The sequence below is a fragment of the Citrobacter sp. L55 genome (genome assembly GCF_002850715.1).
GTDB classification, from domain to species: Bacteria; Pseudomonadota; Gammaproteobacteria; order Enterobacterales; family Enterobacteriaceae; genus Citrobacter; species Citrobacter braakii.
Window position 1 is genome coordinate 57,672 of the sequence record NZ_KZ559411.1, and the last position, 57,347, is coordinate 115,018.

Annotated in this window: 51 protein-coding genes and 3 pseudogenes (2 of these 54 cut by a window edge); 20 read left to right on the forward strand and 34 right to left on the reverse strand. The window is 55.1% G+C overall.

The annotated features are described in order from the left end of the window. Positions 1-209, forward strand: the end of a protein-coding gene (locus B9P82_RS20925; protein WP_101700869.1) for an EAL domain-containing protein. It extends 1,378 nt beyond the left edge of the window; the window shows 209 of its 1,587 coding nt (coding positions 1,379-1,587); its start codon lies beyond the left edge, outside the window; the stop codon is at positions 207-209. A gap of 2 nt (positions 210-211) precedes the next feature. Here the strand turns inward: B9P82_RS20925 and soxS are convergent, their stop codons facing one another. Beyond that, positions 212-535 carry a superoxide response transcriptional regulator SoxS gene (gene soxS / locus B9P82_RS20930; protein ID WP_016155362.1) on the reverse strand — a complete coding sequence of 108 codons (324 nt, stop codon included), beginning with the start codon at positions 533-535 and terminating at the stop codon, positions 212-214. 86 nt (positions 536-621) lie between these two features. On the opposite strand from soxS, the gene soxR reads away from it, so the two are divergent. The 3 genes from soxR to B9P82_RS20950 all read left to right on the forward strand — a co-directional run bounded on the left by soxR (position 622) and on the right by B9P82_RS20950 (position 4,838). Further along, positions 622-1,080, forward strand: a complete 459-nt coding sequence (gene soxR / locus B9P82_RS20935; RefSeq protein ID WP_016155363.1) for a redox-sensitive transcriptional activator SoxR — start codon at positions 622-624, stop codon at positions 1,078-1,080. Between the two features lie 604 nt (positions 1,081-1,684). Further along, positions 1,685-3,034: a guanine/hypoxanthine transporter GhxP gene (ghxP, locus tag B9P82_RS20945; protein WP_016155449.1), complete on the forward strand. Its 1,350-nt coding sequence runs from the start codon at positions 1,685-1,687 to the stop codon at positions 3,032-3,034. Positions 3,035-3,191: 157 nt separating this feature from the next. Beyond that, positions 3,192-4,838 (forward strand): Na+/H+ antiporter, encoded by a 1,647-nt coding sequence (locus B9P82_RS20950; protein ID WP_016155450.1) that lies wholly within the window; start codon positions 3,192-3,194, stop codon positions 4,836-4,838. Between the two features lie 84 nt (positions 4,839-4,922). Here the strand turns inward: B9P82_RS20950 and B9P82_RS20955 are convergent, their stop codons facing one another. Next, positions 4,923-5,813 carry a LysR family transcriptional regulator gene (locus B9P82_RS20955; protein WP_016155366.1) on the reverse strand — a complete coding sequence of 297 codons (891 nt, stop codon included), beginning with the start codon at positions 5,811-5,813 and terminating at the stop codon, positions 4,923-4,925. Between the two features lie 101 nt (positions 5,814-5,914). On the opposite strand from B9P82_RS20955, the gene B9P82_RS20960 reads away from it, so the two are divergent. Then, complete coding sequence (locus tag B9P82_RS20960) at positions 5,915-6,325, forward strand: CidA/LrgA family protein (protein ID WP_065554808.1); 411 nt, start codon at positions 5,915-5,917, stop codon at positions 6,323-6,325. Next, positions 6,318-7,007, forward strand: coding sequence for an LrgB family protein (locus B9P82_RS20965; RefSeq protein ID WP_016155368.1), 690 nt, complete (start codon positions 6,318-6,320; stop codon positions 7,005-7,007). Before B9P82_RS20960 ends, B9P82_RS20965 begins: the two co-directional genes overlap by 8 nt. A gap of 42 nt (positions 7,008-7,049) precedes the next feature. On the opposite strand, the pseudogene actP reads toward B9P82_RS20965, so the two are convergent. The 3 genes and pseudogenes from actP to acs all read right to left on the reverse strand — a co-directional run bounded on the left by actP (position 7,050) and on the right by acs (position 11,204). Continuing rightward, a pseudogene (gene actP, locus B9P82_RS20970) lies at positions 7,050-8,698 on the reverse strand (cation/acetate symporter ActP). Further along, positions 8,695-9,009: a DUF485 domain-containing protein gene (locus B9P82_RS20975; RefSeq protein WP_016155370.1), complete on the reverse strand. Its 315-nt coding sequence runs from the start codon at positions 9,007-9,009 to the stop codon at positions 8,695-8,697. The pseudogene actP and the gene B9P82_RS20975 overlap by 4 nt, the downstream one beginning before the upstream one ends. Before the next feature lie 236 nt (positions 9,010-9,245). Then, positions 9,246-11,204: an acetate--CoA ligase gene (gene acs / locus B9P82_RS20985; protein ID WP_016155371.1), complete on the reverse strand. Its 1,959-nt coding sequence runs from the start codon at positions 11,202-11,204 to the stop codon at positions 9,246-9,248. Between the two features lie 1,151 nt (positions 11,205-12,355). On the opposite strand from acs, the gene nrfA reads away from it, so the two are divergent. The 7 genes and pseudogenes from nrfA to gltP all read left to right on the forward strand — a co-directional run bounded on the left by nrfA (position 12,356) and on the right by gltP (position 20,519). Next, on the forward strand, positions 12,356-13,792 hold the full coding sequence (gene nrfA, locus B9P82_RS21000) for an ammonia-forming nitrite reductase cytochrome c552 subunit (protein ID WP_049268858.1): 1,437 nt from the start codon (positions 12,356-12,358) through the stop codon (positions 13,790-13,792). Between the two features lie 44 nt (positions 13,793-13,836). Continuing rightward, a complete protein-coding gene (gene nrfB, locus B9P82_RS21005) occupies positions 13,837-14,403 on the forward strand; it encodes a cytochrome c nitrite reductase pentaheme subunit (protein WP_005132587.1) in 567 nt (188 codons plus the stop codon). Beyond that, a complete protein-coding gene (nrfC, locus tag B9P82_RS21010) occupies positions 14,400-15,071 on the forward strand; it encodes a cytochrome c nitrite reductase Fe-S protein (RefSeq protein WP_016155373.1) in 672 nt (223 codons plus the stop codon). Before nrfB ends, nrfC begins: the two co-directional genes overlap by 4 nt. After that, positions 15,068-16,024 (forward strand): cytochrome c nitrite reductase subunit NrfD, encoded by a 957-nt coding sequence (nrfD, locus tag B9P82_RS21015; RefSeq protein WP_016155452.1) that lies wholly within the window; start codon positions 15,068-15,070, stop codon positions 16,022-16,024. The genes nrfC and nrfD overlap by 4 nt, the downstream gene beginning before the upstream one ends. Positions 16,025-16,032: 8 nt before the next feature. Then, positions 16,033-18,244: pseudogene (nrfF, locus tag B9P82_RS21020) on the forward strand (heme lyase NrfEFG subunit NrfF). Continuing rightward, positions 18,241-18,861, forward strand: a complete 621-nt coding sequence (gene nrfG / locus B9P82_RS21030; protein WP_101700873.1) for a heme lyase NrfEFG subunit NrfG — start codon at positions 18,241-18,243, stop codon at positions 18,859-18,861. Before nrfF ends, nrfG begins: the two are co-directional and overlap by 4 nt. 344 nt (positions 18,862-19,205) lie before the next feature. Continuing rightward, the gene (gltP, locus tag B9P82_RS21035) at positions 19,206-20,519 is read left to right on the forward strand and encodes a glutamate/aspartate:proton symporter GltP (RefSeq protein ID WP_016155378.1); all 1,314 of its coding nucleotides are present in this window, start codon (positions 19,206-19,208) and stop codon (positions 20,517-20,519) included. 50 nt (positions 20,520-20,569) lie between these two features. Here the strand turns inward: gltP and yjcO are convergent, their stop codons facing one another. Both yjcO and fdhF read right to left on the reverse strand, forming a co-directional pair. Then, positions 20,570-21,259 carry a Sel1 family TPR-like repeat protein YjcO gene (gene yjcO / locus B9P82_RS21040; protein ID WP_016155379.1) on the reverse strand — a complete coding sequence of 230 codons (690 nt, stop codon included), beginning with the start codon at positions 21,257-21,259 and terminating at the stop codon, positions 20,570-20,572. 103 nt (positions 21,260-21,362) lie between these two features. Then, positions 21,363-23,510 carry a formate dehydrogenase subunit alpha gene (gene fdhF, locus B9P82_RS21045; protein ID WP_081000494.1) on the reverse strand — a complete coding sequence of 716 codons (2,148 nt, stop codon included), beginning with the start codon at positions 23,508-23,510 and terminating at the stop codon, positions 21,363-21,365. A gap of 288 nt (positions 23,511-23,798) precedes the next feature. On the opposite strand from fdhF, the gene B9P82_RS21050 reads away from it, so the two are divergent. After that, the gene (locus tag B9P82_RS21050; RefSeq protein WP_016155458.1) at positions 23,799-24,530 is read left to right on the forward strand and encodes a response regulator; all 732 of its coding nucleotides are present in this window, start codon (positions 23,799-23,801) and stop codon (positions 24,528-24,530) included. 14 nt (positions 24,531-24,544) lie between these two features. On the opposite strand, the gene B9P82_RS21055 is transcribed toward B9P82_RS21050, so the two are convergent. From B9P82_RS21055 to B9P82_RS21080, 6 genes are all read right to left on the reverse strand, one after another. Further along, positions 24,545-25,549: a carbohydrate kinase family protein gene (locus B9P82_RS21055; protein ID WP_085951088.1), complete on the reverse strand. Its 1,005-nt coding sequence runs from the start codon at positions 25,547-25,549 to the stop codon at positions 24,545-24,547. Continuing rightward, positions 25,546-26,406: a ketose 1,6-bisphosphate aldolase gene (locus B9P82_RS21060; RefSeq protein ID WP_016155383.1), complete on the reverse strand. Its 861-nt coding sequence runs from the start codon at positions 26,404-26,406 to the stop codon at positions 25,546-25,548. Before B9P82_RS21060 ends, B9P82_RS21055 begins: the two co-directional genes overlap by 4 nt. A gap of 14 nt (positions 26,407-26,420) precedes the next feature. After that, on the reverse strand, positions 26,421-27,104 hold the full coding sequence (locus B9P82_RS21065) for a D-lyxose/D-mannose isomerase (RefSeq protein ID WP_080860334.1): 684 nt from the start codon (positions 27,102-27,104) through the stop codon (positions 26,421-26,423). Between the two features lie 120 nt (positions 27,105-27,224). Further along, positions 27,225-28,166, reverse strand: a complete 942-nt coding sequence (locus tag B9P82_RS21070) for an ABC transporter substrate-binding protein (RefSeq protein WP_019077849.1) — start codon at positions 28,164-28,166, stop codon at positions 27,225-27,227. A gap of 29 nt (positions 28,167-28,195) precedes the next feature. Further along, entirely contained in the window at positions 28,196-29,191 is a 996-nt protein-coding gene (locus B9P82_RS21075; protein WP_016155386.1) for an ABC transporter permease subunit, read from the reverse strand. Then, positions 29,184-30,707 carry a sugar ABC transporter ATP-binding protein gene (locus tag B9P82_RS21080; protein ID WP_016155468.1) on the reverse strand — a complete coding sequence of 508 codons (1,524 nt, stop codon included), beginning with the start codon at positions 30,705-30,707 and terminating at the stop codon, positions 29,184-29,186. The genes B9P82_RS21075 and B9P82_RS21080 overlap by 8 nt, the downstream gene beginning before the upstream one ends. A 114-nt stretch (positions 30,708-30,821) precedes the next feature. Here B9P82_RS21080 and B9P82_RS21090 point away from each other — a divergent pair, with 114 nt between their 5' ends. Further along, positions 30,822-33,086 carry a hybrid sensor histidine kinase/response regulator gene (locus B9P82_RS21090; protein ID WP_101700874.1) on the forward strand — a complete coding sequence of 755 codons (2,265 nt, stop codon included), beginning with the start codon at positions 30,822-30,824 and terminating at the stop codon, positions 33,084-33,086. Positions 33,087-33,155: 69 nt separating this feature from the next. Then, positions 33,156-33,485 carry a DDRRRQL repeat protein YjdP gene (gene yjdP, locus B9P82_RS21095; protein WP_101700875.1) on the forward strand — a complete coding sequence of 110 codons (330 nt, stop codon included), beginning with the start codon at positions 33,156-33,158 and terminating at the stop codon, positions 33,483-33,485. A gap of 69 nt (positions 33,486-33,554) precedes the next feature. On the opposite strand, the gene phnP is transcribed toward yjdP, so the two are convergent. The 16 genes and pseudogenes from phnP to B9P82_RS21175 all read right to left on the reverse strand — a co-directional run bounded on the left by phnP (position 33,555) and on the right by B9P82_RS21175 (position 45,499). Further along, positions 33,555-34,313 (reverse strand): phosphonate metabolism protein PhnP, encoded by a 759-nt coding sequence (gene phnP, locus B9P82_RS21100; RefSeq protein ID WP_101700876.1) that lies wholly within the window; start codon positions 34,311-34,313, stop codon positions 33,555-33,557. 8 nt (positions 34,314-34,321) lie between these two features. Beyond that, positions 34,322-34,756 carry an aminoalkylphosphonate N-acetyltransferase gene (gene phnO, locus B9P82_RS21105; protein WP_046274567.1) on the reverse strand — a complete coding sequence of 145 codons (435 nt, stop codon included), beginning with the start codon at positions 34,754-34,756 and terminating at the stop codon, positions 34,322-34,324. Beyond that, positions 34,743-35,297: a ribose 1,5-bisphosphokinase gene (gene phnN, locus B9P82_RS21110; RefSeq protein ID WP_016155392.1), complete on the reverse strand. Its 555-nt coding sequence runs from the start codon at positions 35,295-35,297 to the stop codon at positions 34,743-34,745. The genes phnO and phnN overlap by 14 nt, the downstream gene beginning before the upstream one ends. A 2-nt stretch (positions 35,298-35,299) precedes the next feature. Next, positions 35,300-36,436, reverse strand: a complete 1,137-nt coding sequence (phnM, locus tag B9P82_RS21115) for an alpha-D-ribose 1-methylphosphonate 5-triphosphate diphosphatase (RefSeq protein ID WP_016155473.1) — start codon at positions 36,434-36,436, stop codon at positions 35,300-35,302. Beyond that, entirely contained in the window at positions 36,433-37,119 is a 687-nt protein-coding gene (gene phnL / locus B9P82_RS21120; protein WP_047499592.1) for a phosphonate C-P lyase system protein PhnL, read from the reverse strand. Before phnL ends, phnM begins: the two co-directional genes overlap by 4 nt. 116 nt (positions 37,120-37,235) lie before the next feature. Further along, positions 37,236-37,994 carry a phosphonate C-P lyase system protein PhnK gene (gene phnK, locus B9P82_RS21125; RefSeq protein WP_003844769.1) on the reverse strand — a complete coding sequence of 253 codons (759 nt, stop codon included), beginning with the start codon at positions 37,992-37,994 and terminating at the stop codon, positions 37,236-37,238. Then, positions 37,991-38,782 carry an alpha-D-ribose 1-methylphosphonate 5-phosphate C-P-lyase PhnJ gene (gene phnJ / locus B9P82_RS21130; RefSeq protein ID WP_246842142.1) on the reverse strand — a complete coding sequence of 264 codons (792 nt, stop codon included), beginning with the start codon at positions 38,780-38,782 and terminating at the stop codon, positions 37,991-37,993. The genes phnK and phnJ overlap by 4 nt, the downstream gene beginning before the upstream one ends. A 46-nt stretch (positions 38,783-38,828) precedes the next feature. Further along, positions 38,829-39,896 (reverse strand): carbon-phosphorus lyase complex subunit, encoded by a 1,068-nt coding sequence (locus B9P82_RS21135; protein WP_101700878.1) that lies wholly within the window; start codon positions 39,894-39,896, stop codon positions 38,829-38,831. Next, the gene (gene phnH / locus B9P82_RS21140) at positions 39,896-40,480 is read right to left on the reverse strand and encodes a phosphonate C-P lyase system protein PhnH (protein WP_101700879.1); all 585 of its coding nucleotides are present in this window, start codon (positions 40,478-40,480) and stop codon (positions 39,896-39,898) included. Before phnH ends, B9P82_RS21135 begins: the two co-directional genes overlap by 1 nt. Then, positions 40,477-40,928, reverse strand: a pseudogene (gene phnG / locus B9P82_RS21145) (phosphonate C-P lyase system protein PhnG). Before phnG ends, phnH begins: the two are co-directional and overlap by 4 nt. Next, positions 40,929-41,654, reverse strand: coding sequence for a phosphonate metabolism transcriptional regulator PhnF (gene phnF / locus B9P82_RS21150; protein ID WP_016155477.1), 726 nt, complete (start codon positions 41,652-41,654; stop codon positions 40,929-40,931). A gap of 20 nt (positions 41,655-41,674) precedes the next feature. After that, positions 41,675-42,454 carry a phosphonate ABC transporter, permease protein PhnE gene (gene phnE / locus B9P82_RS21155; protein ID WP_057068415.1) on the reverse strand — a complete coding sequence of 260 codons (780 nt, stop codon included), beginning with the start codon at positions 42,452-42,454 and terminating at the stop codon, positions 41,675-41,677. 105 nt (positions 42,455-42,559) lie between these two features. After that, positions 42,560-43,576 carry a phosphonate ABC transporter substrate-binding protein gene (gene phnD, locus B9P82_RS21160; protein ID WP_016155399.1) on the reverse strand — a complete coding sequence of 339 codons (1,017 nt, stop codon included), beginning with the start codon at positions 43,574-43,576 and terminating at the stop codon, positions 42,560-42,562. Positions 43,577-43,656: 80 nt separating this feature from the next. Then, positions 43,657-44,445: a phosphonate ABC transporter ATP-binding protein gene (gene phnC, locus B9P82_RS21165; protein WP_016155400.1), complete on the reverse strand. Its 789-nt coding sequence runs from the start codon at positions 44,443-44,445 to the stop codon at positions 43,657-43,659. A 132-nt stretch (positions 44,446-44,577) separates the two neighbouring features. Beyond that, the gene (yjdN, locus tag B9P82_RS21170) at positions 44,578-45,024 is read right to left on the reverse strand and encodes a VOC family metalloprotein YjdN (protein ID WP_016155401.1); all 447 of its coding nucleotides are present in this window, start codon (positions 45,022-45,024) and stop codon (positions 44,578-44,580) included. A 139-nt stretch (positions 45,025-45,163) separates the two neighbouring features. After that, entirely contained in the window at positions 45,164-45,499 is a 336-nt protein-coding gene (locus B9P82_RS21175; protein WP_003031835.1) for a zinc ribbon domain-containing protein YjdM, read from the reverse strand. A gap of 539 nt (positions 45,500-46,038) precedes the next feature. Here B9P82_RS21175 and crfC point away from each other — a divergent pair. Beyond that, positions 46,039-48,396, forward strand: coding sequence for a clamp-binding protein CrfC (gene crfC / locus B9P82_RS21185; protein WP_094761908.1), 2,358 nt, complete (start codon positions 46,039-46,041; stop codon positions 48,394-48,396). Then, complete coding sequence (locus tag B9P82_RS21190; protein ID WP_101700880.1) at positions 48,393-49,286, forward strand: diguanylate cyclase regulator RdcB family protein; 894 nt, start codon at positions 48,393-48,395, stop codon at positions 49,284-49,286. Before crfC ends, B9P82_RS21190 begins: the two co-directional genes overlap by 4 nt. A 30-nt stretch (positions 49,287-49,316) precedes the next feature. Here B9P82_RS21190 and kdgT read toward each other — a convergent pair whose 3' ends face one another. Then, entirely contained in the window at positions 49,317-50,315 is a 999-nt protein-coding gene (kdgT, locus tag B9P82_RS21195; RefSeq protein WP_016155482.1) for a 2-keto-3-deoxygluconate transporter, read from the reverse strand. A 699-nt stretch (positions 50,316-51,014) separates the two neighbouring features. On the opposite strand from kdgT, the gene proP reads away from it, so the two are divergent. Together proP and pmrR are read left to right on the forward strand one after the other, a co-directional pair. Next, positions 51,015-52,517: a glycine betaine/L-proline transporter ProP gene (gene proP / locus B9P82_RS21200; RefSeq protein WP_016155405.1), complete on the forward strand. Its 1,503-nt coding sequence runs from the start codon at positions 51,015-51,017 to the stop codon at positions 52,515-52,517. Between the two features lie 82 nt (positions 52,518-52,599). Continuing rightward, complete coding sequence (gene pmrR, locus B9P82_RS21205) at positions 52,600-52,689, forward strand: LpxT activity modulator PmrR (RefSeq protein WP_016155406.1); 90 nt, start codon at positions 52,600-52,602, stop codon at positions 52,687-52,689. On the opposite strand, the gene pmrB is transcribed toward pmrR, so the two are convergent. From pmrB to adiC, 4 genes are all read right to left on the reverse strand, one after another. Further along, positions 52,683-53,765: a two-component system sensor histidine kinase PmrB gene (gene pmrB / locus B9P82_RS21210; protein WP_016155407.1), complete on the reverse strand. Its 1,083-nt coding sequence runs from the start codon at positions 53,763-53,765 to the stop codon at positions 52,683-52,685. The two genes, pmrR and pmrB, sit on opposite strands and share 7 nt — an antisense overlap. Continuing rightward, complete coding sequence (pmrA, locus tag B9P82_RS21215) at positions 53,766-54,434, reverse strand: two-component system response regulator PmrA (protein WP_047499584.1); 669 nt, start codon at positions 54,432-54,434, stop codon at positions 53,766-53,768. 4 nt (positions 54,435-54,438) lie between these two features. After that, positions 54,439-56,076: a phosphoethanolamine transferase EptA gene (gene eptA, locus B9P82_RS21220; protein WP_101700881.1), complete on the reverse strand. Its 1,638-nt coding sequence runs from the start codon at positions 56,074-56,076 to the stop codon at positions 54,439-54,441. A gap of 146 nt (positions 56,077-56,222) precedes the next feature. Further along, positions 56,223-57,347, reverse strand: the 3' portion of a protein-coding gene (gene adiC / locus B9P82_RS21225) for an arginine/agmatine antiporter (RefSeq protein ID WP_016155410.1). Its footprint extends 213 nt past the window's final position; only the last 1,125 of its 1,338 coding nucleotides appear in the window; its start codon lies off the right edge, out of view; the stop codon is at positions 56,223-56,225.

Consider the following 57,347-nt stretch of genomic DNA (forward strand, 5'->3'; position numbering starts at 1 on the left):
TGATTGCCGAACATATCATCGAAATGGCGCAAAGCTTACACCTGAAGATGATTGCGGAAGGGGTAGAGACGGTTGAGCAAATCGAGTGGCTGCGCGAACGTGGCGTACAGTATTGTCAGGGCTGGTATTTTGCGAAGGCGCTGCCGCCACAGGAGTTCATGCACTGGATACAACGGTCGCCCGCCATACTGACGCAGAGCGGGCAATAATCTTACAGGCGGTGGCGGTAATCGCTAGGGGTACGATCAAACTCGCGGCGAAACACGCGTGAGAAGGTTTGTTGTGATACATAACCAAGATCCATCGCGATATCGAAAATAGGTCGCTCGGTCGTCCGCAGTTCAACAGCAGCCAGCAGGAGTCGACGCTGGCGGATATAGTCACCCAACGTCTGGCGCATCACCGTGCGGAACATTCTCTGTAAATACCACTTCGAGTAACCTGATTTTTTCGCCACCGCCTCAATGTTCAGCGGCTGATCGATATGGTCGTCAATCCATTCAATAAGGGTCTGAATAATCTGCTGATGGGACATAGGGCTGCCTCTTTTTCAGTATTCGATTCGTCGTTTTGTCTGTGGGCGAGTATAATTCCTCAAGTTAACTTGAGGTAAAGCGATTTATGGAAAAGAAATTACCCCGAATAAAAGCGCTGCTCACGCCTGGTGAAGTCGCAAAGCGTAGCGGCGTGGCGGTATCAACCCTGCATTTCTATGAAAGCAAAGGGTTAATCAGCAGTATGCGCAACAGCGGCAATCAGCGCCGATACAGACGTGATGTGTTGCGTTATGTGGCGATTATCAAGATTGCTCAACGCATCGGGATCCCGTTGGCAACGATCGGTGACGCGCTCGGCGTATTACCTGAAGGACATTCGCTCAGTGCTAAAGAGTGGAAGCAGCTCTCTTCGCAATGGCGTGAAGAGCTGGATCGACGCATTCATACTTTAGTGGCGCTACGCGATGAACTAGATGGGTGTATTGGTTGCGGTTGTTTGTCGCGCAGCGATTGCCCGTTGCGTAACCCAGGCGATCAGCTTGGCGAGAAGGGGACCGGGGCGCGTCTGCTGGAAGATGATTGATGTGAAATATCTGATGGATTGACGGATATAAAACTAAAGCGCCACAGAGGGCGCTTTAGTTTGGTTCCGGTCTTTGTCTTTCACTCTATCCCGCTGGTTCACGGGAGGGTTTCCCCCGACATCAACACCCCTCAGTCGAGCACATTAGGTGAGGTTCCGGTCTGTGTTGATAATGTAATTGTAAGCCACCTCTCTCCATTTACCAGTGAAATGGTGATTTTTTAGCCAAAAAATTTTCCGCATCTTCACCGGTTTTCTTGCGCAAGTTTGCGTGAAAAAGGCACACCGATGTTGTAATAACTCCGCAAATTTTGTTGCCAGACTGCGCATTGACGATAACGTTTGCGCATCGACTGATTATTTATTGCGCGTTATAAGAAGAAATGAGTAAAAAGCGGCAAAGTTCAGTTGAAAACCAGCGTATGATCGCTGGATAATCGTTTGCTTTTTTTTACCACCCGTTTTTTATGCGCGGAGCTAAACGTTTGCTTTTTTGCGACACCCCTATTGACGCAAACCTGGCACATGGAGAAAACGTTTAGCAGGCAGTGGATTGTCCAGCACGCATAATGACGAAAAAATAAACTCTCAGGGGATGTTTTCTATGTCTACGCCTTCAGCGCGTACCGGCGGTTCACTCGACGCCTGGTTTAAAATTTCGCTCCGCGGCAGTACCGTTCGTCAGGAAGTCGTTGCCGGATTAACGACGTTCCTGGCCATGGTCTACTCCGTTATCGTGGTTCCGGGGATGCTGGGTAAAGCCGGATTCCCGCCTGCCGCTGTATTTGTGGCAACCTGTCTGGTCGCGGGCGTCGGTTCTATTGTGATGGGCCTGTGGGCAAACCTGCCGCTGGCGATTGGCTGCGCCATTTCTTTGACGGCGTTTACCGCGTTCAGCCTGGTACTGGGACAACATATCAGCGTGCCTGTTGCGTTGGGTGCGGTGTTCCTGATGGGTGTCCTGTTTACCATCATTTCCGCGACCGGTATTCGTAGCTGGATCCTGCGCAATCTACCGCAGGGTGTTGCGCACGGTACGGGGATTGGTATCGGCCTGTTCCTGCTGCTGATTGCGGCAAACGGCGTGGGTCTGGTTATTAAAAACCCACTGGACGGCCTGCCGGTTGCGCTGGGCGATTTCGATACCTTCCCGGTGATTATGTCGCTGGTAGGTCTGGCGGTGATTATTGGCCTCGAAAAACTGAAAGTACCGGGCGGTATCCTGCTGACTATTATCGGTATTTCCGTAGTGGGTCTGATTTTCGACCCAGCCGTACATTTCTCCGGTATTTTTGCCATGCCTTCTCTGAGCGACGAAAACGGCAACTCGCTGATCGGTAGCCTGGATATTATGGGCGCACTAAACCCGATCGTACTGCCGAGCGTGCTGGCGCTGGTCATGACCGCTGTCTTCGATGCGACCGGAACCATCCGTGCGGTAGCCGGACAGGCGAATCTGCTGGATAAAGACGGACAGATTATTGACGGCGGCAAAGCGCTGACCACCGACTCCCTGAGCAGCGTGTTCTCTGGCCTGGTGGGCGCTGCACCGGCGGCGGTTTATATTGAATCCGCAGCGGGTACGGCGGCAGGCGGCAAAACTGGCCTGACGGCGATCACCGTTGGCGTACTGTTCCTGCTGATCCTGTTCCTCTCTCCGCTCTCTTATCTTGTACCAGTATATGCAACGGCGCCTGCGCTGATGTATGTGGGTCTGTTGATGTTGAGCAACGTAGCGAAAATCGACTTTGCTGACTTTGTCGACGCTATGGCGGGGCTGGTAACGGCCGTATTTATCGTGCTGACCTGTAACATCGTGACCGGCATTATGATTGGCTTTGCTACCCTGGTGATTGGCCGTATCGTCTCTGGCGAATGGCGCAAACTGAACATCGGCACAGTGGTCATCGCCATCGCGCTGGTGGCCTTCTACGCTGGTGGTTGGGCTATCTAATCCTCATTTGATGAAGATTCTGAAAACGGGTGGCTTTGGCCGCCCGTTTTTATTTTCACAACACTCTCGTTGTCTTTTGCGTTACTCTCAAGTAGATAGAATTGAGGCACGACGCCTCTCATCACTGATCATAAGAAACATCGCAAACAGGGAACGCATGGAAATCTTTTTCACCATACTCATCATGACCCTTGTGGTCTCGCTGTCGGGGGTTTTTACTCGCGTATTGCCATTCCAACTCCCTTTACCCCTTATGCAGATCGCCATCGGCGCCTTGCTGGCGTGGCCGACGTTTGGTTTGCATGTGGAATTCGATCCTGAGCTTTTTCTGGTTCTGTTCATCCCGCCGCTGCTCTTCGCCGATGGCTGGAAGACGCCAACCCGTGAGTTTCTGGAGCACGGGCGAGAGATCTTCGGCCTTGCGCTGGCGCTGGTTCTGGTCACGGTGGTCGGGATTGGCTTTATGATTTACTGGCTGGTGCCGGGGATCCCTCTCATCCCGGCCTTTGCGCTGGCCGCTGTCCTGTCGCCAACTGATGCCGTTGCCCTTTCCGGCATAGTGGGCGAGGGACGCATACCGAAGAAAATCATGGGTATCCTGCAGGGCGAAGCGTTGATGAACGACGCCTCCGGTCTGGTATCACTGAAATTTGCCGTCGCCGTGGCGATGGGCACGATGGTGTTTACGGTTGGTGGCGCAACGCTTGAATTCTTCAAGGTAGCGATTGGCGGTATCCTGGCCGGTTTTGTCGTCAGTTGGCTGTACGGGCGCTCCCTGCGTTTTCTCAGCCGCTGGGGTGGTGATGAACCGGCAACGCAAATCGTTCTGCTGTTCCTGCTGCCGTTTGCGTCTTACCTGATTGCGGAACACATCGGTGTTTCCGGCATCCTCGCGGCGGTCGCAGCCGGGATGACCATCACCCGTTCCGGGGTAATGCGCCGGGCGCCGCTGGCGATGCGTTTACGTGCTAACAGCACCTGGGCGATGCTGGAGTTTGTGTTTAACGGCATGGTTTTCTTGCTGTTAGGACTGCAGTTGCCGGGGATTCTGGAGTCTTCTTTGGCGGCGGCAGAAGCCGATCCGAATGTTGAAATCTGGATGCTGTTTACCGATATCGTGCTGATTTACGTGGCGCTGATGCTGGTACGTTTTGGCTGGCTGTGGACGATGAAGAAGTTTAGCCTGCGCTTCCTGAAGAAAAAGCCGATGGAGTTTGGTTCCTGGACGACGCGTGAAATCATGATCGCCTCCTTTGCGGGCGTGCGTGGGGCCATTACTCTTGCCGGTGTGCTCTCTATTCCGTTGCTGTTACCGGATGGTAGCGGCTTCCCGGCGCGATATGAGCTGATCTTCCTTGCCGCGGGCGTGATTCTGTTCTCGCTGTTTGTTGGCGTGGTGATGCTGCCGCTTCTGCTGCAACACCTGGAAGTGGCAGACCACTCACAGCAGCAGAAAGAGGAACGAATTGCCCGCGCTGCCACGGCGGAAGTGGCGATTGTCGCCATCCAGAAAATGGAGGAACGTCTGGCCGCAGACACCGAAGAGAACATCGACAATCAGTTGCTCACCGAGGTGAGTTCACGCGTCATCGGTAACCTGCGTCGACGCGCCGACGGACGCAACGACGTGGAAAGCTCAATGCAGGAAGAAAACCTCGAGCGGCGTTTCCGTCTGGCGGCCCTGCGTTCCGAGCGCGCGGAACTTTATCACCTGCGCGCCACGCGGGAAATCAGCAATGAAACGCTGCAAAAACTGCTGCACGATCTGGATTTGCTGGAAGCGCTGTTGATCGAGAACGAATAAACGGTTGTGCCTGATGGCGCTACGCTTATCAGGCCTACGGAATCCAATTGTAGGTCTGATAAGCGTTAAGCCGCATCCGGCATGTTACGACTCTTGCGTTAGCCAGAACCCTTCACAGCATTTGAGCCACGCCTGGGCGCTGTGCGACAGATACACACCTTCGCGCCAAATCATGCCCAATTGCCAGCGTAAATCACTCTCCAAAGGGATCCAGCGCAGCGTCTGCTTATCCAATCGCTGGCAAATCGGCTCCGGTAAAATGGCGATCCCGACTCCGGCTTGCACCATCGCCGCCAGAAAATCCCACTGCCCACTGCGTACCGCGATGCGGGGTTTGACGTTGTGCTGGTTAAACAGCTCAAGCAACTGACGGCTCAACGCGAAATCTTCGTTATAGATAAGCAGGGGATGCTCCGCTAACGCCTCGGGGGAAATGGATTCACACGTTGTCCACTGACCGGAGCGGGGGACCAGCACGCAGAGCGGATGGCTAAAAAGCGGTAAGGTCGCCAGGCCGCTCTCTTCTTCAACCGGCAGCGCGGTCATCGCGACATCCAGATCGCCATTCATCACCGCCTGCTGGACGGTTAAGCCTCCAAATTCAGACACCTTCAGTTCAACGCCGGGATAGCGCTGGCGAAACAGGCTGATAGGCCCGGCCATCAACATACCGACCATGGGGGGGATGCCGAGGCGCAGCACTCCCTTGTTGAGGTGATTAATGTCGCTGAGTTCTGCTTCGAGCTGGCGAAACTCGGCGAGGATCGCCAGGCCGCGTTCGAAAACAACCTGTCCAGTGTCGGTTAACAGCAGTCGCCGACCGTCGCGGATTAACAGCGTGCAGTTAAGCTCGTCTTCAAGGTTCTTCAACATCTTGCTGATGGTGGGCTGGGTGACAAAAAGCTTCTCCGCTGCGCGGGTAAAGCTCTGCTGACGAACCACCTCAACAAAATAGCGCAGCGTTCTGATATCCATGATTATTCCTTAAGACTATGCCTGCAATGAGTTTAATTCATTTCAGTCCTGGACGGGGGCTCTCTATACTGGCGCTCTCTATTTTTTAAGGACATACCCTCATGGCTGTGGCGATAAGCCGCGTGACGCCTGCCGTTATTCATCGACTCCAGATCCCCGTTCAGGTTCTGTTGTACGCAGGTCTATTTGTATTTGCTCAATATCTTGTCTCCTGGCTGCATCTGCCGCTTCCTGCCAACCTGGTTGGGATGGTGCTGATGTTGGCGCTGATTGTCTGCCGGGTTATCCCGCTGAACTGGATTCGCGCAGGCGCTCGCTGGTTACTGGCTGAAATGTTGCTGTTTTTTGTTCCGGCGGTGGTGGCTGTCGTCAACTATACGCAGCTGTTGTTGGTCGATGGTTGGCGCATATTTGCCGTCATTGCGCTAAGTACGTTGATGGTGCTTGGCGCAACGGCATGGGTCGTGGATAGAGTGTATCGCTATGAAATGAGCAGGCTAAACCGTGAGTAATTTCCAGCTAAGCGTGCTGTGTCTGGTGATTACGCTGGGCATCTATTTTGCCAACAAGCGCCTGTATCGCCGTTTTCGTAAATTACCGCTGATGCCGTTAGTGTTCACTCCGGCGCTGCTGGTCCTGATGCTGGTCTTCGGGCATATCTCCTGGCAAAACTATATTGGTGAATCGCACTGGTTGCTGTGGCTGTTAGGCCCTGCGACCATCGCTTTTGCCGTTCCGGTTTATGACAACCTTGCCGTGATTAAGCGGCACTGGATGTCACTGACGGCGGGCGTGGTGACGGCAACGCTGGTGGCCGTTACCAGTTCCGTGTGGCTGGCGCGTCTGTTTATGTTGCCTGATGAAATCCAGCGTAGCCTGGCGGTGCGCTCCGTCACCACGCCGTTTGCGCTGGCAGCAGCAGAGCCGTTGGGTGGGCAACCAGACCTGGTGGCATTGTTCGTGGTAGTGACCGGTGTATTTGGTATGGCGGTTGGCGATGTACTGTTTTTACGGCTTTCTATTCGGGAAGGGATGGCGAAAGGCGCAGGATTTGGCGCAGCCTCGCATGGTGCGGGCACGGCGCGCTCTTATGAGCTCGGCCAGCAGGAGGGCGTGGTCGCCAGCCTGGTGATGATGCTTTCCGGCGTGGTGATGGTGCTGGTAGCGCCGCTGGTCGCGATGGTGATGTTCTGAAAAAATGCCCCGGTCGTTCAGACCGGGGAAGAGGAGGAGTGGTTAGTGCGCGCGACCTTGTTCTACGCCGTACCCGGTCTGGGAACGGATGAACTGAGCACGGAACTGCTCGCGTTCGCGATTACCTTCTTCTGAGTTATCGGTAGCAGAGAAGAACCAGATCCCGAGGAACGCTACGCTGATGGAGAACAGCGCCGGATATTCATACGGGAAAATGGCTTTTTCGTGACCAAGGATCTGGACCCAAATCGTCGGGCCAAGCACCATCAGCACCACCGCCGTCAGCAGACCTAACCAGCCGCCCAACATCGCGCCACGCGTGGTCAGTCTTGACCAGTACATGGAGAGCAGAATGATCGGGAAGTTGCAGCTGGCTGCGATAGCAAACGCCAGACCTACCATGAAGGCGATATTCTGGTTCTCAAACAGCACGCCGAGCAGGATGGCAATCACGCCCAGCACCAGTACGGTGATTTTCGACACCTTCAGTTCTTCACGTTCGGTTGCGCCTTTACGGAACACGTTGGCATACAGGTCGTGAGAAACGGCCGATGCGCCCGCCAGCGTCAGGCCTGCAACCACCGCCAGGATGGTGGCAAACGCCACGGCTGAGATGAAGCCCAGGAACAGGTTACCGCCCACCGCATTCGCCAGGTGAACCGCCGCCATGTTGTTACCGCCGATCAGCGCGCCAGCAGCGTCTTTATACACCGGATTAGCGCCCACCAGCATGATCGCGCCAAAGCCGATGATAAAGGTCAGGATGTAGAAATACCCCATAAAACCGGTGGCATAGAACACGCTCTTACGCGCTTCGCGGGCATCGCTGACCGTAAAGAACGCATCAGGATGTGCGGCAAGCCTGCCGTACCAAACATCAGGCCGAGACCTAACGACAGGGCGGAGATCGGATCTTTTACCAGTCCGCCCGGGCTCATAATGGCTGAACCTTTCGGGTGTACCGCCATTGCTTCGGTGAACAGGTTGTTGAAGCTAAAGCCGACGTGCTTCATCACCATAAAGGCCATAAAGCTGGCGCCGAACAGCAGCAGAACGGCTTTGATGATCTGTACCCAGGTGGTCGCCAGCATGCCGCCAAACAGGACGTACATCATCATCAGTACGCCAACCAGTACGACGGCGATGTGATAGTTCAGACCAAACAGCAACTCAATCAGCTTACCTGCGCCCACCATCTGGGCGATCAGATACAGCGCGACCACCACCAAAGAACCACAGGCCGACAGAATACGGATTGGTCCTTGCTTCAGACGATAAGAAGCAACATCTGCAAAGGTGTAACGACCCAGGTTACGCAGACGCTCAGCAATCAGGAACAGGATAATTGGCCAGCCGACCAGGAAGCCGAGTGAATAGATCAGCCCGTCATAACCGGAGGTAAACACCAGCGCGGAAATCCCGAGAAACGATGCCGCCGACATATAGTCGCCCGCAATCGCCAGCCCGTTCTGGAAACCAGTGATGTTACCGCCGGCGGTGTAGTAGTCATTACGCGAACGTACGCGCTTAGACGCCCAGTAAGTAATACCGAGCGTAAAGATGACGAAAATCAGGAACATGACAATCGCCTGCCAGTTGGTTGGCTGGCGTTGGACTGCACCGCTAATAGCATCCGCCGCGTTTGCGGCGAAGGGCAGCGTGGCGGCAAGCGCCGTCAGGACTCTCTTCATGATGCTTTAACCTCGTGCAGAACCGCATTGTTCAGGCGGTCGAATTCACCGTTTGCCCGCCAGATATAGATCCCGGTCAGGATGAAGGAGATGAGGATCACACCGACCCCAATCGGAATACCCCGGGTGACGCTGGTTCCCGCGTGTAGCGGCGTACCCAGCCAGCCAGGCGCAAAGGCAATCAGTAAAATAAAGCTGATGTAAACTGCCAGCATGATGATGGACAGAATGGTGGCAAACCGTTGCCTTTTTTCAACTAACTCCCTGAAACGCGCACTGTCTTCTATCCGCTGATAAATAGAGTCATTCATCACAGAGTTCTCCAGAGGCCCCCTTCGTCTTTCACGTTGCAAGTGTGTTGGCCGCACTCGCCCACCTCAGTCACATAGTGAACTATGCTCCTGGGGATGCGCTCGCTTGCCGCCTTCCTGCAACGCGAAATCCTTTGGGGTGGGTTATTATATTTTCCCTCCCGGTCAGGGGAGGGGTAGGGGTAGGATTTGTAGGCCCGATAAGCCGCGCACCATCGGGCATTTCACGGTTATGGTTATGATGGCATCGCGATGGCCTGCTTCTCTTCGAGCAGTTTCTCTACCACGCCAGGATCGGCGAGGGTCGAGGTATCGCCCAGATTGCTGGTATCGCCCGCCGCGATTTTACGCAGAATACGGCGCATGATTTTGCCGGAGCGGGTTTTCGGCAGTGAGTCGGTCCAGTGCAGCACGTCTGGCGTTGCCAGCGGACCAATTTCTTTACGTACCCAGTTGCGCACCTCGGCGTACAGCTCCGGTGACGGCTCTTCGCCGTGATTCAGCGTGACGTAGGCGTAGATCGCCTGGCCTTTAATATTATGCGGAATACCCACCACCGCGGCCTCGGCAATCTTCGGATGCGACACCAGCGCCGATTCGATTTCTGCCGTTCCCAGACGGTGGCCAGAGACGTTCAGCACATCGTCCACACGACCGGTGATCCAGTAATAGCCATCTTCGTCACGACGCGCGCCGTCGCCGCTGAAGTACATATTCTTGAAGGTAGAAAAGTAGGTCTGCTCAAAGCGTTCGTGATCGCCAAACAGCGTTCTCGCCTGGCCCGGCCACGAGTCGGTAATCACCAGGTTGCCTTCGGTCGCGCCTTCCAGCGGATTACCCTCGTTATCGACAATCGCAGGCTGTACGCCAAAGAACGGACGGGTTGCGGAACCCGCTTTCAGCTCGGTGGCGCCCGGCAGCGGGGTGATCATGAATCCACCGGTTTCGGTCTGCCACCAGGTATCGACGACCGGGCATTTTTCGTTGCCGATCTTCTTCCAGTACCACTCCCATGCTTCCGGGTTAATCGGCTCGCCAACGGAACCCAGGATACGCAGCGAGGAGCGGTCAGTGCCTTCAATCGCTTTATCACCTTCTGCCATCAGGGCGCGTATGGCGGTCGGCGCGGTATACAGAATATTGACCTGGTGCTTGTCCACAACCTGCGACATACGCGCCGGGGTTGGCCAGTTTGGCACGCCTTCGAACATCAGCGTGGTTGCGCCGCAGGCCAACGGACCATACAGCAGGTAGCTGTGCCCGGTTACCCAACCCACGTCAGCGGTACACCAATAAATATCGCCCTGATGGTAGTCAAACACGTACTTAAAGGTGGTTGCGGCGTAGACCAGATATCCGCCGGTGGTATGCAGTACGCCTTTTGGCTTGCCGGTTGAACCGGAGGTATAGAGGATAAACAGCGGATCTTCCGCGTTCATTTCTTCCGGCTGATGTTCCGGGCTGGCTTTCTCGATAAGATCGGACCACCACAGGTCACGGCCTTCCTGCCATTCCGTTTTTCCACCGGTACGTTTGAGGACGACCACATGTTCCACGGTTTTGACGTTCGGATTTTTCAGCGCATCATCGACGTTCTTTTTCAGCGGGATGGCGCGGCCGGCGCGCACGCCTTCGTCGGCGGTGATCACCAGACGTGAATTGGAGTCGATGATACGTCCGGCGACCGCTTCTGGTGAGAAACCACCGAAGATGACCGAATGCACCGCGCCAATGCGGGCGCAAGCCAGCATAGCAACCGCCGCTTCCGGCACCATCGGCATATAAATGGCCACCACGTCGCCTTTTTTAATGCCTAAATCCAGTAGCGTATTGGCGAAACGGCAAACATCGCGATGCAGTTCGCGATAAGTAATGTTTTTGCTTTGGGTGGCGTCATCGCCTTCCCAAATGATGGCGGTGCGATCGCCATTTGCCTGTAAATGACGGTCAAGGCAGTTTGCGGCCAGGTTCAGGGTGCCGTCTTCGTACCATTTAATCGACACGTTGCCTGGTGCGAAGGAGGTGTTCTTCACCTGGCTGTACGGCTTGATCCAATCAAGTATCTTTCCCTGCTCGCCCCAAAATGTGTCGGGTTCGTTAACGGATTGCTGGTATTTCTCTTCGTACTGCTCCGGGTTTATCAGGCAACGATCCGCAATGTTTGCGGGAATAGCGTGTTTATGTATTTGGCTCATGGCTTTTGTTCTCCTTGTAGGATGTTAATAATATGTCTCATAAACGTTAAATGTAGGGGCTTTGAGAGTTTTGTTTAGTATTTGCGCGGCAGATCACGCAATAAACGAATTGTGCAAATTAGCGGCAAACTTAATTTTGAAGGGAACTAGCAAAAATTGATTAAATCTCGCGATAACATGTAGTTATCTAAAGGATTATCGAAAAGGTGATCTGTCTCTGAATTAGACAAAAGAGTGAGGGGGTAGAGGGTAATGCCAGTTAGTTAAGCATTATGGAGAACATGTGATTCCGGCTCAGGGTTCCGTTCACCTCAGCAATATCAATTCTCTGAGGCTCAGACACCCGTGAACGTGCAAGAGAGGCTCACCGCCGCCTCCCTTGCATCCCAGGCTCCCGGCGGGAAAATCGTCGCTGCGCGATTCATTCGTCTTATGCCGTCTGCCTGTCGGGTCGGGGCCGAGCCTGCGTCCCTGCAGGCCGTCCCCTCTGCCCGCATCCCTGCGGGCAAACCCGGTCAGCCGTCAACGCCTCATCGATTTTCAGCCGGACCGGGGTCATCGCTGCAACGCACTGACTTCCAGTTAAATCTTTTTTGCTGTTCAGATAAAAAACGCAGGTGGTCAGGTGTGGGCTGGTCCGGCTGAAAATTGCCGACGTGTTTCCGTAAGGCCGGGAGAACCCGCAGGGATGCGGGTTCAGGGCGCGTTTTGCAGGGAGGCTACCTCGCGCCCGGCCCGGTAGCCTGGAGGAATAAACGGAGGGGACCACGAAGTGGCAATTTTCCCGCCGGGAGCCGGGATTGTTAAGGGTACGGCGATAGTACCCTTAACACGTTCACAGGTCGTATTGCCTCAGAGAAGTGACAAACATGAGGTGAACGTAGCAATACGCCGGAGGCAACGGATTCATTACCTCCGTATGTGTCACTCATCCTCGTTAACTGACAAGTATTAGAGGTTAGAGGGGGGCGTATAACTCTAAAGTGGTATTTTACATACACTTACAATTGATTAAAGACAACATTTTCAGTGTGGTTTCTTGTTACAAATAGGGTGGAGCAATGTCATGACAGTATTCGTGTGGTTGCTGTTATGGAAAACAATAAAAGAACCGCCATTGCAGATAATGGCGTCATCTGGATGAGACCCCTATGGCAAGGATAAAATCACGCGTACGCCGTTTCTTCAGCCTGTTATTACCTTTATTATTTATTTCTGTTGTTCACGCTGAACAAACTCCTGTACCCGCAAAAACCGTCACCGTTGAAGCGAAGAATGAAACCTTCGCTCCTCAGCATCCCGATCAATATCTCTCCTGGAAAGCCACGTCTGAGCAATCAGCCCGTGAAGATGCGCTGGCAGAAGATCCGCGTCTGGTGATCCTGTGGGCGGGATATCCATTCTCGCGCGATTACAACAAACCGCGTGGACACGCCTATGCCGTGACCGATGTACGTGAAACCTTACGTACCGGCGCCCCAAAAACGGCTGAAGACGGTCCGCTGCCGATGGCCTGCTGGAGCTGTAAAAGCCCGGACGTAGCACGTCTGATCCAGAAAGACGGTGAAGATGGCTACTTCCACGGTAAATGGGCGCGCGGCGGTCCAGAAATTGTTAACAATCTCGGCTGTGCAGATTGCCATAACACTGCGTCACCAGACTTCGCCAAAGGCAAGCCAGAGCTGACGCTGTCGCGTCCTTATGCAGAACGTGCGATGGAAGCAATCGGCAAACCGTTTGAGAAAGCCGGTCGCTTTGATCAGCAATCCATGGTCTGCGGTCAGTGCCACGTGGAATACTACTTCGACGGTAAAAACAAAGCCGTTAAGTTCCCGTGGGACGAGGGCATGAAAGTCGAGAACATGGAGAAATACTACGACACCATCGCCTTCTCTGACTGGACCAACTCCCTGTCGAAAACGCCGATGCTGAAAGCGCAGCACCCGGAATATGAAACCTGGAGCGCGGGCATTCACGGCAAGAACAACGTGACCTGTATCGACTGTCACATGCCGAAAGTGCAAAACGCGGAAGGCAAGATCTACACCGACCATAAAATTGGTAACCCGTTCGATAACTTTGCTCAGACCTGTGCGAACTGCCACACCCAGGATAAAGCGTCTCTGCAAAAAGTGGTCGCCGAGCGTAAACAGGCTATTCATGACCTGAAAATCAAGGTCGAAGATCAGCTGGTTCATGCGCACTTCGAAGCGAAAGCTGCATGGGATGCGGGTGCGACTGAAGCGGAAATGAAGCCGATTCTGGAAGATATCCGTCACGCACAATGGCGCTGGGACCTGTCTATCGCCTCACACGGTATTCACATGCACGCTCCGGAAGAGGGTCTGCGGATGCTGGGTAGCGCCATGGATAAAGCCGCCGATGCGCGTACCAAACTGGTCCGTCTGCTGGCGACTAAAGGCATCACCCATGAAATCCCGTTACCGGATATCTCTACCAAAGAGAAAGCCCAGGCGGCGATTGGTCTGAACATGCAGCAAATCAATGCTGAGAAGCAGGACTTCATCAAAACGGTGATTCCGCAGTGGGAAGATCAGGCGCGTAAAAACGGTCTGTTAAGCCAATAACCCCATTTCGCCCCGTCAGGGGCGGATAACTCAACGGAGTGAATATGAGCGTATTACGTTCGTTATTAACTGCTGGGGTGCTGGCGTCAGGCTTGTTCTGGAGCCTGAGTGGAATCACTGCCACGCCAACGCCGCAGGAGTCGGATCAACGCTGGACGGTTACCCAACAGCGTAATCCGGATGCCGCCTGTCTGGATTGTCACAAGCCAGATACCGAAGGCATGCATGGTAAGCATGCAGAAGTCATCAACCCGAATAACAAACTGCCGGTCACCTGCACCAACTGTCACGGCCAGCCGTCACCGAACCACCGTGAAGGGGTGAAGGATGTGATGCGCTTTAATGAGCCGATGTACAACGTTGAACAGCAGAACAGCGTCTGTATGTCCTGCCACCTGCCTGAGCAGCTACAAAAAGCGTTCTGGCCACACGATGTTCACGTAACCAAAGTGGCGTGTGCCAGCTGTCACTCACTGCATCCGAAGCAAGACACGATGCAGACGCTAAGTGATAAAGGACGGATCAAGATTTGCGTCGATTGCCACAGCGATCAGCGTAACAATCCGAACTTTAACCCGGCGTCGGTTCCGTTGCTTAAGGAGCATCCATGAGTTGCTCTCGTCGCCAGTTTATCACCCGCGTCGGCGCGCTGGTGGCAGTGAGCGGGACGGCGGGACGCGTTGTGGCGAAGACGCTGAACATCAACGGCGTACGTTACGGTATGGTACATGATGAGTCACTATGCATCGGCTGTACGGCCTGCATGGATGCTTGTCGGGAAGTAAACAACGTGCCGGAAGGGGTATCGCGTCTGACGATTATTCGCAGCGAGCCGCAGGGGACGTTTCCTGATGTGAAGTATCGCTTCTTCCGTCATTCGTGCCAGCATTGCGACCATGCCCCCTGCGTTGACGTCTGCCCGACGGGGGCATCGTATCGCGATGCCGCCAGCGGTATTGTGGATGTGAACCCGGACCTTTGCGTTGGCTGCCAGTACTGTATCGCCGCGTGTCCTTATCGCGTGCGCTTTATCCATCCGGTTAGCAAAACGGCGGATAAATGCGATTTCTGTCGGAAAACCAATCTGAAAGCGGGCAAGCAGCCCGCCTGCGTTGAGTCATGTCCGACGAAGGCGCTGACGTTTGGTAATCTGGACGATCCCAACAGCGATATCTCCCGCTTGTTGCTGCAGAAAACCACCTACCGTTACAAGCTGGCGTTGGGCACAAAACCGAAGGTCTACCGCGTTCCCTTTAAATTTGGGGAGGTGAGCCAATGACATCCGCTTCTGCATTTCATTTTGAATCACTGGTGTGGGACTGGCCCATTGCCATTTATCTGTTCCTGATTGGCATCTCCGCCGGACTGGTCACGCTGGCGATTCTGCTGCGTCGTTTCCATCCGGAGGCGGGCGGTTCTGACAGCACGCTGCTACGCACTACGCTGGTGTTAGGGCCGGGGGCGATTATCTTCGGTCTGCTGATTCTGGTGTTCCACCTGACGCGTCCATGGACCTTCTGGAAACTGATGTTCCACTACAGCTTCACTTCGGTGATGTCGATGGGGGTCATGTTGTTCCAGTTGTACATGGTGGTGCTGGTGCTGTGGCTGGCAAAAATCTTTGAAAAAGAGGTGATTGCTCTGCAACAGCGCTGGCTGCCGCGATTAGGGATCGTACAGAAAATGCTGACGTTGATTGCGCCGTTTCATCGCGCGCTGGAGACGTTAATGCTGGTGCTGGCGGTCCTGCTCGGGGCGTACACCGGTTTTCTGCTGTCGGCGCTGAAATCCTACCCGTTCCTGAATAACCCGATCCTGCCGGTGCTGTTCCTGTTCTCCGGGATCTCCTCCGGCGCGGCGGTGGCGCTGATCGCCATGGCGTTACGTCATCGTAGTAATCCGCACAGTACCGAAGCGCACTTTGTGCATCGCATGGAAGTCCCGGTGGTATGGCTGGAGATCTTCCTGCTGGCGGCGTTTTTCGTCGGCCTGGCGCTGGGCGATGACGGCAAAATGCGCGCGCTGGCGGCGGCACTGGGCGGCGGATTCTGGACCTGGTGGTTCTGGCTGGGCGTGGCCGGGCTTGGGCTGATACTGCCGATGCTGCTAAAACCTTGGGCCAACCGCAGTTCGACGTTTCATGGCGTGCTGGCAGTGTGCGGCGCCAGCCTGACCGGCGTACTGCTGCTGCGCTTTTTTATTCTCTATGCGGGTCAGCTAACCGTTGCGTAAGGTGATATCTGGACGTTCTCCTTCCTGAAGCCGGTTTTCTGGCACTGTTGTTAAGCCTCGGGGTCAACGTGTTGACCCCGCTTGCCGTGTTGGTGGGTGTCCGCCAGCGCTGGCAAGGCGTAATGCGCCTGGCAAGCGTGGGCATGTGGACGCAATTTTCGCTGCTGCTGCTGGCCTTTGCCATTCTGATATTCTGCTTTCTGACCAGCGATTTTTCGGTGGTCTACGTTGCTCAGCATAGCTACAGCCTGCTGCCGTGGGGATTAAAACTGGCGGCGGTGTGGGGCGGGCATGAAGGATCGCTGCTGCTGTGGGTGCTGTTTCTTTCCGGCTGGAGCGCGCTGTTCGCCTTGCGCTATCGGCGTGATTCCGACCTGCTGTTTCCGTTAACGCTCAGCGTCCTCGCACTGATAACGGCCCTGCTGCTGCTGTTTGTGGTGGTATGGTCCGATCCGTTCGTGCGTATCTTCCCGCCAGCCATTGAAGGGCGCGATCTTAACCCGATGCTGCAACATCTCGGGTTAATCCTCCATCCGCCGCTGCTGTACCTGGGTTACGGTGGCTTGATGGTGGCGGCAGGCGTGGCGCTGGCCTCGCTGCTGCGCGGTGACTTTAATGCGCAGAGCGCCGGGGTGTGCTGGCGCTGGGCGCTGCCTGGCTGGTGTGCGCTGACGCTGGGGATTATCCTCGGCTCCTGGTGGGCTTACTGCGAGTTGGGCTGGGGGGGCTGGTGGTTCTGGGACCCGGTAGAAAATGCCTCCTTATTACCCTGGCTTTCCGCCAGTGCGCTGCTGCATAGTCTGTTCATCACGCGCCAACGTGGGATCTTCCGCCACTGGTCGCTGCTGCTGGCGATCGTCACGCTGATTTTATCGCTGCTGGGGACGCTGATTGTGCGTTCCGGCATTCTCGTTTCCGTGCACGCTTTTGCGCTGGATAACGTCCGCGCCACGCCGCTGTTCGCGCTGTTTACCGTATTGAGCCTGGCATCGCTCGGGCTGTACGCCTGGCGGGGACAGCAAGTCCGCCAGAATGCGCGTTTTGGCGGCTGGTCGCGCGAGATGCTGATTCTGGTCGCGCTATTACTTTTTTGCGCGGTGCTGCTGATTGTGCTGATTGGTACCCTTTACCCGATGATTTACGGGTTGTTCGGCTGGGGGCGGCTCTCCGTGGGCGCACCGTACTTTAACCGTGCTACGCTGCCCTTTGGCCTGCTGATGCTGCTGGTTATCGTGCTGGCGACGATCAGAAGCCGCAAAGTGCCTGTGCGTTGCCAGCTTCCGGCACTGCTGGCGCATGCCGGGGTGCTGGTGTTTGCGGCTGGGATCGTCTTTTCCAGCGGTAGTCGTCAGGAGATAAGCCTGAATCTCAGCCCCGGGCAGCAGGTGGAACTGGCGGGCTATATTTTTCGTTTTGAGCGTCTCGACCTGGAAGCAAAAGGTAACTACACCAGTGAAAAAGCGCAGATCACGCTGTGGCAAAATGAGAAACGCATTGGCAGCCTGCAGCCTGAAAGACGCTTCTATGCCGCGCGCCGTCAACAGATGATGGAGCCGGGGATCCGCTGGAATCTGATGCATGACTGGTATGCGGTAATCGGCGAAAAAACCGGACCGGACCGTTATGCCATGCGCTTGTACGTACAGACCGGCGTGCGCTGGATTTGGGGCGGGGGACTGTTAATGATCTTTGGTGCGCTGCTGAGCGGATGGCGAGGGAGAAAGCGCGATGCATAAACTAATCAACGCGTTGCCAGATGGCGGCGAACGGGGTGTGAAAACGGTAGGTCGGATAAGCGCAGCGCCATCCGGCAGAACATGTTTACTCTTAGCTATCATTTTGTTTTTCATCGCCTTCTCGACACATGCCCAGGTTGTGGACACATGGACTTTTGCCAACCCGCAACAACAGGAAAAAGCGTTGTCTATTGCCAGCCAACTGCGCTGTCCACAGTGTCAAAACCAAAACTTGCTGGAATCCAATGCGCCGGTAGCGGTCAGTATGCGCCACCAGGTTTATAGCATGGTGGCGGAAGGGAAAAGTGAAGCCGAGATAACGACGTGGATGACCGATCGCTACGGTGATTTTGTGCGCTACAACCCGCCGTTGAATGAGCAAACGCTGCTGCTGTGGGCGTTGCCGTGCCTGCTGTTATTACTGGTGGGCGTGGTGGTCTGGCGGGTGAGAAGGCGTCAGCGCGTAGAGGAGGATGTGCAATGAGCCAGTCCAACCATTCCCCTGCGCCGTTACGCCCACTCCCCGTGAAGTGGCTGACCGCTGCGACGGTGCTGATGGTTGTGGCCTGCATCGGAGGTTATCTGTTGACGCCCAAATGGCAGGCGGTGCGTCAGGAACAGACGCGGCTGGCGGACCCATTACATGCGTTCACCGATGAAAATGTTCAGGAAAAACAGCTGCTTTTGCTGCAATCGAAAATTCGTGCTAATCCACAGGACGGTGTGAAATGGGCGCAACTCGGTGAGTACTATCTTTGGCAAAACGCGTATCATAATGCGCTGTTGGCCTACGAGCAGGCGCTGCGTGTAGGGGGTGAAAATGCTGAGATCTATTCAGCGCTGGCAACGGTATTGTATTACCAGGCCGGGCAGCATATGACACCGCCCACTCGCGAGATGATTGATAAGGCTCTGGCGCTGGACCCGACAGAGGTCACAGCGCTGATGCTGTTAGCCTCAGATGCGTTTATGCAGGCAGACTACGCCCAGGCCATTTCAGTGTGGCAAAAAGTTATGGATTTAAACTCGCCGAGGGTGAACCGGGCACAGCTCATTGACTCTATTAATATGGCGAAGTTGTTGCAGAATCGGCAAAAATAAATTTGTTTCTTTTGTGATTTGTATCATTTGGCCTGTTTAAAAAACAGGCGAACGAACAAATGAGCAAAAAAAACTCACGCCATGACTTCTTCATTTTTGAACATATTAAAATTCTTTTATAACAAAAAGTTATTCATTGATACCCCGATAAAATTGCATTTTTATGCATAAATTCAGCTGAAGGCTCTGTTCCTGGAGGGTTGCGCGAGACAGTACGCAAATGATAATGATAATAAGCGTTAAAAAACTCCATAAACGAACGCAACACAATTCATACCCTTTCAGTATGTACTATTACCACACACCGCATGTGGAATAGCGCTCCATCGAGGAAGTCCGTTGTTATGAAAAATTTGAAAGTCAGCCTGGCATGGCAGATTCTGATCGCTATGGTGCTGGGCATTCTGCTGGGGAGTTACCTTCATTACCATAGTGACAGCCGTGAATGGCTGGTTGTAAACCTGCTGTCACCGGCGGGCGATATCTTTATCCATCTGATCAAAATGATTGTGGTGCCCATTGTTATCTCTACGCTGGTTGTCGGTATCGCCGGGGTCGGCGATGCAAAACAACTGGGCCGTATTGGCGCCAAAACTATTATCTATTTCGAAGTAATCACCACCGTGGCGATTATCCTTGGTATCACGCTGGCGAATGTGTTCCAGCCAGGTACCGGGGTGGATATGTCGCAACTGGCGACCGTGGATATTTCGAAATATCAAAGCACGACCGCAGAAGTACAGAGCCACGCGCATGGCCTGATGGGGACAATTTTGTCACTGGTGCCAACCAACATCGTCGCATCGATGGCAAAAGGCGATATGCTGCCGATTATCTTCTTCTCGGTGCTGTTCGGTTTAGGTCTGTCTTCCCTGCCGGCAACTCACCGCGAGCCGTTGGTTACCGTATTCCGCTCTATTTCCGAAACCATGTTTAAAGTCACTCACATGGTTATGCGCTACGCGCCAGTCGGTGTTTTCGCGCTGATTGCCGTTACCGTCGCGAACTTCGGTTTTGCCTCCTTGTGGCCGCTGGCGAAGCTGGTGCTGTTGGTGCATTTCGCCATTCTGTTCTTCGCGCTGGTGGTGCTGGGGATCGTGGCGCGCATCTGCGGTTTGAGCATCTGGATCCTGATCCGCATTCTGAAAGACGAGCTGATTCTGGCTTACTCTACAGCCAGCTCCGAGAGCGTACTGCCGCGTATTATTGAGAAGATGGAAGCCTATGGCGCGCCAGCTTCAATCACCAGCTTTGTGGTGCCGACCGGCTACTCATTCAACCTTGATGGTTCAACTCTGTACCAGAGTATCGCCGCTATCTTTATCGCGCAGCTGTACGGTATCGACCTGTCGCTGTGGCAGGAAATCGTGCTGGTGCTGACGCTGATGGTGACCTCGAAAGGGATTGCGGGTGTGCCGGGCGTATCATTCGTGGTGCTGCTGGCTACGCTGGGCAGCGTGGGGATCCCACTGGAAGGCCTGGCGTTTATCGCCGGTGTTGACCGTATCCTCGACATGGCGCGTACCGCGCTGAACGTGGTGGGTAATGCGCTGGCGGTACTGGTTATCGCCAAGTGGGAGCACAAATTTGACCGCAAGAAAGCGCTGGCCTATGAGCGCGACGTGCTGGGTAGATTTGATAAGACCGCTAATCAGTAATTCATGACAGCTTGCCGGATAAGCGTAGCGCTATCCGGCAATGCAAATCATTACCCGTTTGTTAACTTATCAAACTCTTCGCAGCCGGTATCGAATCCTTCCATACAGCTCAGATTCAGCCAGTGCAGCGCCTTCTGTTTATTCTTCACGATAAAACCCTGTTCACCGTTTAAGAACATCATCCCTGCCCAGTATTCGGAATAACCCGTGCGGGAAATGGCTGAGCTTCGTTTGAAATACCACGTCGCTTTCTCATCGTCAGCGGGAATGCCCACGCCGTTGGCGTAAATCAGGCCGAGTAGCATTTGTGCGTCGACGGCGGAGTCATTTTCCAGGTCTTCGGAGGCGTTTTGCAGCAAGGTAATGGCTTTAGGGTAATCGGTACGTCCAGCCTGGGTGTTGACCAGAATCCGCGCCAGGGTAAGTTCTCCCGCTTTACTGCCTGCTTTGGCTGCTTTTTCCGCCAGCGTTTTAGCCTGGGGGTAATCCAGACTGACCGGATTCGTAATTTTGATTTGCGCCAGTAGCGCGCAGGCGTCGGCATCGCCGTTGTCGGCGGCTTTTTGCGCCCAATACTCAGCTTTGCTCAAATCGCCCGAACTGAACCAGGTATCGGCAAGAAAGTACTGTGCGCGACGGTCCCCTGCCTCAGCGGCCTGTAAGTACTGGCTTCCTGGCTCAGTATCACTGGCATGGGCAAAGAATGTCATAAAGAACATCAATGCAATGAGTTGTTTCATTTTGAGTTTTATTTAGGGTACGGAATGAACAGTATAAAGAGATCGTATGGATAAAAAAACAGCCTCCGGGCGGAGGCTGTTGCAGAACAGTTACGTAAACGGACTAACCCATCGCGCTTTCGCGCAGGCTGGCTTTCAGCTTGGTGTACTCATCAATGACATACTGCTCGGCAGCGCGCTGATCGGCAATGCGTTCAACGTTAACGGCACAGTACTTGTACTCCGGCGTTTTGGTAATCGGGCTTAAGTTCTCGGTTACCAGCTCATTACATGCGCCAATCCACCACTGGTAGGTCATGTAAATCGCGCCTTTGTTTGGACGATCGCTGACTGCTGCACGGGTAATGACCCGGCCTTTACGCGAGTTAACCCACACCAGCTCTTCATCCTGGATGCCCAGGCGTGCTGCGTCGGCGGTGTTGATCTGGGCATAGCCCGGTTCATCCGCCAGCGCGGCCAGCGCCGCACAGTTACCGGTCATCGAACGGCAAGAGTAGTGGCCGACTTCACGCACCGTGGACAGCACCATCGGGTACTCCTCAGTGAGTTTGTCGATTGGCGCTACCCAGTCGCAGGTAAAGAACTGCGCCAGGCCGTTCGGGGTATCGAACTTCTCTTTGAAGAGATAAGACGTACCCTGGTCGGTTTCTGAGGTGTCGCGGCAAGGCCACTGGATATAACCCAGTTCGCCCATTTTCTCGTAAGTGGCACCGTAGAAATCCGGGCACAGATGACGCAACTCATCCCAGATTTCCTGGGTGTTGTTGTAGTGCATCGGGTAGCCCATACGGGTGGCGATTTCACTGATAATCTGCCAGTCCGTTTTCAGATCCCACTTCGGCTCAACGGCTTTAAAGAAGCGCTGGAAGCCACGGTCAGCCGCGGAGAAGACGCCTTCATGCTCGCCCCATGACGTAGACGGTAAAATAACGTCTGCGGCAGCGGCTGTTTTGGTCATGAAGATATCCTGCACGATGACCAGTTCCAGATCCTCAAAGCCTTTGCGCACTGCGGAGAGTTCAGCATCAGTCTGTAATGGATCTTCACCCATAATGTACGCCGCGCGGACTTCGCCATGCGCCGCACGGTGCGGCAGTTCACTGATGCGATAGCCGGTATGCGCAGGCAGACTTTCCACGCCCCAGGCTTTAGCGAACTTCTCGCGGTTAGCCGGATCTTTCACATACTGATAGCCCGGATAGGTATCCGGTAGCGCGCCCATGTCGCATGCGCCCTGAACGTTGTTCTGGCCACGAACCGGGTTAACGCCCACGCTTGGCTTACCGAGGTTGCCGGTCAGCATTGCGAGGCTGGTCAGTGAACGCACGGTTTCCACACCCTGATAGAACTGGGTAACACCCATGCCCCACAGGATGGCCGCGCTTTTTGCCGTGGCGTACATACGGGCAGCCTGACGAATATCCTGTGCGCTAACGCCAGTGATATCTTCGACGGACTCCGGCGTGTAGCCTTCGACAATCTTGCTGTACTCTTCGAATCCTTCGGTACGGGAGGCGACGAACGCCTGATCGTACAGTTTTTCTTCGATGATGACATGACCCATAGCGTTGAGCAGCGCGATGTTCGAGCCGTTTTTCAACGCGATGTGCATATCGGCAATACGCGCGGTTTCAATTTTGCGCGGATCGCAGACGATAATTTTCGCCCCGTTACGTTTAGCGTTAATCACGTGATTCGCCACGATCGGGTGGGAATCCGCCGGGTTGTACCCGAAGATGAACACTAAATCTGTGTTATCAATTTCATTGATAGCATTACTCATTGCGCCGTTACCGACCGATTGGTGCAGACCTGCAACCGAAGGGCCGTGTCAGACGCGAGCGCAGCAGTCAACGTTATTGGTACCAATAACGGCGCGCGCGAATTTTTGCATTACATAGTTGGTTTCGTTACCCGTACCGCGAGATGAACCGGTCGTCTGAATAGCGTCCGGGCCATACTTCGCTTTGATGGCGCTCAGACGAGTGGCGACGTAATCAAGCGCTTCATCCCAGGAAACGGATTCCAGTTTGCCGCCACGCTGGCGACGGATCATTGGGGTTTTCAGACGAGGGGTCAGGATCTGGGTATCATTGATAAAATCCCAGCCATAGTAGCCCTTCAGACACAAGGTACCCTGGTTGGTTTTCCCCTGCGCCGCTTCAGCCCGGACGATTTTGCCGTTATCGACCACCAGGTTGATTTTGCAACCTGATGCGCAATATGGGCAAACCGTGACGACTTTTTTCATCGGTCTCGCTCCAGTTAATCAAATCACGCATACGCGCTTGTCGCTTGAGTTATGCATCTTTTATGCCATGTTTTTATCAGGGGCATTAGTCGATATTACGGGCGAATTTTGCGCAAAACCCTGACGAAAAACAGGCTGTCGTCATATTTGACGTGACGAATCTCCAATACGTGACGGCCCGGCAGTGTGACCGAGGTTATGTTTCCCACACATCCTTGTGCCTTATCGCTGTCACTCTGTGCAGAATCAATCACACTCATTTAAGTTGGCCAGAAATGGGGAAAAACAATGAAGCCAGCCATACTGGTTGTGGATGATGACATCGCTGTCTGCACACTTTTACAGGATGTGCTGAGCGAACACGTCTTTGCAGTGACCGCATGTCACACCGGGCAGGAGGCGCTGCGCTGCATTGAGACTCAGCCGGAAATCGCTCTGGTATTGCTGGACATGATGTTGCCTGATATTAACGGTCTGATGGTGCTGCAGCAGGTGCAAAAGATCAGACCCGGATTACCGGTGGTGATGCTGACCGGGCTTGGCAGCGAGTCGGATGTGGTTGTCGGGTTGGAAATGGGCGCTGACGACTACATCGGTAAACCGTTCAATGCGCGGGTGCTGGTGGCGCGGGTAAAGGCGGTACTCAGACGCGTCGGCGTGTTAACGGCAGAAAGTGGCAGCCCGCAAACCACGGGACTTTCTTTTAACGGTTGGCATCTCGATACCGCCGGTTGCCAGTTACATAATCCTCAGCAACTGAAAGTGGAGTTGACGCAGGGGGAATACAGCCTGCTGCTGGCGCTGGCCCAAAACGCCCGCCGGGTACTTAGCCGAGAACAGCTGCTGGAACTGACGCGCAGCGACAGCGTTGAGGTGTTTGACCGCACCATTGACGTGCTAATCATGCGGTTACGGCGAAAAATAGAGAACAACCCGCATCAGCCGATGCTGATCAAAACCCTGCGCGGGCTGGGCTATGTGTTTGCCGCCGACGTTCAGCATCATGATAAGGCGGCGTAAACGTCTTATCCGGCTTACAAGGACGCTATATCGGCTTTTAACTCTGCCAACGTTTTCGCGCCGTCTATCGCGTTGGCGCACAGCAAACTGGCCCGTGCGCAGGCGTGTGCCAGCCTGACGCTGTCCGTCAGCGACCAGCGTTCATGACAGCCATACAAAAATCCGGCGCAAAACGCATCTCCCGCCCCGACGCTGCCAACGATCTCCTCCGGCGCCAGATACTGTGACGGGATCCAGACGCCCGGCAGATCCGGCGCTTCACCCCAGGCACCTTCCGGACAGTGGATTACCACCCGCTGGCGAACGCCCGCATTCAGCAGTTCGCGCGCAGCGGTGGCGATGTGCGCAATATGCAACTCCCCGTTGGGCAGGCGGATCTCCAGCCCGCTGAATTCCCCGGCTTCCAGCTCGTTAATTACCAGATAGTCGAGATGGCGCAGGGCTGGCATCACCAACGGCTGATAGCGCGGGTCGCCCTTGCGTGAAACCAGATCCAGTGATGTTTCAAAGCCGTTGTCGCGCATTTGCGCCAGCAGCCGTGCGCTACGCGTGCCGTACTCCTCATCCGGCATGTCCAGACTGTCGAGCAGCAGCAGATAGCCAAGATGGAAGATTTTCATCGAGGTATCCAGTTGCTCAAAAGCGGGCAGATCCAGCAGCCGGTTGGCGCCGGGCGAGTGGAAAAAGGTGCGCTGACCGCTGGGATCGGTCATCACCTGTGACATCGACGTGGGGGCGAAAGTCGTGCGCTGCACATGTTGGCGATTAACATGATACTGCTCCAGCATCGCCATGATGTAGTCGCCGTCGCTATCCTGACCGATTAACCCCACCGCCTGCAGCGGCAGTCCGGTGTGCATTTTCGCCAGCGTCAGCAGTACGTTCAGCGGCGCACCGCCCGTCGCGCGTTCGCTACGGATGATTTCCGCCAGCCAGCCGCGTTCCGGCCACTGCACAATTTGATGCACATGATCGACCAGCATGTTGCCTGCGGCGATAACGCCTCTGCGTTCCATCAGACCCGTCCCGCGCTGCCAAAAATACGCATCTGTTCTGAAACGGTATCGGTAATGGCCTCTTCAATGGCGAGCAGCAGTTCGGCGAATTCGTCGTACAGGGGCTGACGATTCGCTATTCTTGTCTCTACTGCCGACAGCGCCGCCTGCGACATGCCGGTATAGAAGTTGATTTTGTGAATGCCGAGTTCAATTGCGCGCTTGAAATCGTCGTTGCTAATGCCGGAACCGCCGTGCAGTACCAGCGGGATCGCCGCCTGCTGGCGAAGGGCGTCCAGACGCGGAAAGTCGAGCACCGGTTCGCCTTTATATTTGCCGTGTGCATTACCAATGGCGACCGCCAGCGCGTCAATCCCGGTTCTGTCGACGAAATCACGCGCCATCATCGGGTCGGTAAATAGCGACTCGTCGGCATGACCATACAACGCGCCGCCCTCATCGCCTCCCACCGCGCCCAGTTCGGCTTCCACCGATACGCCGACGGCGTGACACATCTTCACCACTTCGCGGGTTTGACGAATATTTTCTTCATACTCCAGCGTGGAGCCATCAAACATCACTGAACTGAAACCTAAGCGCAGTGCCCGAACCACCGACTCAAAGTGCAGGCCGTGGTCAAGGTTCAGCACTACCGGAATGTCATGCCGCGCGGCTTCGAACTTGACCGCTTCGACCAGAGAATCCAACGAGATATATTTAAAATGCACCTCGGCGATGTTGATGATAAACGGCGAACGTTCCTGCTTTGCCGCGGCAAACAGCGCGCGCAGGAAGTGTGAGTCCAGAACGTTAAACGCCCCTAAGGCATAGCGGTGCTCGCGGGCATGGGCAAGGCCATCGGCGAGAGATATCAACGGCATAATGCGCTCCTTGGTTAGCGGAACAGGCGATACTCATTACACAGCACCAGCTGCGCCGGTTCGTCTTCTTCAATGTCGTTATAGCGGGCGATCGGTTGCAGAAAGTGGTTATCGTGGTCGTCGTCATTAACAGAAGAAACCTCGCCGACCAGCACGTCGCCAAAACCTTCTTCCGCCCAGAAGCTGTGATACAGGCCCGGCGGCAGGCAGATGCTTTCACCCGGCGTCAGGCGCAGTTGACTGCCTGCCGCATGGGTTTGCCGACAGCCGTCAATCACCACGCTCACGTCGCTGTCCTCCGTTTGTTCTCGGAGCCCCGCATTCCACAGTTCCACAATTAAATTACCGCCGCCGCGATTGATAATGTCTTCGCGTTTGCGCCAGTGAAAATGCATCGGCGTCACCTGCGCATCGCGAACATGCATGATTTTCTCGGCGTAGCATTTCTCGTAAGGCATTCCTTTCGGCGAGCCATTACGCAGGGTAAACAGCGTTAACCCTTGCGCGGCGAAATTGTTGCCGCCAAACGCGGTGACATCCCAACCGAGCTTAAGGTCGAAAACTTCGCTCCAGGCGGCGGGATCAAGCTTGCGCCATTGGGTCGGCGGGAAACTGGCGAAAGGGGGGAGATGCACGTCGTGCTGAGAGAAAAACTGGCGCGTGTGGCCCAGTATCTCGTTGATAGCGGAACGTTTCATCGGCAGAATCCTCCTTAATATCATGCCGGATGGCGCTGCGCTTATCCGGCCTACAAAATCATACCGATCTTGTAGGTCGGATAAGGCATTTTTGCCGCCATCCGGCGTTGTTGTGGCGGGTTATTTCACCGTCCAACCCTTATAGCTACCGACGTTGTTTTTATCGATCATCGTCACCGGGATCAGTACGGGCTCTTTCGGGGCGGGTTTCCCCTGCAATATGTCATAGCCGATTTCGACCGCTTTGGCAGCCATCACCTGCGGATCTTGTGCAGGCGTCGCCACAAATAGTGAGTTTTCCCGCTTCAACGCTTCTTCAGCGTCTGGCGATCCGTCTACGCCGACAATAAAGAATTCGCTACGTTGTGCCTGTTTTGCTGCCAGATCGGCACCGATCGCCGTAGGATCGTTAATGGCGAATACGCCGTCGATCTTCGGATTCGCCGCCAGCAGCGCGGTCATGATCTCCAGTCCGCCTTCGCGACTGCCTTTGGCGTTTTGGTTATACGACAGCACCTTGATATCCGGGTGGCGTTTAAACTCGGTCTGGCAGCCTTCGACGCGGTTCTGGACGGCGGAAACCGGCGGCCCGTTGATAATGACGACGTTGCCTTTCCCTTTCAGACGGTCGGTAATGTATTTACAGGCCATTTCACCCGCCTGGGTGTTATCGGAGGTAATGGTCGCATCTGCGCCTTCCGCCGCTACGTCAACGGCAACCACCACAATCCCTGCGTCTTTCGCGCGTTTTACCGCTGGGCCGATGCCTTTGGAGTCGGCGGCGTTAAGAATAATCATGTCGACCTTGGCGGCAATAAAGTTATCGATTTGCGACACCTGTTGTCCCAGATCGTAGCCGCTGGAAACCAGCGTCACTTTAACGCTATCACCCGCCAGTTTGCGTGCTTCCAGCTCCGCGCCTTTGGTGATCTGCACGAAGAACGGGTTGGCCAGATCGCCCACCGTAACGCCGATCGATTTCAGTTCTTTTGCCTGCACAAACGGAGCTGCAGCAAGCAGTGCGCCAGCACAGAGCGCGGTGACTAAGGGCTTCAATCTCATGCTGTATTCCTCGAAGTAAGATGTTGTTGTTATGCACTTTGATGGTGTCGGGTACGGTATTTGTCGATCAGTACCGCTATGATGATCACCGCCCCTTTGATCACCAGTTGCCAGAAATAGGAGACGCCCATCAGCGTCATGCCGTTATTGAGCGTGGCGATAATCAACGCCCCTACCAGCGTGCCGGTGATGGTACCGATCCCCCCAACAAAGCTGGTACCGCCGAGGATCACCGCCGCGATGGCGTCCAGCTCGTAACCCATGCCTAAGTTACCGTTGGCGCTGTATAGCCGTGAGGCGCTCATCACCCCGCCAAGACCTGAGAGCACACCGCTCATGCCGTAGACGAACAGCAGTACCAGCCACACTTTGATACCGGTTAAACGAGCGGCCTGCATATTGCCGCCGACCGCATAAATATGAACGCCGAGTGTGGTGCGCCTAAGAATGAACCAGCACATCACCACCACCGCCAGCGCAATGACCACTAGCCACGGAACCGGACCAAGATAGTTGTTACCGATCCACTCAAAGCTGATATTGGAATTGATCACCGTCGTGCCGTCGGCCAGCAGATAGGCCGCGCCGCGCAGCGCCGTATACGTTCCAAGCGTGACGATAAACGGTGGTAGTCCGGCAAAAGCAACCAGCGCGCCGTTAAACAACCCCAGCACCAGACCGAGCATCAGCGCCGCCGGAATCGACAGCATGGCAAACTCAGGGATCAGCGAAACGACCATAGCCGCGACGGCAGTGGTGCCGAGAATCGAGCCAACCGAGAGGTCGATCCCACCGGTCAAAATAATGAAGGTCATGCCAGCCGCCAGCACGATGTTGATCGACGCCTGGCGGGTAATATTCAGCAGGTTGCTTTCGGTAAAAAAGTTTGGCGCGATAAAGCCAAATACCGCCACTATCAGGATGAGAATCGGCAAGATGCCGACCGTTTGCATCAGATCGCTCATCAGCAATTTTTTCGCGGAGGCGGATTTCGCCACCTGCTGGGGAGTGGTTGGATTATTCATGGGACACCGCCTGATGATGGGAGTCGTTCACGCCGGTTGCCAGCGTCATAATATTTTCCTGGGTAATACTTTGCCCGTTCAGCTCACCGGCAATGCTGCCTTCCCGCATGACGTACACGCGATCGCTCATACCGACAACTTCCGGCAATTCGCTGGAGATCATCAGGATCGCCACGCCTTTGCGCGCCATGTCGTTCATGATCCGGTAGATCTCGCTTTTGGCGCCAACATCCACGCCGCGCGTGGGTTCATCGAGGATCAAAATGCGTGGGCCGATCGCGACCCAGCGTGAAATCAGCAGCTTTTGCTGATTACCGCCGGACAGCCCGCCCGCGCGTACCTGGGCGTGCGGAACGCGGATGTTGAGCAATTGGATGGCGTCATCGGAAATAGCCTGCGCCTTTTTGCGATCGAGCATGCCCCAGTTGGCGTCACGTTCCAGCGTCGCCATGGTGATGTTCTCTGCTGCCGCCAGCTCTAAAAACAATCCCTGCTCTTTGCGGTTTTCCGTCAGAAAGCCAATGCCGTGGTCAATCGCTTCGCGAGGGGAGTGGATCACCACCGGTTCACCGTCTACTTCAATCATGCCGCCGATGGCTTTACGCACGCCAAAAATCAACTGAGCCAGTTCAGAACGCCCGGCGCCGACTAACCCGGCAAGGCCGACGATCTCCCCGGAGCGCACCAGCAAACTGCACGGCTGGACTTTATGGCCGTCGGTCAGGTGGTGGACGTTGAGGCGCGCTTTACCTAAGGGAATATCGCGCTCTTTGTTGAACAAATCGCTTAACGGTCGGCCCACCATCATGCGCACCAGCTCAGAGGCGTTGAGTTTGTCGCGGGTCAGGCTGCCTACATATTGCCCGTCGCGCAGGACGCTGACGCGGTCCGAGAGTTCATACACCTCCGCCATGCGGTGGCTAATGTAGATAATCGCCATCCCCTCATCGCGCAGGCGCATGATCAGTTCAAACAAGCGGTGGGTTTCACGTGAGGAGAGGGCGGCAGTGGGTTCATCCATCACCAGAATGCGGCTGTTACGGTGCAGGGCGCGGGCGATTTCCACCTGCTGCTGTTCGGCGATGGTCAACGTCATCACGCGATCGCTGGCCTTAAACTGGGCGCCGAGTCGGTCGATGACTTTCTGCGACTGCATCACCATCTCTTTACGCTGGACCAGACCGCCGCGCGACAGCTCGCTGCCAAGAAAGATATTTTCCGCCACCGTCAGGTTCGGCGCGAGCTGCATCTCCTGGTAAATCAGCGTGATGCCTGCGCTGAGCGCGTCTTTTGGCCCGCGAATGTGAAACGGCTGACCGTCGATCAGGATCTCACCGCTGGTGGCGGTATACGCGCCAGCGAGGATCTTCATCAGAGTGCTTTTTCCCGCGCCGTTCTCCCCCATCAGGGCATGAATCTCACCCGGCCAGACCGTTAAATCGACCCCTTTCAGCGCGTAAAATTTACCAAACGCTTTGGCAATGTTGCGCATCTCCAGAACCGGTGTCCTGCTCATAGCGGATCTCCTGTGGGGTGGCCGATATCAGCAGTCCATCACAGGAATGTAAATGCAAAATGTCAGAAGCCGTTCATATTTGTCATATTGCGATTTTTCTTCACGGAGCGTGATATGCCGCAACCAGGACGTCACTTTTTCGCCAGTGCGCGCGGACGATTGCTGTTCTTCAATCTGCTGGTGGTGACGGTCACGCTGATGGTAAGCGGTGTGGCGGTGCTGGGGTTTCAGCATGCCAGTCAGATCCAGGAACAGGTGCAGCAGCAAACCGTTGACGACATGACCGGCAGCATGAACTTGGCGCGGGATACGGCGAACGTGGCGACGGCGGCGGTACGGCTGTCGCAGGTAGTCGGCGCGCTGGAATACAAAGGTGAAGCGGAGCGGCTGCAGGAGACGCAACGGGCGCTGAAGCATTCGCTGGAACAGTTGGCCACCGCGCCGTTGGCGCAGCAGGAACCGGCGCTGGTCGAGCGTATTATCCAGCGCAGCCAGGAGCTACAAAGCAGCGTGGAAGGTATGCTGCAGCGCGGGCAACGGCGACATCTGGAACGTAACGCCCTGCTCAGTTCGCTGTATCAGAATCAAAGTTATTTACGTCATCTGCAAAAGCTGACCGGCGCGCAGGATGACGTGCTGCTGGGGCAGATAGACCGCTTAATTGTTGCCGCCATTGAAACACCCACGCCGCGTTCGGTGGTGAAACAACTGGACGGCGTGATGCCCGCGCTGCCTGTGCAAAATAGCAGTCCGCTGATTACCAACATCCTCACCGACTTCAACCAGGAGTTGCATAAGCTGGAGCCGCTCTCTTCTGCGCTTGAGCAGAGCGATTTGGCGATCAACTGGTATATGTTTCATATCAAAGCGCTGGTGGCGATCCTCAACAGCGATATCAACCGGTATGCTTCGCAGGTGGCGCTGATCTCCGAACAGCGGGTGGCGCAAAGCCATCAGGAACTGCAATCTGGCGCGTTGTTTATTTTGGTGTTTGCGCTGTTGGCGGTGGTGATCACCGGTTTTGCCGGCTGGTATATCTACCGTAATCTCGGTTCTAACCTGACGGCCATTTCGCGGGCGATGACCCGGCTGGCGCACGGTGAATCGGACGTTAGCGTCCCGGCCCTGCAGCGGCGCGATGAGCTGGGCGAGCTGGCCCGCGCCTTTAGCGTCTTCGCCCGTAATACGGCATCGCTGGAGCACACCACCCGACTGCTAAAAGAAAAAACCAGCCAGATGGAAATCGACCGCACCGAGCGCCAGGGGCTGGAGGAAGCGCTGTTGCACAGTCAGAAACTGAAGGCGGTAGGGCAACTGACGGGCGGATTAGCGCATGATTTCAATAACCTGCTGGCGGTCATTATTGGCAGCCTGGATCTGGTGAACCCAGACTCTCCTGACGCGCCACGGGTCAATCGGGCGCTAAAAGCCGCCGAGCGCGGGGCGCTCCTTACCCAGCGGCTGCTGGCCTTTTCGCGCAAACAGTCGTTGCATCCCCATGCGGTGGAGCTGAAAACGCTGCTGGAAAATTTGGGCGAACTGATGCGCCACTCTCTTCCGGCTACGTTGACGCTGGAGATTGAAGCCCAGTCTCCCGCCTGGCCCGCGTGGATTGATGTCAGCCAACTGGAAAACGCCATTATCAATCTGGTGATGAATGCCCGTGACGCCATGGACGGGCAGGCGGGCACGATTAAAATCCGTACCTGGAATCAGCGGGTCACGCGCAGCGATGGGCGTAAGCAGGATATGGTGATGCTGGAAGTTGCCGACCAGGGAAGCGGGATGTCGCAGGAGGTGAAAGCTCAGGTCTTCGAGCCGTTTTTCACCACCAAACAGACCGGCAGCGGCAGTGGGCTGGGGCTGTCGATGGTCTACGGTTTTGTACGCCAGTCCGGTGGTCGCGTGGAGATTGAAAGCGCCCCTGGGCAGGGAACGACGGTCAGATTGCAGCTTCCTCGCGCGGTTGTGCCGGTGCAGACACCGGTGGAGCCAATCGCACAGCACACCCCGACTCGCGGTGAAAAACTGGTGCTGGTTCTCGAAGATGAAGCCGATGTGCGCCAGACGTTATGTGAGCAATTACACCTGCTGGGCTACCTGACGTTAGAGGCCGCCAACGGCGAACAGGCTATGCATATGCTGGCGGCTTCATCCGAGATTGATATTTTTATCAGCGACTTAATGCTGCCCGGTGGTTTAAGCGGTGTGGATGTGGTTAATCATGCGCTGGCACATTATCCACAACTGAACATCCTGCTGATTAGCGGCCAGGATTTACGTCCGGCGCATAACCCGGCGCTGCCGGATGTGGCGTTATTGCGTAAGCCCTTCACCCGGGGAGAACTGGCGCAGGCGCTGCGGCATTCGCGTAATTGAGATTCCTCCGCTACCCGCGCAAATACGCTTTGATTACCGTGGGGCGAGTTTCTTGATGAGGCTGGTTTTATGCAACGCTCCGCGACATTCTTACTTTTCACTCTGCTGATGATGACCACCGTATCGGCGCAGGCCGATATTATCGATGACACCATCGGTAATATTCAGCAGGCAATTAACGACGCATACAAACCGGACAGCGGGCGGGATTATGACGACTCTCGTGATGAAAGCTGGCAGCGACAGATGAGTGACGATCGTCGCAGGCAGTATGATAATCGCCGCCGCCAGTTTGAAGACCGCCGCCGCCAACTGGATGACCGCCAGCGCCAGCTCGATCAGGAACGGCGTCAGTTAGAAGACGAAGAGCGCAGAATGGAAGAAGATTACGATCGTTAGCGCAATCTTTCGCTGGCAAGGTTATAGGGAGCAGAGACCTGTTAACAAGCCTTTAAGTGCGATGTAAACCTACCTCAGCACAATCTCCATTCCGTCATACCCGGCTTCAAGCCCTGTCGGTAGCGGATTCTCCATCATCCACAAATCAAACTGATGACTGATATGCGTCAGGATCACCCGTGGGCAGCGGATAACCTCGTTCAAGGCGATAACGGTATTTACATCGCTGTGATTGCGCGGCGGCTCGGCGCGCGGGGCGTGGCTGCAGTCGATGATAATCACCTGAGGCTGGTTATTGTGGAGAAACTTCAGCGTCTTGTCGGGAAGTCCGGCGGTATCGGAGAGCCACGCCACGCGGCTGTGCGCGGTCTCCAGCAGATAGCCAAACGTCAGCTTTGAATGGTTGAGCGGGAGTGGTGTCACCTGCAACCCTTGCAGGTTAAACACCACGAATGGCGCGACGGTATGGCTAAAATCGAGGATGCCAGGGTGCTTAAACAGATCGTCGCATCCCTGTTCATCCGGCGGACCGTACACCGGGATAGTCGCCCCCACGCCCCAGCGCAGCGGAAACAGCCCCTGCACGTGATCCATATGGTAGTGGGTGAGCAGAAACTGCTGGAAGCTGCCTGCTGGCCAGTCGTCCATCAGATGCGGGATCCCCGCGTCCAGCAGCGTCACCGCATTGTTAAATTTGACCACCCCGCTACAAGGGCGTCGACGGTATTGCGCCAGTAAGCGTGCTCGTTGGCAGGCCGCACAGTCACAGCCAAATGCCGGCACCAGTTGCGCGCCGCCGGTTCCCGTCAGCGTAATGGTCAGACTCATAGCTCCCCCTACAACGGTTTGGTGAAGCGAAAATGGCTCATGGTATAGCCTTCGCGCTGGTAAAAGCGGTGCGCGTCAAGGCGTTGGGTACTGGTAGAAAGCTCGGTTATTTCTGCGCCCGCTTCGCGCGCGGTGGCTTCGGCCCAGGCCAGTAACTGACTACCCACTTTTAGTCCTCGTGCCTGTGGCATCACCACCAGTTCCTGGATCTCGCCAATCCAGTTGGCGTGGTGCAGATGAAACTGCAGATGCAGACCGATCAAGCCGACGACCTGTCCGTCGAGCAGCGCCAGCTGGTAGTGCATATTGGGATCTTGCAGATTTGCGGCGTAGCCGGCGCTAAAGGCCTGCAGGTCGAATTGGCCCTGTTTCAACTCACAGATAAGCGCGTAAACCGCATCGGTATCGTATAGCGTGGCGCGGCGTAATTCACAGACAGACATGTTTCTTCTCCTTGCGTCCCATCAGTGTGAGCAGTGTATCGACAGACTGTAGCAAACTTCCATCATTGTTCAGGACGTGGCAGTCATACGGCGTGTAGCGTGCCGCGCGTTCAAGGCGGGCAGCGATTTCCGTTTCGCTCTCCCGCCCACGTGCCTGCAGGCGCTGGCGTAAAATGGCCGGGGAAACCTGTAAGCAAATGGGAAGTAAAGAAGCGCCGTAACGGGCCTGCGCCTGGGGCAGATGCGCGCGCGAGCCGTTGACCACCACATCAAAACCGGCGTGCAGCCAGAGGTCAATCTCTACGCCGACGCCGTAATAGAAGCCGTTGGCGTGCCAGCTCAGCGCCAGCAGGTTCTGCCCGGCGCGGGTAAAAAACTCTGGTTCGCTGAGGGCAATATGGTTTTCATTCCCGGCGTTGGCGGCGCGGGTGATGTAACGGTGCGCCACCAGCAGTTGCGCAGGTTCCTGCTGGCGAAGTTCTGCCAGTAGACTGTCCTTACCGGAGCCGGACGGCCCCATCAGCCAGATCAGTTTCCCCATAGTCAGAATACCCTTTTGCCCTGACGCCAGACGTGGTCGATATGGATGTGATCGCCTTTGCGATGCGCCAGCACCAGATCCGCGCGTTTACCTTCGGCTACAACGCCACGATCGTCGAGATTTAATGCCCGCGCCGGATTGCGGGTCACCAGACGAATGGCCTGCGGCAGCGTAAAGCGGTTGGCGTCATCGTCCGCCACGCGAAATGCCGCATCGAGCAGGCTGGCGGGGTAGTAGTCGGAGGAGAGAATATCCAGCAGCCCCAGCTCAGCCAGCTTATGCGCCGCAACGTTGCCGGAGTGAGAACCGCCGCGCACGATGTTGGGCGCGCCCATCAGCACGTTCATGCCATGCTGGCGCGAGGCCTCTGCGGCGGCAAAGGTAGTAGGAAATTCGGCAATCACGCTGCCAAGTTGATGCGATTCCAGCACATGATCGCAGGTGGCATCGTCATGGCTCGCCAGCGCTATCTGGCGCTCACGACACATCTGAGCAATCGCCGTGCGGTTGGGTTGCGACCAACGTGCAGCCAGAGCTAACTGTTCTTCTTCGTAGCGGGCCATTTGCTCGTCGGTAAGTGAATACTTGCCCTGATAGTACTCGCGGTACTTCTCGCGATTGGCGAACTGACGCTGGCCGGGGGAGTGGTCCATCAGCGATACCAGCGTCACCGGCTCACGACCGACCAGTTTTTCAAACAGCGGTAGGGTGGTGTGATGCGGCAGCTCGCAGCGCAAATGCAGGCGGTGCTCGGCGCGATTGACCCCGCGCTTTTGCGTCTCTTCCACCGCGTTGATCATCTTCTCCAGATTTTCCAGACGGTCGCCACCGTCGCGCACATCGCCAATCGCCACCGCGTCCAGCACGGTGGTAATGCCGCTGGCGACCATCAGCGCGTCGTGGCTGCTCATCGCCGAGTGGGCGGGCCAGTCTACCTTCGGGCGCGGGGTGAAAAACTTGTCGAGATTGTCGGTATGCAGCTCGATAAGCCCTGGCAGCAGCCAGCCGCCTTCTCCGTCCATCGCTTGGGCCAGTTGGCTCTGACTTTCGGCAAAGGCGCGGATCGTTCCGCCCTCAATTTCCAGCGATCCTTGCACCACTTCATCTTCCAGCACCAGCTTTACATTATTGATAATCATGCTGTTGTTCCCATCAGGTGCAGGCGATCCGCGACGCGGTCGCGCACGGTTTGATCGTGAAAAATGCCGACAATTGCCGCGCCGCGGGCTTTCGCTTCTTCAATCAATGCGACGACGGCGGCGCTGTTTTTGGCGTCCAGCGAGGCGGTGGGCTCATCGAGGAGTAGAATCGGGTAATCGACGATAAACCCTCGGGCGATATTGACGCGCTGCTGTTCGCCCCCGGAAAACGTCGACGGCGCCAGATGCCACAGCCGCTCCGGCACGTTCAGGCGGGTAAGCAGGTTAGCCGCTTTGGCTGCGCACTCCTCGCGTGACACGCCGAGATCCAGCAGCGGCTGCATCACCACATCCAGCGCAGAAATCCTTGGGATCACGCGCAGGAACTGGCTGACCCAGCCGATGGTTGAACGGCGAACTTCCAGCACTTTACGCGCCGGAGCCTGCACCAGATCGACCCATTCGCCGCTGTGGCGGATGTGGATGTGTCCTTCATCCGGCAGGTAGTTGGCGTACAGCGAACGCAGCAACGTGGATTTGCCGCTGCCAGAGTGACCGTGCAGCACCACGCATTCGCCGTTTTTAACTTCCAGCGTGGCGTCTTGCAGCACTGGCAGACGCACGCCGTTTTGCTGATGCAGTACAAAGGTTTTACTGACGTTTTCAACGCGAATCGCGTTCATTTTTAGCCTCTTTAAGCATTTTTGCGTTCGATTGCCTGATGGCGCTTCGCTTATCAGGCCTACAACCGATGCCGATCCGTAGGCCGGGTCGCGAAGCGCCACCCGGCAAGACAAAATCAGTTTTGCAAAACAGATGACACCAGCAACTGGGTATACGGATGATGCGGATCGTCGAGTACGCGGTCGGTTAACCCACTTTCCACCACCTGACCCTGCTTCATCACCAGCAAACGGTCGGCCAGCAGGCGCGCTACGCCCAGATCGTGGGTGACAATAACCACTGCCAGATCCAGTTCCACCACCAGGCCGCGCAGCAGGTCCAGCAGTTTGGCCTGTACGGAAACGTCCAGACCGCCGGTGGGCTCGTCCATAAACACCAGTTTGGGATGGGTGACGAGGTTGCGGGCGATCTGCAGTCGCTGCTGCATGCCGCCGGAAAAGGTGGTTGGCAGGTCGTCGATACGCGAGGCCGGGATCTCCACTTCTTCCAGCCAACGCTGCGCGGTGGCACGGATGTCGCCGTAGTGGCGCGCCCCGGTGGCCATCAGGCGTTCGCCGATATTGCCGCCAGCGGAGACCTGACGGCGCAGGCCATCCAGCGGATGCTGATGCACCACGCCCCATTCGGTGCGCAGCAGACGGCGACGGTCGGCCTCGTTCATGCCGTACAGCGAACGGTTCTGATACAAAATCTCACCGCTCTGCGGCGTCAGCCGTGAAGAGATCGATTTCAGCAGAGTGGTTTTGCCGGAACCGGACTCGCCGACGATACCCAGCACTTCACCAGGCCACAGGTCAAAAGAGACATCGCTGAAGCCCTTGCCCGGCGCGTAGAGATGGGTCAGGTTGTTGACTGAAAGCAGCGGTTGCGTCATTTGCTGAGGGCCTCACTCTGTTGGCGGCAGTAGTCGGTGTCGGAGCAGACAAACATGCGTTTGCCGGTGTCATCGAGCACCACTTCATCGAGATAGCTGTGGGTTGAGCCACAGATGGCGCAAGGCTCATCCCAGCTCTGCACGGTAAACGGGTAATCGTCGAAATCGAGGCTTTCCACGCGGGTGTAAGGTGGAACGGCATAGATGCGTTTTTCGCGGCCTGCGCCAAACAGTTGCAGGGCCGGCATCATGTCCATCTTCGGATTGTCGAATTTTGGAATTGGTGACGGGTCCATGACGTAGCGGTCGTTAACCTTCACCGGATAGGCGTAAGTGGTGGCGATATGGCCGAAGCGGGCGATATCTTCATACAGTTTCACCTGCATGATGCCGTACTCTTCCAGCGCGTGCATGGTGCGGGTTTCCGTTTCGCGCGGCTCGATAAAGCGCAACGGCTCGGGGATCGGGACCTGGAAGATAATGATCTGGTCTTCCACCAGCGGCGTTTCCGGGATGCGGTGGCGGGTCTGGATCAGCGTCGCGTCTTCCGTGCGCTCGGTGGTGTTCACCCCGGTCACGCGTTTAAAGAAGTTGCGAATCGACACGGCGTTAGTGGTGTCATCTGCGCCCTGGTCAATTACCTTCAGCACGTCCGGCTCGCCAATCACGCTGGCGGTGAGCTGAATGCCGCCGGTTCCCCAACCGTAGGGCATCGGCATTTCACGTCCGCCAAACGGTACCTGGTAACCGGGGATCGCCACTGCTTTCAGAATTGCGCGGCGGATCATGCGTTTGGTCTGCTCATCAAGATACGCAAAGTTGTAGCCGGAGAGGTTAGTGGTCACGGGTAGCCTCCTGTTGCAGGCGTTTGAGCAGTTCCAGCTCGGCCTGGAAATCGACGTAATGGGGAAGTTTGAGGTGCGAAACAAAACCCGCCGCCTCGACGTTATCCGCATGCGCCAGCACGAACTCTTCGTCCTGCGCCGGTCCCGTGACCGATTCATCGTATTCGGCTGCCTGTAGGGCGCGGTCCACCAGCGCCATCGCCATCGCTTTACGTTCGCTCATGCCGAACACCAGCCCGTAGCCGCGGGTAAAATGGGGGGATTCGTTTTCTGGCGCGACAAAACCGTTGACCATTTCACATTCGGTCATCAGCAGTTCACCGACGTTCACCGCAAATCCCAGCTCTTCCGGTACGGTTTCCAGTGCCACATAGCCGCTGCGGATTTCAGCGGCAAACGGGTGATTGCGCCCGTAGCCGCGTTGGGTGGAGTAGGCCAGCGCCAGCAGATATCCCTCATCGCCGCGCATCAGCTGTTGCAGACGTGAAGCGCGTGAGCAGGGGTAGACCGGTGGCGTGCGGGTGATGTCGTCGGGCGTGGCGCCATTATCCTCTTCACGCTTTGCCAGTCCCTGGTTGGCCAGCAGGGAAAAGACGTGCGGAGAGGCGTCCTGCGCGTCGTCTGCGCTGCGCAGGGGGGGCGTTTCGCCATTGGCCAGCAGGGTAAAATCCAGCAGGCGATGGGTGTAGTCATAAGTGGGACCTAACAACTGCCCGCCGGGAATATCCTTGTAGACCGCAGAGATTCGGCGCTCAAGGCGCATTTCTGCACTGTTAACCGGTTCGCTGACCGCCACCTTTGCCAGCGTAGTGCGGTAGGCGCGGAGCAAAAAGATGGCTTCGACGTTATCGCCGCTGGCCTGCTTCAGCGCCAGCGCGGCCAGTTCGCGGTCGGCGATGCCGCCTTCGGTCATCACCCGGTCGACGGCCAGGTTCATCTGTTGTTCGATTTGCGCTACGCTCAGTTCAGCAATGGTCTCATCGCCCCGGCGTCGGTTTTCCTGCAGGGCGTGGGCGTTGGCAATCGCCTTTTCGCCCCCTTTGACGGCGACGTACATCAGCACACCTCCACATGGGTAGTTCGCGGAATAGCCAGCAGGCGTTCGCCGCAGGTGAGGATCAGGTCGACCCCCAGCGGGAACGGATGCGGGCGTTCGGTGAGTTCGTGAATCAGGCATTCCGGTAGCTGTGGCGCGATCATGCGCTCTTCAGCGATACCGGCGCCGGTCAGACGCAGCATGCGTCCACCGCTTAAGCCAGAGACCTGCACAATCAGCGTGGAGCTGGTTTCTGGCGCGACGGCGGAACCGGCGGAGAGGGCGTTAAGCTGTTCGCTGCTGATGCGTTCGTCGGCGACGGCAAAGGCCGCCAACTGCGGCTGATCCACCAGCGGCGCGTTGGTGTGAAAACGCAGATTCTGCCGGGCGATATCGTTATCCATCGACGGCGCCAGCCAGACTGGCGTGTCGCCATCGACCAGGGTCAGTAGCACGCTGGTTGTTGCCAGGCCCAGTGGCTGCCAGCCGTGTTTCAGTTGATGCAGGGCGACGATCACGCCCGGCTCACTCATGGCCTTCAGCAGGCGACGAAAGCTCTGCTGAGCATCCTGAACGGGTAAATTAAAAGCGGTTTGTAAAGTCATGCGTTATCTCCGCGTACCAGCGTGAAGAAGTCGACCCGGCTGGCGTTGACTTCGGCACGGCGCGCGCTAATCAGCGCATCGCGTTCCGCTTCCAGCGGGGCAATTAAGGTTTCCATTAGGCTCTGGAATGCGTTTGTTCCTGCAGCAGCGCGTCAATGACCGCGCACTGCTCGGCGTGTTGTTTGTTGCGTCCCAGCAGGTAGCTGTAGCCCAGCGTGCCGCTCTTCAGGCGTACCACTGCGCGGGTAAGCGTGGTATCACCGGCAAAGAAGCGGTTGCCGGTGCCGCCCATGCGAGCCTGGAGCTGCATCAGTCCGCTTTCCGGTGCGCGGATAAGTTCATAGTCTGGCGTCAGTTTGAGCGCGTGGATGCGGGCGTTCAGGGCATCGGCATTGCTGTAAGCCAGCGCGCGCATCCAGCGCTGGCGGGTCGCGGTATCGAAATGCATTCAGTGCTCCATAGTGAATTCGATCATGTCGGCGCGGGTCAGGCTGACGGAGTATTCCGCCGCGTGTTCTTCGCCTTCACGGTGGTTCAGGGTGCGCACGCACAGCAGCGGCGCCATATTGGGGATTTCCAGCACTTTGCTCTCTTTAGCCTGTGCGCGGCGGGCGCTGATGCGCGTTTGTGTGCGCAGGAGCGTCAGACCGGACTGTTCGCGCAGGTAGTCGTGCAGTGAGCCGTTGTTAAAGCCCTGCAGCAGCGGCCATAGCGTGAGGTCGGAAAAATAGTGGTCGATCTGGCACAGTGCGATACCGTTTACCCGACGCAGGGTGCGCAGATGAATCACGTTATCGCCCTCGTTAATGCTGAGCGCATCGGCAATGTGGCTGGAGGCCGGGCGCAGAACCGCCAGCAGTTTTTCGCTGGTGGGGTGGCTGCCCTGGTCCAGCAGGTTCTGGCTAAAGCGCGCCTGGGCATTAAGCGGGTAATCGAATGGGCGCATCAGCACCAGTACGCCGACGCCCTGGCGACGCTGGACCCAACCACGCTCAACCAACTGGTCAATAGCGCGGCGCAGGGTGTGGCGGTTTACCTCGTAGCGCGCGGCAAGCTGATGCTCGGCGGGCAGATAGTCACCGCAGCGATAATGATGACGAAGCTCCTGCTCAAGTCTCGCGGCAATTTCCTGATAACGCGTTGGATAACTGGTCGGATGTGTAGACAAGTGCATAGCAATCAATGCCTCGCTAATCAGATAAAGTGCTTACGCAAACGCTGGGAAAGGAAATCCAGCAGGCTGACGGTGACGATGATTAACACCATCAGGGCGCAGGTTTGCTGGAACTGAAAGCCGCGAATCGCCTCCCATAAGGTCACGCCAATACCGCCCGCACCCACCATTCCGACCACCGTGGCCGAGCGGACGTTGGATTCAAAGCGATATAGCGAGTAGGAGATAAGCAGCGGCATAACCTGTGGCAGAACGCCGTACAGAATCTCTTCAATTTTGTTGGCCCCGGTGGCGCGAATGCCTTCTACTGGACCCGGCTCAATGGCTTCTACCGCTTCCGAAAGCAGCTTGGACAGCACCCCGGTGGTGTGGATAAACAGTGCCATTACCCCGGCGAACGGACCTAAGCCCACGGCGACAACGAACAGCATGGCAAAGACCATTTCATTGATGGCGCGGCAGGCGTCCATCAGGCGACGCATCGGCTGGTAAATCCACCACGGTACGAGGTTATCGGCGCACATCAGGCCAAAGGGAATCGACAGCACAACGGCGAGGGCGGTACCCCAGACGGCAATTTGCAGGGTGACGGCCATTTCACCGAGATAGTCCTGCCACTGACTGAAGTCTGGCGGAAAGAAGTCGGCGGCGAAGGTCGCCATATTGCCGGAATCCTGGATCAGCGTGAGCGGAGCCATTTCGGCACCTTTCCACGAGATCACCAGCACGGCGAGAAGAATGGCCCAGCTCAGCAGTGAGAACCAGCTACGTTTGGGCGGGGCGACGGTGATGGTTTGCATGTTTAGCTCCGTGCGTAGGTTTATCGCCGGATGGCAGCTCTTGCGCCTTATCCGGCCTACAGAACATCGTCTGCCCGGTAAGCGAAACGCCACCGGGCATCAGGTTTACTGCACCGCTTTAGTCACGCTCGTCATGGCGCCCAGGGCGGCGGTCAAACGGTCAAGGTCGTCGAGCTGCGCTTTCAGCGCCGAGGTTTTGCTGGTTTTCTCTTCCTCGTTCAACCCTTTGTTGCCCTTCACGCCCTGCATCTCTTTAAACAGCGCCAGTTGGCGAATCGGTACCAGTTGCAGGTCGCTGGAGGCACGGAACGGTGCCCATCCCAGGCGTTCCAGTACGGTTTTCTGTTCCGGCGTTTTGCCGTAATTCATAAAGAAGTCGTACACCTTGTCCTTGGTGGTTTCGGAGAGGTTTTTGCGCCAGACGATCGGATCGCCCGGGATCAGCGGTGACTTCCAGATAACCTTCAGCTCTTTCAGTTTTTCCGGCGCGGAGGTTTTCAGCTTGTCGAGGTTTTCGGTGTTGTTGGTGGCGACATCGACCTGTTTGTTGGCGACGGCCAGCGCGTTGGTTTCGTGTCCGGCGTTAACGGTGCGTTTGAAGTCGCTGGCGGAGATGTTGTTTTTGGCGAAGACGTAGTAACCGGGGACGAGGAAGCCTGACGTTGAGTTGGGATCGCCGTTGCCGAATGTCAGATCCTTACGTTTGGCGATCAGATCGTTCAGGTTGTTGATCGGACTGTCTTTGTTAACGATCAACACGCTCCAGTATCCCGGGGAGCCGTCGGCAGCGACGGTTTGGGCAAACACTTGTCCGTTAGCGCGATCCACTGCTTCCATTGCCGAGAGGTTGCCGTACCAGGCGATATCAACTTTGTTAAAACGCATTCCCTGAATGATCCCGGCGTAGTCCGGAGCGAAGAAGGCGTTCACTTTCACGCCCAACGATTTTTCCATGTCCTTCAGGAATGGTTCCCACTGTGGCTTCAGGTTTTGCTGTGATTCGGTCGAAATAATGCCAAAGTTCAGCGCTTTTTCTTGCTCTTCGGCCTGCGCCGGGCTGAACAAGGTGCTGATGCTGAACATGCTGGTAAAGGCCAGCGCGGCAACGGTCTTATAGCTCATGTTGTTTCCTTAATTAGTCTTTGTTCCAGGCTATTTCACTTGCCAGCCTGGCTGCGCCAATAACGCCTGGTTTTTTAGAACTATGCAGCCTGCGCGTTCTGTTCGACGCGGTTCATGCTGCGGTAGAGATGGTCAAAACGATCGTTATCAAAATGCTGGCTGCTGCCATCAAAGAAGACGTTGCCCTGACGAAGCGCGACAATGCGTTCGCAGTAGCGCAGGGCGTAATCCACCTGATGCAGCGTGACGACCACGGTGATGCCGTCGGTCTGGTTAATGTCGCGTAGGGTGTCCATCACGATGCGTGCGGATTCCGGGTCCAGCGAGGCTATCGGCTCGTCGGCAAGGATCACTTTGGCTTGCTGCATCAGCGCGCGGGCAATCGCCACGCGCTGCTGTTGCCCGCCCGAAAGCGTGGAAACGCGCTGGTATGCAAAGTGCGCCATGCCAACGCGGGTCAGCGCCTGTAATGCACGCTGTTTCTGTTCCTGGCTAAACCAGCTAAAACAGGTGCGCCAAAACGGCGTGCTGCCGAGTGCGCCAATAAGGACGTTTTCCAGTACCGTCAGGCGGTTAACCAGATTGAACTGCTGGAAGATGTAGCCGGTGTGGGCGCGGCTTTTGCGGATATCGCGCGCCAGGCGGCCTTCATGTTGAACGGTGCGACCCAGCAGTTCGACGTGGCTACCCGGGGATTTATCACCGACGATCAAACCGCTTAAATGACGTAAAAGGGTGGATTTGCCGGAGCCAGATGGCCCAAGCAGAGCCACCATCTCACCGGAACAGATGTTCAGATCAACCGCATTGAGCGCCTGATGTTGATTGAAGGACTTGGAGAGTTTTTCGACGCGAATAATCGTTTGCATGATGCGGCCTCCCTTAAAAAGTGGCCCCATCGTGGCGGATCAATGTGACGTTTTCGTTAAGGGATGGTTACTTGGTGATGAAGAGTTGAGCGATTTTTGATGACAGTACGGGAGGGCTGGCCTCCCGTTGGATTACTCTGTAGGTTGCTGCTGTTTGACGACGTTGATCATCCACGGTACGCCATACCGATCGCTCACTTTACCGAAACCATGAGCCCAGAAGGTTTCCTGCCAGTCCATTTCGATTTTTCCGTTTGCTGCCAGGTTATCAAACCAGCGTTTGCCTTCGTCGACGTTTTGCGTGTCGAGTACCAGCGTAAAGCCAGAGTAGTGGGCATTTCCGTCGGGGGCGCTATCGCTCATCATGATGTCGCTGCCCGCAACGCGCAGGTTGGCGTGGGCAATGGCGGTATCGGGGAATTTCATGCCTGAAGGGCAACCCTCTTCGCTGTTCTGCGCCGGTTTGGGCATTTCACCGAAGTTGATTTTGTAGAGTAGCTCAGCGCCTAATGTTTTTTGGTAGTAGGCGATAGCATCAGCGCAGTTGCCTGCGAAGGAGATATAGGGACTTAACGGCATAATCTTTACCTCAGGTAAAAGAAACCAGTTAAGTGTAGTTATCGTCTGCAAAAATAAGCCAGGCGGGAAGTATGAGCTTCCCGCCTGGCAGATGAGCTGGCATCGGCCTGATTGACGTAGCGCCATCAGGCAATTTGCATCAGTTCTTTTTCACAAACTCAGATTTCAGCTTCATTGGGCCAAAGCCATCGATTTTGCAATCGATGTTGTGGTCGCCTTCAACCAGACGGATGTTCTTCACTTTGGTCCCGATCTTCAACATGGAAGAGCTACCTTTTACCTTCAGGTCTTTCACTACGGTAACGCTGTCGCCGTCAGCCAGCAGGTTGCCGTTGGCATCTTTAACGATCAGTTCGTCGCTGTCCTGAGCCGGTTCAGCATCGTTCCATTCGTGAGCGCATTCCGGGCAGATGAACATGCCGTTATCTTCGTAAGTGTATTCGGAGTTGCATTGTGGGCAGTGTGGTAATGACATGTGGATTTCCTCAAAAGTCAGCAGGGGCAAATGCGCCCAAAAATGGCAGATTGCCGAAAAAGGCCGCAATTATACATAAAATCCCTGCTTTTGTCGGGACTACTGCGCGATTATGCAAAATGATCTGCTGTAAAGACCCTTTGCTTTTACCTCAATGAAAGTATGGCGGAATATTTTTTAAGGGAAATTGCTACGCTTAGGTATTTAAGATAAGGTGAGGCGAAATATCTGATATTCATAGGTAACGTTGCTTACGGATGCCTAAGCCATTGTGATTGAATATCATTGACCCCCTTAATTTTAGTAGGGGGATTACGCGGGTATTTTTTAAAACTGAACTACGCTGTTTATCTTTCTTACTTATTACATAAGTGAGAGGCATCCGGCCAGCGGTTATACGCCAAATTTATTTTAATAATATCAGTTGGTTGTTTTGATTTTAATTATTTCTACACGTAATTATAAAAGCCAAAAAATCTATAAATAAAACGATTGGGCTAAATAAAAGTAATACCATTTGCGTTAAGGAAGAATTTTCCATGCACACACAGACAATATATGAATTAAGTCAGGAAGCGGAACGCTTGCTGATGCTCTCGCTTGAACATCTCAGGCAATTGCAAAAATTGCCTATGACGTCGTTGGATGATGTCGCGCTAAAACAAGGAGAGCATAGCAGACAGGTGGTTCAGCCTCTGCATTTCAGCGCGCGTGGCATGGATGTCCAGCAGGCAACGCTCAATAATGAACTGCGTAAGATTACGCGTCTGGAAATGGTGCTGGCGATTGTCGGTACCATGAAAGCGGGAAAATCGACGACGATTAACGCGATTGTAGGGACCGAAGTTTTACCTAATCGTAATCGTCCCATGACGGCGCTACCAACGTTAATTCGCCATACGCCGGGGCAGAAAGAGCCGGTGTTGCATTTTTCACATGTCACGCCTATCGATGCCTTAATGAAGGTTTTACAGCAGCGCGTGCGCGAGTGCGATCGCCAGCGTCTTACGCAGACCCTGGAAATTGATAAGGATATGAATGTCCTGCTGCAGCATATTGAAAACGGCGTGGCATTTGAGCGGTATTACCTTGGCGCACAGCCTATTTTCCATTGCCTTAAAAGTCTGAATGACCTGGTGCGTTTGTCAAAAGCACTGGAGGTGGATTTTCCTTTTGCCGCCTATGCCGCGATTGAGCATATTCCGGTTATCGAGGTCGAATTTGTCCATTTGGCCGGTCAGGCGAGCTATCCTGGGCAATTAACCCTGCTGGATACGCCGGGGCCGAATGAGGCCGGGCAACCGCATCTACAAAAGATGCTGAATGAACAGCTGGCGCGGGCTTCTGCGGTACTGGTGGTGATGGATTACACCCAACTGAAATCGATTTCCGATGAAGAAGTGCGCCACGCGATCATGGCGGTCGGCAAGTCAGTGCCGCTGTATGCGCTGGTGAACAAATTCGATCAGAAAGACCGCAACAGTGACGATGAAGAGCAGGTGCGGGCATTAATTTCCGGCACGCTGATGCAAGGCGGGATTGCCCCGGAGCGAATCTATCCGGTTTCTTCGATGTGGGGGTATCTGGCGAACAGGGCGCGTCATGAGCTGATGACTCGTGGGCGGCTGCCGGATCACCAGGTGCAACGTTGGGTACAGGATTTTGCCGAAGCGGCGCTTGGCCGACGCTGGTGCACCAACGATCTTGAGGATACGGAGCACATCCGCCATGCAGCCGATCTGTTGTGGGAGGATTCGCTGTTTGAGCAGCCGATCCAGAAAGTGATTCATGCCGCTTACGCCAATGCTTCGCTGTATGCGCTACGCTCAGCGTCGCATAAGTTATTGAACTATGCGCAAAGCGCGCACGAATATCTGGAGTTTCGCGCTCATGGGTTAACGGTTGCCTATGAAAAACTGCGGCTGAACATCACGCATATTGAAGAGGATATGCAGCAGTTAGAAGTGAGTCAGGGGCGGGTGAGTGATGAAGTCAGTCATGAGGTCGAGCTGGCGCTGGAGGCTGCCGCGGCCTATCTCAATGAGCAACAGACTGAGATTCTGTGCGGCATCAACACGTTCTTTATCAAAGAAAACGTCCTGATGATGTCACAACATGGCCAGGGGGCTGGCGTTTCCTCGGCAGAAATGGCCGGAGAAATGCTGGTGTTGCACGATGAAGGGCAGGCGAAAATCGTGCTGGATAAAATGCGCTCGTCCTGTGAAGTTGTCTTGCTGGCAGCGCAGGAAAGCATTAGCCGGGATTTAGCTCTGCGCTTTGAACAGCTTGAGTCGACGCTGTCCCGGGCGCTAAATGACGCCATGCGCCCCATTGAGCAGCGGGTGAAAGAGGAGCTGAACCACGCTGGTTTTCGTGCGCGGATCCGTTTTCCGGCGTTTCATGCGGCGATGTTTAATTTCAACACCCGCCAGTTGTTCAACGAGGCCATTGAGCAGGATATTCCGGCGGAAAATGCGCCGTCAACTGGCGGTGTGGTGCGTGATACCTTCTCTCGCTGGTTGAATCAGCCCAACTGGGGATGGAATGAGTACGTCGAAACAAAAACGCGTTATCTCATTGATATGGGTGCACTGCATAAGAACCTTGTGCACTATGTCACCCAGTTTTGCCAACAAATTCGTAAAGCTTTAGCTGCGCAGGTCGATATTTCCGTTACGGCAGGCATGGCCACGTTTTTTGCTGATTTTTCACTGTGTTTGACGCAATTACAGGCGAGCCTGCGTGAGAGTTTGACCCTGCGCCAGCAAAATGAATCTGCGGTGAATGCCTTGAACGAACAACTGCAGCATCGCATTACGACTGCGGCATGGCTTTATGAAGATTCCCGCTTGCTGCGCGACGATATCAATACCCTTTTTGCAACCGAGCACACATGACTAACGTGTTACTGGAAGGCCCCGGGCGGACGCTGGAGTGTGTCTACCCGAAGTTTATGGTCGATCTGGTTCAGGGAGATGAAACCAAACGTTCCGGCGGTTTTCTGCAACAGCAGCAGCGGCTGCGTGCGCGTCTGACGCAGGAGGTGCTATCCCAGACGCAACTGCGAGCATGGGTGTTGGCAGGCGTGTCCAGCGAGCATCTGGTGATGCGTCTAAAACTGGTGGAAAAACTGGCGGGCATGATCGATCCGGGCCATCTGGCGCTGGTACGGATCGCCGAAGGGTTGATGTTTTTACAACAAACCGAACACCCGCGTGGACTCTCCACGCCTGGTCTTCAGCAGCAGATAAATTCACTCGCTGACTGGTTTACCCAGCGCGGCGCTTATAAAGAGAAGGCGGTGACGCAACGCGGCCTGACGGTGCAAGCGGGCGAACATAGCGAGCAAATTTTTACCCGCTGGCGGGCTGGCGCGTATGACGGCTGGTCGTTACCTGGACGCTGTTTTGTGGCGTTAGAGGAGCTGCGTTGGGGAGCCTTTGGTGACGCCTGCCGGTTAGCAAATGTCGATGTGGTATCAATGCTAAAAGACAACCTGCGAACGATGGCTGCTCAGGCGCTGGCAGACAGCGTGAATGCAGCCCCCGCCACGCGTCATTACTATCATCATTGGCTCAGCACGCCGGTTGTTGGCGGCTCGGGTGAGCACAACGATATGTTGAGCTGGCTCGGAGACTGGTGCGATGCGCAGCGTCATCCGGTGAGCTGGTCGGTGACGCAGCGTTGGCAAAATGTGGCGTTGGGCATGCCGAGATTGTGTTCGGCGAAGCGGCTGGTTGATGCGATGGTTGAGGAGATTTTTGCACCGTCCCAGCTCATCAATTGAGCAGGAACGGTGAGTGGGATAAAGGCAGGTTTAGTGGTGCAGGGAGTCTGCCGGGGTAGCCGCCGTCTCATTGACTACCGGGTTTTTATTAAAGCGTTTGGCATACAGCGCGGTGATAATCGGCACCAGAATCGCGGTGACTATCACGCTGGCGGCAACCAGCGCCGTAGCGGATGCGGCAACCGGTTCAAATGCCGGGTTAATCTGGGCGATAATCACCGGGTTTGCCACTGCAGCGCCTGCCGCAGAAGAGGCTGCTACGCCTGCCGTACCGTTCCCGCCACCAATAACGCGGTCAGCAATAATCAGCGGAATACCGGTGATGACGATAACCGCGACGCCCAGCAGGATGCCCAGCAGACCCGTATCAACGATGACGCTCAGGTTAATCGTGTTGCCCAGCGCGAAGCCGAAGAACGGGATCAGCACCGGCGTGGCTTTGCTGAAGAAGGAACGCAGATCGTGATCCAGGTTACCCAACGCAAAACCAATCAGGAACGGTAATACCGCGCCGACAAAATGGTGTGGTTCGAAGGAAGCCAGACCCGCGGAGCCAAGGATCACCATGGTCATTAGCGGACCGGATTCCAGAGACATCAACACAAATGCGCCAGACTCTTCTTTGGTTCCGTACTGGTTCATCAGGCTGGCGTACAAACCGCCGTTGGTCATGTCCATCGCTGAAACAATTGCCAGTACCGAAAGACCGGCAAAGAACCCGGTTTGAATACCGGTATCAGGAATAAATGAAGCAGCAATCATTGCCACTACCCATGCCACGGCTATTTTAGTTAATACCAGTGTGCCGGATTTGCGTAATACTGTGCCGGTTGCCCGTAAATCAATAGATGCACCGATACAAAAAAACCACACTGCCAGAATCGGCACCGTTCCGCTGATCATTCCTTTGGTAAACGAACCGAAATACGCGCCGGTATCCGGAGCTAACGTATTTAACACTGCGCCTAATAACAGAGGAATCAACATCATTCCGCCAGGGATGCGTTCAATCGTGGCTTTAATTTTCATAAGCGTCCTCATCTCTTGTCGCAGGTAATACACGCGCAAGGAAATAAAAATTAATAAATTCAAGTGTTTACTGTTGTTTCTTAACAAAGAAAACAGCTATCTCTTTGTTTTATAAAATCTAACGCGGCATACGTTGAGCGTGTTGCTGCTCCCAGGGATATTGCGTCTGGAATTAGTTTGCATTCATGGGAACATTGATTCAATCAAAATAAAACGATGTTTTAGTTATCTTCATCACATATTCCGAGCAAAAGTTCCTGAGTGCTCTGATAATTAAAAAAGCTGTGATCTTTTTGTGAAGAGATTAGGTGGGTTTTTGCCTAGCAGAATAATAGTGACTGTTGTGATTGTTGGTGCAACAAAGCGATTTATTCTTGTATTTAATTGCCAGAAAATCGCAAGCATTACATGTAAAAAAGTTGACTAAGAATGACCTGATTTACGCATGTTGACGAAATGGAAATCTATATGTGAAGTTGATCACAAATTTAAACACTGTTAGGGTAAAGAGGTCATTAACCGCCCAATCAGGCGTCAACAGGTTCGGTTGTACTGCTCGTTTCTCGTCAGTGTAAGTAAACCTGCTACGCTTGTTACAGGGAATGCGTCTGTGCATTCCCCGCTCGGTGATGACCTTGACGCAGGGGCGTTGAGGGACTCGATCTGTAGCGTGACAGGGCTAAGTCTATGAGGACGAGTATGCTAAAAAGGAAAAAAATAAAACCAATTACGCTGCGCGACGTTACCATCATTGATGACGGTAAACTGCGAAAAGCCATTACCGCAGCGTCGTTAGGTAATGCGATGGAGTGGTTTGATTTTGGTGTTTATGGGTTTGTTGCTTACGCATTAGGTAAAGTGTTCTTCCCGGGGGCTGACCCCAGCGTACAGATGGTTGCTGCACTTGCCACCTTCTCTGTTCCCTTTCTGATTCGACCGCTTGGCGGATTGTTCTTCGGTATGCTTGGCGATAAATACGGTCGTCAGAAGATCCTCGCTATCACCATTGTGATTATGTCGATAAGTACCTTCTGTATCGGTCTCATTCCCTCGTATGCCTCGATTGGTATCTGGGCGCCGATTCTGCTGTTGCTGTGTAAAATGGCGCAGGGGTTCTCAGTCGGCGGAGAGTATACCGGGGCGTCGATTTTTGTCGCAGAGTACTCGCCAGACCGTAAGCGCGGATTTATGGGCAGTTGGCTGGACTTCGGCTCGATTGCCGGGTTTGTGCTGGGTGCGGGCGTGGTAGTCCTGATCTCAACTATCGTCGGCGAAGAAAACTTCCTTGAGTGGGGCTGGCGTATTCCGTTCTTCCTGGCGCTACCGTTAGGGCTTATTGGCCTGTACCTGCGTCATGCACTGGAAGAGACTCCGGCGTTCCAGCAGCACGTGGATAAACTGGAGCAAGGCGATCGTCAGGGACTGCAGGACGGTCCGAAGGTGTCGTTTAAAGAGATTGCGACCAGGCACTGGCGCAGCCTGCTGGCATGTATTGGTCTGGTGATTGCCACCAACGTCACCTACTACATGCTGCTCACCTATATGCCGAGCTACCTGTCGCATAACCTGCATTACTCTGAAGACCACGGCGTGCTGATTATTATCGCCATCATGATTGGTATGCTGTTTGTGCAGCCGGTGATGGGTCTGCTCAGCGACCGCTTCGGGCGCCGTCCGTTTGTGATTATGGGTAGTATTGCGCTGTTTGTGCTGGCTATTCCGGCATTTATTCTGATTAACAGTAACGTCATCGGCCTGATTTTCGCCGGGTTGCTGATGCTGGCGGTGATCCTCAACTGCTTTACCGGGGTGATGGCGTCAACGTTACCAGCGATGTTCCCGACGCATATTCGCTACAGTGCCTTGGCCGCAGCGTTTAATATCTCGGTATTGGTCGCCGGTCTGACACCGACGTTGGCCGCATGGCTGGTGGAAAGCTCGCAGAATCTGATGATGCCTGCTTATTATCTGATGGTGATTGCGGTGATAGGTTTAATTACCGGCGTGACCATGAAAGAGACGGCTAATCAGCCGCTGAAGGGGGCTACGCCTGCCGCTTCGGATATTCATGAAGCGAAAGAGCTCCTCGGCGAGCACTACGATAATATTGAGCATAAAATCGAAGATATCGATCAGGAAATTGCTGAGCTGCAGCTTAAGCGTACGCGCCTGGTGCAGCAGCATCCGCGGATTGATGAGTAATCATGTGATTTATCATATCCACTTAAGGTTGGCTTAATCTGCGTCAGGCAAACTCTCCTCCAGAGTATCGGAGGAGAGTGTCATGAAAAACCGCATTTATGAAAGTTTGACCACCGTGTGCAGCGTGCTGATCGTCAGCAGCTTTTTGTACGTTTGGGTGAGTTCTTACTGACCTTTCGCTAATTCCACCCAAGCGCGAGTGCCGGTGGTTCCCTGACGATTTTGCAAATAGAAATGCCCGTGATGTAACTGGGTGATACGACTGACAATGCTCAGCCCCAGCCCAATCCCGCCAAAACGGCTGTCCATACGCACAAACGCTTTACTCAGCTCCCCGCATTTACTCTCATCAATGCCAGGGCCTTCATCTTCGACGGCGATAACGGCATCATGCTCTGTATTCAGGCTAATCGTAATATGGGTGCCTTCCGGGCTGTAACGATGCGCGTTCTCCACCAGATTTCGCAGCAGCATTCGTAATAGCGTCGCATCGCCACGTACGACAACGTCCGCCGTGCTTTGCGGTAGGAGCAGCGTCTGCTGACGCTGGTCCAGCATGGTGCTGAGTTCATCGTAGGAGGGCAAAATCACGTCCTCCAGCAGTTTGACGTGCTGGTAGCTCCCGGCCGAGAACGACTGTCCAACGCGGGCGAGTTGCAGCAGTTGCGACACGCTGTCCATCATTTGGTCAAGGCGGGCGATTAACGGTGAAACGTCGACCTTATGGGTTTTGGACAGTAATTCCAGATGCAGGCGAACGCCTGACAGTGGGGTGCGCAGTTCGTGGGCGACATCGGCGGTAAATAAGCGTTCGTTTTCAATGGTGCTCGTCAGCCGCGTCACCAGCTCGTTGAGCGCTGAGACGACCGCCTGGATCTCAACGGTTGAACTGTGAACTTCAATCGGAGCAAGGTTATCGGCTGCCCGCGTTTCTAACTCTTTTTGCAGATCCGCCAGCGGGCGAGTAATACGCCGCACTGCCTGGTAGCAAATCAGCAGCGTCAGGCTGACCATAAAGATACCGGGGACGATCAGGCTGGCGATGGCCTCGCGGATTTCATGCAGGATGTGGCGATCGTTGTTACGATTTTCGCGTAACGCCTGTTCGAATAGCTGTATTTGTTCGGTGCTTTCGTGCCACAACCAGAAGGTGCTAATCAACTGGAAGACCAGCAGAATAAGACCGATGGTAAGCATCAGGCGATGACGCAGCGGGAGCGGTTTTTTTAGATATTGCAGTAGCTTCACTTAGCTTTCCTCAGTGGCAACCAGCATATAGCCAAATCCCCTGACTGTGCGGATACGTGCTTTACCCACTTTGTCCCGCAGGTTGTGAATGTGCACTTCCAGCGTATTGGTCGACGGTTCGTTATCCCAGCTGTAGATGTCGTTATACAGGATCTCCCGGTGTACCGGGCTGCCCGCCTTAAGCATCAGGCGCGACAGGAGTGCGTATTCTTTCGGCGTTAAGATAACTTCTTGTCCATCCATCCACACCTGGCGACGACCGATATTCAGCGTCAGGTTACTGACAATGAGTTCACTTTCACCCTGATTGTTATGACGACGCAGCAGCGCCCGGATGCGGGCATGCAGTTCTTCCAGTGCGAACGGTTTGACCAGATAGTCATCGGCGCCAACGTCCAGCCCGCTGACCCGGTCTTTCACCGTATCGCGGGCGGTGAGGATAAGCACCGGCACGGTGTATTTTTTCTGTCTGATGCGGTTCAGGAAGTGCAGGCCGTCTTCATCCGGTAAGCCCAGGTCCAGAACCACCAGACTGTAATGCCCGGTCTCCAGACACTGCTCCGCGGCACGGGCCGTTGATACGCCGTCGCAGGCATAGCCTTCTGTTTGCGCGGCGAGTATCAGTCCCTGTAATAACAACGTATCGTCTTCAACAATCAGAATTTTCATTCGTTTAGCCTCCCCGGCAGGGTTGCAGAATATCATCTGCCGCCTGATATTTCTGTGTTTGCACGCCTGTTAATCCCAGCAGGGTTGAGAAGAAATTATCCTGTGAGAAGTCCTCTGAGCCTGCCCGTTTTTGCAAACATGTCTGAGAGACTTGATAGCGTTGCTGATAATCCTCTGAGAGCCACAGCAGCATCGGCACATGTTTTTGCGTTTCTGGCGCAATCGAATACGGCAGGCCGTGTAAATAGATGCCATTTTCCCCTAAGGATTCACCGTGATCGGAAAGGTAGACCAGGCTGGTGGTGAAATTGTCCTGATGCTCTTTCAGTATATTGATTGCTTTATCAACAATATAGTCGACGTAAAGAATGGTGTTGTCATAGGTATTGACCAACTGTTGCTGTGAACAAGTCTGGATTTCGTTGGTGTCACAGGTTGGCGTAAATTTCTTGAACTGCGCAGGATAGCGGTTGTAATAGGTCGGACCGTGGCTGCCGATGGTGTGCAGCACAATCACGCCGTCGCCTTGCAGGTTATTAATGTACTCTTCCAGCCCGTGGAACAGCACGTCATCGTAGCATTCCCCGTCAATACACTGCCCTGGCAGGTTCAGCTTAGTCATATTCTGGTGCGGTACCCGGTCGCATGCCCCTTTGCAGCCGCCGTCGTTATCGTTCCACAGAACGTTAATTCCCGTCCGCTGAATAATGTCGAGCACGCCTTCCTGATGCTGCGCCAGTTCTTCAGCGTAGTGCGCGCGTGGCATTCCCGAGAACATGCAGGGGACAGATACTGCCGTTGCCGTTCCGCAGGATGTGGTGCGGGGGAAATAGACCACATCATCTTTTTCCAGCAACGGGTTGGTCTGGCGCGAATAGCCTGACAGCGAGAAGTTATCGCCGCGTGAGGTCTCGCCGAGCACCACAATCGTCAGGTTCTTACGCTTTTCTTTCATCATCAACGGATTGCGATGGGCGTCTTCGCCAATGCGCACCAGCGGCAGGTGGGCCAGTCTTTGGTGTGAATACCAGGAAGAGGTCGCCACAATGCTGTTGGATGGGCTGAGGGATTTCACCAGTTCTTTATTGTTGCGAAACAGTGAGGCGTAATCTTTGTAGAAGAACGCGGCGACCAGCACGATCAGCAGCGCGGAGATCAGAATATTCGCGCCACGGAACAGTACGCTGCGCATGGCCGGGGCGATCGGTTTGATTCTTACCCAGCAGGCAATGAGCGCGGCGAGAATGCCGCTTACTCCGAGCGTGATGAGCATTTGCGGCGTCAGCAAAGCAAAGGTTTCGGCGGGTGTGGTGTCCATCATATTGGCGATCATCGAGCGGTCAATGATGATGCCGTAGGTCATGATGAAATATTGGGCCGATGCGCCAACCAGAATGAAAACGCAGGCCACCAGGCGATTAAGCCACAGGAATGAGGCCAGCGTCAGCACAATGTTCATGACGCTGAAAGCGACGACCGGCATCGACAAAAACACCAGCACGTTACGCACGGAATCCAGGGGCAGTTCTTGCAGCACTTGTTTATAGAACGCAATGTTCAGGAAAGTCGCAAGATAAAATGAGATCAGGAGAAGCCAGCTGATTAGCCCGAGAGTGGGTCTTTTAAACAGGTGCTTTAACATTAAGGGGGTTCCATCGACTAAGTGCTACAAATCCTCTCAAAGTAAAATTAAGCCAACCTTAAGTTCTTAATGTTGATTTCAGGAATCGCGGGGGGGCGGCGTTGGCCCGATGGCCTTACGCCATCGGGCAACGACGACTGTTTGCGTTAGTTATTGTTTACCGGGGCATCCAATGGATATGGGTTTTTATGGATCCGATTGTAGTTCAGTGCATACAGCGCGGTGATGATCATCAGTGTGACGAATGACCACATCACCTCTTTGGCACCGGAACCGACAACGGCCCAAATGCAGTAAACAAAAGCGATAAAGGTCACCAGTAAGTACATCGGACGCGCTTTACCAAAGTGACCATGGCCGAGCAGCAGCAGCGCGGCGCAGGTGTACAGATACGGCACCAGCGTGAAGATAACGGAGACCGAAGAGACCAGACCAAACTCTTTCGCAGCGTTTGGCGACATGCTGCTGAACTGGAAGATGGTCATCAGAACGCCGACGATAATTAACCCGGCTACCGGCGTACCGGCTTTGTTAACGCGGGCAAAAATCGGTGGGAACAGGCCGTCATCGGCTGCCGCTTTGGCGGTTTGCCCGGCCAGCAGCGTCCAGCCGCCCAAGGAACCAAGGCACCCGGCCGCAGCACAGAAGGAGACAATCGCCCCAGCGGTGTCACCCAGCGCCATGCGTGCGGCATCACCGAACGGGGAGGCTGAAACACGCAGCGCCGCGTTAGGGATCATACCCATAATCGCCGTGGTGGAGAGCACATAGCAAACGGCGGCAATCAGCACGCCGCCCATGGTGGCGATAGGCACGTTACGTTTGGGATTTTTAACCACACCTGCCGCGACGGAGGCGCTTTCCACGCCGATAAATGACCACAAGGTTACGTTCAGAGTGCTTTGAATCGCACCGAAGGTGTTCATGCCGCTGACGTTCCATGCCGCCATATAGGTTTCACCCCGGAACCAGAACCAGCCGAAGACGGCAATACCGACAATTGGCACCAGCGCCAGTACCGTTGCGACGGCCTGTACACGGGTGATCATTTTTGGTCCGACAATGTTCAGCAATACGAAGATCCACAGTACCACGACGCAGGTCAACGTCAGGACCAGCGGATCTTTTAAGATGGGGAAGAAGTAGCTCAGGTAACCGACGCCAATAACCACCATGGCGATGTTACCAATCCAGCAAGCCAGCCAGTACAGGACGTTGGTCTGGTAGCCCAAAAAAGGACCGAAACAGCGGCGGGCATAAGCGTAAGAACC

What these genes read in the sequence shown, in the direction of transcription:
- yjcO (WP_016155379.1), bottom strand. Translation starts at nt 21,259, where the DNA reads ATGAAACAACTCATTGCATTGATGTTCTTTATGACATTCTTTGCCCAT.
- B9P82_RS21090 (WP_101700874.1), top strand. Translation starts at nt 30,822, where the DNA reads ATGCCGCAACCAGGACGTCACTTTTTCGCCAGTGCGCGCGGACGATTG.
- crfC (WP_094761908.1), top strand. Translation starts at nt 46,039, where the DNA reads ATGCACACACAGACAATATATGAATTAAGTCAGGAAGCGGAACGCTTG.
- phnJ (WP_246842142.1), bottom strand. Translation starts at nt 38,782, where the DNA reads ATGATCCGCCGCGCAATTCTGAAAGCAGTGGCGATCCCCGGTTACCAG.
- B9P82_RS20950 (WP_016155450.1), top strand. Translation starts at nt 3,192, where the DNA reads ATGGAAATCTTTTTCACCATACTCATCATGACCCTTGTGGTCTCGCTG.
- pmrR (WP_016155406.1), top strand. Translation starts at nt 52,600, where the DNA reads ATGAAAAACCGCATTTATGAAAGTTTGACCACCGTGTGCAGCGTGCTG.
- B9P82_RS21175 (WP_003031835.1), bottom strand. Translation starts at nt 45,499, where the DNA reads ATGTCATTACCACACTGCCCACAATGCAACTCCGAATACACTTACGAA.
- pmrA (WP_047499584.1), bottom strand. Translation starts at nt 54,434, where the DNA reads ATGAAAATTCTGATTGTTGAAGACGATACGTTGTTATTACAGGGACTG.
- nrfB (WP_005132587.1), top strand. Translation starts at nt 13,837, where the DNA reads ATGAGCGTATTACGTTCGTTATTAACTGCTGGGGTGCTGGCGTCAGGC.
- phnE (WP_057068415.1), bottom strand. Translation starts at nt 42,454, where the DNA reads ATGCAAACCATCACCGTCGCCCCGCCCAAACGTAGCTGGTTCTCACTG.
- B9P82_RS21050 (WP_016155458.1), top strand. Translation starts at nt 23,799, where the DNA reads ATGAAGCCAGCCATACTGGTTGTGGATGATGACATCGCTGTCTGCACA.
- kdgT (WP_016155482.1), bottom strand. Translation starts at nt 50,315, where the DNA reads ATGAAAATTAAAGCCACGATTGAACGCATCCCTGGCGGAATGATGTTG.
- soxS (WP_016155362.1), bottom strand. Translation starts at nt 535, where the DNA reads ATGTCCCATCAGCAGATTATTCAGACCCTTATTGAATGGATTGACGAC.
- phnO (WP_046274567.1), bottom strand. Translation starts at nt 34,756, where the DNA reads ATGTCTGTCTGTGAATTACGCCGCGCCACGCTATACGATACCGATGCG.
- nrfD (WP_016155452.1), top strand. Translation starts at nt 15,068, where the DNA reads ATGACATCCGCTTCTGCATTTCATTTTGAATCACTGGTGTGGGACTGG.
- phnC (WP_016155400.1), bottom strand. Translation starts at nt 44,445, where the DNA reads ATGCAAACGATTATTCGCGTCGAAAAACTCTCCAAGTCCTTCAATCAA.
- yjdN (WP_016155401.1), bottom strand. Translation starts at nt 45,024, where the DNA reads ATGCCGTTAAGTCCCTATATCTCCTTCGCAGGCAACTGCGCTGATGCT.
- B9P82_RS21065 (WP_080860334.1), bottom strand. Translation starts at nt 27,104, where the DNA reads ATGAAACGTTCCGCTATCAACGAGATACTGGGCCACACGCGCCAGTTT.
- eptA (WP_101700881.1), bottom strand. Translation starts at nt 56,076, where the DNA reads ATGTTAAAGCACCTGTTTAAAAGACCCACTCTCGGGCTAATCAGCTGG.
- phnH (WP_101700879.1), bottom strand. Translation starts at nt 40,480, where the DNA reads ATGACTTTACAAACCGCTTTTAATTTACCCGTTCAGGATGCTCAGCAG.
- B9P82_RS21075 (WP_016155386.1), bottom strand. Translation starts at nt 29,191, where the DNA reads ATGAATAATCCAACCACTCCCCAGCAGGTGGCGAAATCCGCCTCCGCG.
- phnN (WP_016155392.1), bottom strand. Translation starts at nt 35,297, where the DNA reads ATGGGGAAACTGATCTGGCTGATGGGGCCGTCCGGCTCCGGTAAGGAC.
- gltP (WP_016155378.1), top strand. Translation starts at nt 19,206, where the DNA reads ATGAAAAATTTGAAAGTCAGCCTGGCATGGCAGATTCTGATCGCTATG.
- soxR (WP_016155363.1), top strand. Translation starts at nt 622, where the DNA reads ATGGAAAAGAAATTACCCCGAATAAAAGCGCTGCTCACGCCTGGTGAA.
- phnD (WP_016155399.1), bottom strand. Translation starts at nt 43,576, where the DNA reads ATGAGCTATAAGACCGTTGCCGCGCTGGCCTTTACCAGCATGTTCAGC.
- B9P82_RS20960 (WP_065554808.1), top strand. Translation starts at nt 5,915, where the DNA reads ATGGCTGTGGCGATAAGCCGCGTGACGCCTGCCGTTATTCATCGACTC.
- nrfG (WP_101700873.1), top strand. Translation starts at nt 18,241, where the DNA reads ATGAGCCAGTCCAACCATTCCCCTGCGCCGTTACGCCCACTCCCCGTG.
- B9P82_RS21060 (WP_016155383.1), bottom strand. Translation starts at nt 26,406, where the DNA reads ATGCCGTTGATATCTCTCGCCGATGGCCTTGCCCATGCCCGCGAGCAC.
- B9P82_RS20955 (WP_016155366.1), bottom strand. Translation starts at nt 5,813, where the DNA reads ATGGATATCAGAACGCTGCGCTATTTTGTTGAGGTGGTTCGTCAGCAG.
- nrfA (WP_049268858.1), top strand. Translation starts at nt 12,356, where the DNA reads ATGGCAAGGATAAAATCACGCGTACGCCGTTTCTTCAGCCTGTTATTA.
- B9P82_RS21135 (WP_101700878.1), bottom strand. Translation starts at nt 39,896, where the DNA reads ATGTACGTCGCCGTCAAAGGGGGCGAAAAGGCGATTGCCAACGCCCAC.
- proP (WP_016155405.1), top strand. Translation starts at nt 51,015, where the DNA reads ATGCTAAAAAGGAAAAAAATAAAACCAATTACGCTGCGCGACGTTACC.
- phnM (WP_016155473.1), bottom strand. Translation starts at nt 36,436, where the DNA reads ATGATTATCAATAATGTAAAGCTGGTGCTGGAAGATGAAGTGGTGCAA.
- B9P82_RS21190 (WP_101700880.1), top strand. Translation starts at nt 48,393, where the DNA reads ATGACTAACGTGTTACTGGAAGGCCCCGGGCGGACGCTGGAGTGTGTC.
- ghxP (WP_016155449.1), top strand. Translation starts at nt 1,685, where the DNA reads ATGTCTACGCCTTCAGCGCGTACCGGCGGTTCACTCGACGCCTGGTTT.
- B9P82_RS21080 (WP_016155468.1), bottom strand. Translation starts at nt 30,707, where the DNA reads ATGAGCAGGACACCGGTTCTGGAGATGCGCAACATTGCCAAAGCGTTT.
- B9P82_RS20975 (WP_016155370.1), bottom strand. Translation starts at nt 9,009, where the DNA reads ATGAATGACTCTATTTATCAGCGGATAGAAGACAGTGCGCGTTTCAGG.
- phnF (WP_016155477.1), bottom strand. Translation starts at nt 41,654, where the DNA reads ATGCACTTGTCTACACATCCGACCAGTTATCCAACGCGTTATCAGGAA.
- phnP (WP_101700876.1), bottom strand. Translation starts at nt 34,313, where the DNA reads ATGAGTCTGACCATTACGCTGACGGGAACCGGCGGCGCGCAACTGGTG.
- yjdP (WP_101700875.1), top strand. Translation starts at nt 33,156, where the DNA reads ATGCAACGCTCCGCGACATTCTTACTTTTCACTCTGCTGATGATGACC.
- nrfC (WP_016155373.1), top strand. Translation starts at nt 14,400, where the DNA reads ATGAGTTGCTCTCGTCGCCAGTTTATCACCCGCGTCGGCGCGCTGGTG.
- phnK (WP_003844769.1), bottom strand. Translation starts at nt 37,994, where the DNA reads ATGACGCAACCGCTGCTTTCAGTCAACAACCTGACCCATCTCTACGCG.
- phnL (WP_047499592.1), bottom strand. Translation starts at nt 37,119, where the DNA reads ATGAACGCGATTCGCGTTGAAAACGTCAGTAAAACCTTTGTACTGCAT.
- acs (WP_016155371.1), bottom strand. Translation starts at nt 11,204, where the DNA reads ATGAGCCAAATACATAAACACGCTATTCCCGCAAACATTGCGGATCGT.
- B9P82_RS21070 (WP_019077849.1), bottom strand. Translation starts at nt 28,166, where the DNA reads ATGAGATTGAAGCCCTTAGTCACCGCGCTCTGTGCTGGCGCACTGCTT.